Origin of the sequence: Mycolicibacterium gilvum (assembly GCF_900454025.1) — a bacterium.
Lineage (GTDB): Bacteria > Actinomycetota > Actinomycetes > Mycobacteriales > Mycobacteriaceae > Mycobacterium > Mycobacterium gilvum.
In genome coordinates, this window is record NZ_UGQM01000001.1 from 5845237 (window position 1) to 5900514 (window position 55278).

Annotated in this window: 55 protein-coding genes, 1 pseudogene and 1 riboswitch (2 of these 57 cut by a window edge); of the genes and pseudogenes, 22 read left to right on the top strand and 34 right to left on the bottom strand. The window is 68.5% G+C overall.

Annotation, left to right across the window (positions count from 1 at the left end; all coding sequences use genetic code 11):
- The 5 genes in view from DYE23_RS27565 to DYE23_RS27585 are tightly spaced (at most 58 nt apart) and all read left to right on the top strand, a layout consistent with a single transcriptional unit that may run on beyond the window.
- Nucleotides 1-482: the 3' portion of a rhodanese-like domain-containing protein gene (locus DYE23_RS27565; RefSeq protein ID WP_011891884.1), read on the top strand. It extends 97 nt beyond the left edge of the window; 482 of the gene's 579 nt are visible here — the last part of the coding sequence; its start codon lies beyond the left edge, outside the window; its stop codon occupies nucleotides 480-482.
- Entirely contained in the window at nucleotides 479-1354 is an 876-nt protein-coding gene (locus DYE23_RS27570; RefSeq protein ID WP_011891883.1) for a sulfite exporter TauE/SafE family protein, read from the top strand. Before DYE23_RS27565 ends, DYE23_RS27570 begins: the two co-directional genes overlap by 4 nt.
- Nucleotides 1355-1412: 58 nt before the next feature.
- A complete protein-coding gene (locus tag DYE23_RS27575) occupies nucleotides 1413-1682 on the top strand; it encodes a metal-sensitive transcriptional regulator (protein ID WP_115328662.1) in 270 nt (89 codons plus the stop codon).
- Nucleotides 1683-1722: 40 nt separating this feature from the next.
- A complete protein-coding gene (locus DYE23_RS27580; RefSeq protein ID WP_011891881.1) occupies nucleotides 1723-2118 on the top strand; it encodes a DUF302 domain-containing protein in 396 nt (131 codons plus the stop codon).
- An 8-nt stretch (nucleotides 2119-2126) separates the two neighbouring features.
- On the top strand, nucleotides 2127-3482 hold the full coding sequence (locus tag DYE23_RS27585; protein WP_115329128.1) for an MBL fold metallo-hydrolase: 1356 nt from the start codon (nucleotides 2127-2129) through the stop codon (nucleotides 3480-3482).
- Here the strand turns inward: DYE23_RS27585 and DYE23_RS27590 are convergent.
- From DYE23_RS27590 to DYE23_RS27600, 3 genes are read right to left on the bottom strand one after another with little or no spacing between them, the layout of a single operon-like run.
- The gene (locus tag DYE23_RS27590; RefSeq protein WP_011891879.1) at nucleotides 3475-3801 is read right to left on the bottom strand and encodes a DUF202 domain-containing protein; all 327 of its coding nucleotides are present in this window, start codon (nucleotides 3799-3801) and stop codon (nucleotides 3475-3477) included. The genes DYE23_RS27585 and DYE23_RS27590 overlap by 8 nt on opposite strands.
- 1 nt (nucleotide 3802) lies before the next feature.
- Nucleotides 3803-4168, bottom strand: coding sequence for a YidH family protein (locus DYE23_RS27595; RefSeq protein ID WP_011891878.1), 366 nt, complete (start codon nucleotides 4166-4168; stop codon nucleotides 3803-3805).
- Nucleotides 4169-4211: 43 nt separating this feature from the next.
- Nucleotides 4212-4970: an SCO6745 family protein gene (locus DYE23_RS27600; RefSeq protein WP_041799820.1), complete on the bottom strand. Its 759-nt coding sequence runs from the start codon at nucleotides 4968-4970 to the stop codon at nucleotides 4212-4214.
- Nucleotides 4971-5159: 189 nt separating this feature from the next.
- On the opposite strand from DYE23_RS27600, the gene DYE23_RS27605 reads away from it, so the two are divergent.
- The gene (locus tag DYE23_RS27605; protein ID WP_011891876.1) at nucleotides 5160-5579 is read left to right on the top strand and encodes a hypothetical protein; all 420 of its coding nucleotides are present in this window, start codon (nucleotides 5160-5162) and stop codon (nucleotides 5577-5579) included.
- 108 nt (nucleotides 5580-5687) lie between these two features.
- On the opposite strand, the gene DYE23_RS27610 is transcribed toward DYE23_RS27605, so the two are convergent.
- From DYE23_RS27610 to DYE23_RS27620, 3 genes are read right to left on the bottom strand one after another with little or no spacing between them, the layout of a single operon-like run.
- A complete protein-coding gene (locus DYE23_RS27610; RefSeq protein ID WP_115328663.1) occupies nucleotides 5688-6542 on the bottom strand; it encodes an SDR family NAD(P)-dependent oxidoreductase in 855 nt (284 codons plus the stop codon).
- A complete protein-coding gene (locus DYE23_RS27615) occupies nucleotides 6532-6738 on the bottom strand; it encodes a ferredoxin (RefSeq protein ID WP_041799818.1) in 207 nt (68 codons plus the stop codon). Before DYE23_RS27615 ends, DYE23_RS27610 begins: the two co-directional genes overlap by 11 nt.
- 1 nt (nucleotide 6739) lies before the next feature.
- A complete protein-coding gene (locus DYE23_RS27620) occupies nucleotides 6740-8008 on the bottom strand; it encodes a cytochrome P450 (RefSeq protein ID WP_115328664.1) in 1269 nt (422 codons plus the stop codon).
- 124 nt (nucleotides 8009-8132) lie between these two features.
- Between DYE23_RS27620 and DYE23_RS27625 the strand changes: the two genes are divergently transcribed.
- A complete protein-coding gene (locus tag DYE23_RS27625) occupies nucleotides 8133-8729 on the top strand; it encodes a TetR/AcrR family transcriptional regulator (RefSeq protein ID WP_011891874.1) in 597 nt (198 codons plus the stop codon).
- On the opposite strand, the gene DYE23_RS27630 is transcribed toward DYE23_RS27625, so the two are convergent.
- From DYE23_RS27630 to DYE23_RS27670, 9 genes are all read right to left on the bottom strand, one after another.
- Nucleotides 8713-9462 carry an energy-coupling factor transporter transmembrane component T family protein gene (locus DYE23_RS27630; RefSeq protein ID WP_011891873.1) on the bottom strand — a complete coding sequence of 250 codons (750 nt, stop codon included), beginning with the start codon at nucleotides 9460-9462 and terminating at the stop codon, nucleotides 8713-8715. The genes DYE23_RS27625 and DYE23_RS27630 overlap by 17 nt on opposite strands.
- Nucleotides 9459-10937: an ABC transporter ATP-binding protein gene (locus tag DYE23_RS27635; protein WP_115328665.1), complete on the bottom strand. Its 1479-nt coding sequence runs from the start codon at nucleotides 10935-10937 to the stop codon at nucleotides 9459-9461. Before DYE23_RS27635 ends, DYE23_RS27630 begins: the two co-directional genes overlap by 4 nt.
- Nucleotides 10934-11563 (bottom strand): ECF transporter S component, encoded by a 630-nt coding sequence (locus DYE23_RS27640; RefSeq protein WP_011891871.1) that lies wholly within the window; start codon nucleotides 11561-11563, stop codon nucleotides 10934-10936. Before DYE23_RS27640 ends, DYE23_RS27635 begins: the two co-directional genes overlap by 4 nt.
- Nucleotides 11553-11665, bottom strand: a riboswitch (TPP riboswitch). (Overlaps the previous gene by 11 nt.)
- A gap of 36 nt (nucleotides 11666-11701) precedes the next feature.
- Nucleotides 11702-12283, bottom strand: coding sequence for a nucleoside/nucleotide kinase family protein (locus DYE23_RS27645; RefSeq protein WP_115328666.1), 582 nt, complete (start codon nucleotides 12281-12283; stop codon nucleotides 11702-11704).
- Between the two features lie 14 nt (nucleotides 12284-12297).
- Nucleotides 12298-12960 carry a response regulator transcription factor gene (locus DYE23_RS27650; RefSeq protein ID WP_011891869.1) on the bottom strand — a complete coding sequence of 221 codons (663 nt, stop codon included), beginning with the start codon at nucleotides 12958-12960 and terminating at the stop codon, nucleotides 12298-12300.
- Nucleotides 12957-14180: a sensor histidine kinase gene (locus DYE23_RS27655; protein ID WP_235660505.1), complete on the bottom strand. Its 1224-nt coding sequence runs from the start codon at nucleotides 14178-14180 to the stop codon at nucleotides 12957-12959. Before DYE23_RS27655 ends, DYE23_RS27650 begins: the two co-directional genes overlap by 4 nt.
- A complete protein-coding gene (locus DYE23_RS27660; RefSeq protein ID WP_099962142.1) occupies nucleotides 14180-15037 on the bottom strand; it encodes a CPBP family intramembrane glutamic endopeptidase in 858 nt (285 codons plus the stop codon). The genes DYE23_RS27655 and DYE23_RS27660 overlap by 1 nt, the downstream gene beginning before the upstream one ends.
- Before the next feature lie 86 nt (nucleotides 15038-15123).
- On the bottom strand, nucleotides 15124-15600 hold the full coding sequence (locus tag DYE23_RS27665) for a DUF309 domain-containing protein (protein ID WP_011891866.1): 477 nt from the start codon (nucleotides 15598-15600) through the stop codon (nucleotides 15124-15126).
- Between the two features lie 7 nt (nucleotides 15601-15607).
- Complete coding sequence (locus tag DYE23_RS27670) at nucleotides 15608-16252, bottom strand: TetR/AcrR family transcriptional regulator (RefSeq protein WP_011891865.1); 645 nt, start codon at nucleotides 16250-16252, stop codon at nucleotides 15608-15610.
- Nucleotides 16253-16329: 77 nt separating this feature from the next.
- Here DYE23_RS27670 and DYE23_RS27675 point away from each other — a divergent pair, with 77 nt between their 5' ends.
- Nucleotides 16330-17805, top strand: a complete 1476-nt coding sequence (locus DYE23_RS27675) for a flavin-containing monooxygenase (RefSeq protein ID WP_115328667.1) — start codon at nucleotides 16330-16332, stop codon at nucleotides 17803-17805.
- A 5-nt stretch (nucleotides 17806-17810) separates the two neighbouring features.
- Here the strand turns inward: DYE23_RS27675 and DYE23_RS27680 are convergent, their stop codons facing one another.
- From DYE23_RS27680 to DYE23_RS27695, 5 genes are all read right to left on the bottom strand, one after another.
- Nucleotides 17811-18230 (bottom strand): DoxX family protein, encoded by a 420-nt coding sequence (locus tag DYE23_RS27680; RefSeq protein WP_013473211.1) that lies wholly within the window; start codon nucleotides 18228-18230, stop codon nucleotides 17811-17813.
- 44 nt (nucleotides 18231-18274) lie between these two features.
- A complete protein-coding gene (locus DYE23_RS27685) occupies nucleotides 18275-18709 on the bottom strand; it encodes a MarR family winged helix-turn-helix transcriptional regulator (protein WP_013473212.1) in 435 nt (144 codons plus the stop codon).
- Nucleotides 18710-18733: 24 nt separating this feature from the next.
- Nucleotides 18734-19201, bottom strand: a complete 468-nt coding sequence (locus tag DYE23_RS27690) for a hypothetical protein (protein WP_235660506.1) — start codon at nucleotides 19199-19201, stop codon at nucleotides 18734-18736.
- 27 nt (nucleotides 19202-19228) lie between these two features.
- Nucleotides 19229-19363, bottom strand: coding sequence for a hypothetical protein (locus DYE23_RS31800; protein WP_013473213.1), 135 nt, complete (start codon nucleotides 19361-19363; stop codon nucleotides 19229-19231).
- Nucleotides 19364-19447: 84 nt separating this feature from the next.
- Nucleotides 19448-20194 carry a GntR family transcriptional regulator gene (locus tag DYE23_RS27695; RefSeq protein WP_011891860.1) on the bottom strand — a complete coding sequence of 249 codons (747 nt, stop codon included), beginning with the start codon at nucleotides 20192-20194 and terminating at the stop codon, nucleotides 19448-19450.
- Nucleotides 20195-20228: 34 nt separating this feature from the next.
- On the opposite strand from DYE23_RS27695, the gene DYE23_RS27700 reads away from it, so the two are divergent.
- Together DYE23_RS27700 and DYE23_RS27705 are read left to right on the top strand one after the other, a co-directional pair.
- Entirely contained in the window at nucleotides 20229-23081 is a 2853-nt protein-coding gene (locus DYE23_RS27700; protein WP_115328668.1) for an FAD-binding and (Fe-S)-binding domain-containing protein, read from the top strand.
- Between the two features lies 1 nt (nucleotide 23082).
- Nucleotides 23083-25839, top strand: coding sequence for a cation-translocating P-type ATPase (locus tag DYE23_RS27705; RefSeq protein ID WP_115328669.1), 2757 nt, complete (start codon nucleotides 23083-23085; stop codon nucleotides 25837-25839).
- Here the strand turns inward: DYE23_RS27705 and DYE23_RS27710 are convergent.
- Nucleotides 25790-27040 (bottom strand): NAD(P)/FAD-dependent oxidoreductase, encoded by a 1251-nt coding sequence (locus tag DYE23_RS27710; protein WP_115328670.1) that lies wholly within the window; start codon nucleotides 27038-27040, stop codon nucleotides 25790-25792. The two genes, DYE23_RS27705 and DYE23_RS27710, sit on opposite strands and share 50 nt — an antisense overlap.
- Before the next feature lie 123 nt (nucleotides 27041-27163).
- Between DYE23_RS27710 and DYE23_RS27715 the strand changes: the two genes are divergently transcribed.
- The 3 genes from DYE23_RS27715 to DYE23_RS27725 all read left to right on the top strand — a co-directional run bounded on the left by DYE23_RS27715 (nucleotide 27164) and on the right by DYE23_RS27725 (nucleotide 31186).
- A complete protein-coding gene (locus DYE23_RS27715) occupies nucleotides 27164-28750 on the top strand; it encodes a threonine/serine exporter family protein (RefSeq protein ID WP_115328671.1) in 1587 nt (528 codons plus the stop codon).
- A gap of 79 nt (nucleotides 28751-28829) precedes the next feature.
- Nucleotides 28830-30206 carry an MFS transporter gene (locus DYE23_RS27720; protein WP_115328672.1) on the top strand — a complete coding sequence of 459 codons (1377 nt, stop codon included), beginning with the start codon at nucleotides 28830-28832 and terminating at the stop codon, nucleotides 30204-30206.
- An 80-nt stretch (nucleotides 30207-30286) separates the two neighbouring features.
- Entirely contained in the window at nucleotides 30287-31186 is a 900-nt protein-coding gene (locus DYE23_RS27725; protein WP_235660507.1) for a serine hydrolase family protein, read from the top strand.
- Here DYE23_RS27725 and DYE23_RS27730 read toward each other — a convergent pair.
- Nucleotides 31098-33680: an excinuclease ABC subunit UvrA gene (locus DYE23_RS27730; protein WP_235660508.1), complete on the bottom strand. Its 2583-nt coding sequence runs from the start codon at nucleotides 33678-33680 to the stop codon at nucleotides 31098-31100. The genes DYE23_RS27725 and DYE23_RS27730 overlap by 89 nt on opposite strands.
- Nucleotides 33677-34873 carry a lycopene cyclase family protein gene (locus DYE23_RS27735; protein WP_235660509.1) on the bottom strand — a complete coding sequence of 399 codons (1197 nt, stop codon included), beginning with the start codon at nucleotides 34871-34873 and terminating at the stop codon, nucleotides 33677-33679. Before DYE23_RS27735 ends, DYE23_RS27730 begins: the two co-directional genes overlap by 4 nt.
- 59 nt (nucleotides 34874-34932) lie before the next feature.
- On the opposite strand from DYE23_RS27735, the gene DYE23_RS27740 reads away from it, so the two are divergent.
- Together DYE23_RS27740 and surE are read left to right on the top strand one after the other, a co-directional pair.
- Nucleotides 34933-35874: a 1-phosphofructokinase family hexose kinase gene (locus DYE23_RS27740; protein WP_011891851.1), complete on the top strand. Its 942-nt coding sequence runs from the start codon at nucleotides 34933-34935 to the stop codon at nucleotides 35872-35874.
- A gap of 2 nt (nucleotides 35875-35876) precedes the next feature.
- Complete coding sequence (gene surE / locus DYE23_RS27745) at nucleotides 35877-36647, top strand: 5'/3'-nucleotidase SurE (protein WP_099962797.1); 771 nt, start codon at nucleotides 35877-35879, stop codon at nucleotides 36645-36647.
- A gap of 5 nt (nucleotides 36648-36652) precedes the next feature.
- Here surE and DYE23_RS27750 read toward each other — a convergent pair whose 3' ends face one another.
- The gene (locus DYE23_RS27750; protein ID WP_115328675.1) at nucleotides 36653-38038 is read right to left on the bottom strand and encodes an oxygenase MpaB family protein; all 1386 of its coding nucleotides are present in this window, start codon (nucleotides 38036-38038) and stop codon (nucleotides 36653-36655) included.
- Nucleotides 38039-38226: 188 nt separating this feature from the next.
- On the opposite strand from DYE23_RS27750, the gene DYE23_RS27755 reads away from it, so the two are divergent.
- The gene (locus tag DYE23_RS27755) at nucleotides 38227-39822 is read left to right on the top strand and encodes an HNH endonuclease signature motif containing protein (RefSeq protein WP_115329130.1); all 1596 of its coding nucleotides are present in this window, start codon (nucleotides 38227-38229) and stop codon (nucleotides 39820-39822) included.
- Nucleotides 39823-39825: 3 nt separating this feature from the next.
- On the opposite strand, the pseudogene DYE23_RS27760 reads toward DYE23_RS27755, so the two are convergent.
- A pseudogene (locus tag DYE23_RS27760) lies at nucleotides 39826-39957 on the bottom strand (WS/DGAT domain-containing protein); the annotation flags it as partial.
- Nucleotides 39958-39968: 11 nt separating this feature from the next.
- Complete coding sequence (locus DYE23_RS27765) at nucleotides 39969-40550, bottom strand: TetR/AcrR family transcriptional regulator (protein ID WP_099962151.1); 582 nt, start codon at nucleotides 40548-40550, stop codon at nucleotides 39969-39971.
- 114 nt (nucleotides 40551-40664) lie between these two features.
- On the opposite strand from DYE23_RS27765, the gene DYE23_RS27770 reads away from it, so the two are divergent.
- Entirely contained in the window at nucleotides 40665-41459 is a 795-nt protein-coding gene (locus DYE23_RS27770; RefSeq protein WP_011891845.1) for an SDR family oxidoreductase, read from the top strand.
- Here the strand turns inward: DYE23_RS27770 and DYE23_RS27775 are convergent.
- Both DYE23_RS27775 and DYE23_RS27780 read right to left on the bottom strand, forming a co-directional pair.
- Nucleotides 41428-42402 (bottom strand): aldo/keto reductase, encoded by a 975-nt coding sequence (locus DYE23_RS27775; protein ID WP_011891844.1) that lies wholly within the window; start codon nucleotides 42400-42402, stop codon nucleotides 41428-41430. The genes DYE23_RS27770 and DYE23_RS27775 overlap by 32 nt on opposite strands.
- Nucleotides 42399-43118, bottom strand: coding sequence for a TetR/AcrR family transcriptional regulator (locus DYE23_RS27780; RefSeq protein ID WP_115328676.1), 720 nt, complete (start codon nucleotides 43116-43118; stop codon nucleotides 42399-42401). Before DYE23_RS27780 ends, DYE23_RS27775 begins: the two co-directional genes overlap by 4 nt.
- A gap of 157 nt (nucleotides 43119-43275) precedes the next feature.
- Here DYE23_RS27780 and DYE23_RS27785 point away from each other — a divergent pair, with 157 nt between their 5' ends.
- Together DYE23_RS27785 and DYE23_RS27790 are read left to right on the top strand one after the other, a co-directional pair.
- The gene (locus DYE23_RS27785; RefSeq protein ID WP_115328677.1) at nucleotides 43276-45549 is read left to right on the top strand and encodes a hypothetical protein; all 2274 of its coding nucleotides are present in this window, start codon (nucleotides 43276-43278) and stop codon (nucleotides 45547-45549) included.
- A 26-nt stretch (nucleotides 45550-45575) separates the two neighbouring features.
- A complete protein-coding gene (locus DYE23_RS27790) occupies nucleotides 45576-45803 on the top strand; it encodes a PLDc N-terminal domain-containing protein (RefSeq protein ID WP_041800512.1) in 228 nt (75 codons plus the stop codon).
- Here DYE23_RS27790 and DYE23_RS27795 read toward each other — a convergent pair.
- Both DYE23_RS27795 and DYE23_RS27800 read right to left on the bottom strand, forming a co-directional pair.
- Nucleotides 45769-46053 carry a DUF4873 domain-containing protein gene (locus DYE23_RS27795; RefSeq protein WP_160109716.1) on the bottom strand — a complete coding sequence of 95 codons (285 nt, stop codon included), beginning with the start codon at nucleotides 46051-46053 and terminating at the stop codon, nucleotides 45769-45771. The genes DYE23_RS27790 and DYE23_RS27795 overlap by 35 nt on opposite strands.
- Nucleotides 46050-46952 (bottom strand): AurF N-oxygenase family protein, encoded by a 903-nt coding sequence (locus tag DYE23_RS27800; RefSeq protein WP_172527954.1) that lies wholly within the window; start codon nucleotides 46950-46952, stop codon nucleotides 46050-46052. Before DYE23_RS27800 ends, DYE23_RS27795 begins: the two co-directional genes overlap by 4 nt.
- Before the next feature lie 124 nt (nucleotides 46953-47076).
- On the opposite strand from DYE23_RS27800, the gene DYE23_RS27805 reads away from it, so the two are divergent.
- From DYE23_RS27805 to DYE23_RS27815, 3 genes are all read left to right on the top strand, one after another.
- Complete coding sequence (locus tag DYE23_RS27805; RefSeq protein ID WP_115328678.1) at nucleotides 47077-48279, top strand: PucR family transcriptional regulator; 1203 nt, start codon at nucleotides 47077-47079, stop codon at nucleotides 48277-48279.
- An 87-nt stretch (nucleotides 48280-48366) separates the two neighbouring features.
- Nucleotides 48367-49311, top strand: a complete 945-nt coding sequence (locus DYE23_RS27810) for a DUF5996 family protein (RefSeq protein WP_115328679.1) — start codon at nucleotides 48367-48369, stop codon at nucleotides 49309-49311.
- A gap of 75 nt (nucleotides 49312-49386) precedes the next feature.
- Complete coding sequence (locus DYE23_RS27815) at nucleotides 49387-50157, top strand: 1-acyl-sn-glycerol-3-phosphate acyltransferase (RefSeq protein ID WP_115328680.1); 771 nt, start codon at nucleotides 49387-49389, stop codon at nucleotides 50155-50157.
- Between the two features lie 2 nt (nucleotides 50158-50159).
- On the opposite strand, the gene DYE23_RS27820 is transcribed toward DYE23_RS27815, so the two are convergent.
- The 4 genes in view from DYE23_RS27820 to DYE23_RS27835 are tightly spaced (at most 4 nt apart) and all read right to left on the bottom strand, a layout consistent with a single transcriptional unit that may run on beyond the window.
- Complete coding sequence (locus tag DYE23_RS27820) at nucleotides 50160-51353, bottom strand: cytochrome P450 (protein ID WP_115328681.1); 1194 nt, start codon at nucleotides 51351-51353, stop codon at nucleotides 50160-50162.
- Between the two features lie 4 nt (nucleotides 51354-51357).
- Entirely contained in the window at nucleotides 51358-52941 is a 1584-nt protein-coding gene (gene mhpA / locus DYE23_RS27825; protein WP_115328682.1) for a bifunctional 3-(3-hydroxy-phenyl)propionate/3-hydroxycinnamic acid hydroxylase MhpA, read from the bottom strand.
- Nucleotides 52938-54824 carry an acyl-CoA synthetase gene (locus DYE23_RS27830; RefSeq protein ID WP_115328683.1) on the bottom strand — a complete coding sequence of 629 codons (1887 nt, stop codon included), beginning with the start codon at nucleotides 54822-54824 and terminating at the stop codon, nucleotides 52938-52940. Before DYE23_RS27830 ends, mhpA begins: the two co-directional genes overlap by 4 nt.
- Nucleotides 54821-55278, bottom strand: the 3' end of a protein-coding gene (locus DYE23_RS27835) for a fumarylacetoacetate hydrolase family protein (RefSeq protein ID WP_115328684.1). 481 nt of this gene lie beyond the right edge of the window; the window shows 458 of its 939 coding nt (coding positions 482-939); its start codon lies beyond the right edge, outside the window; it ends in the stop codon at nucleotides 54821-54823. Before DYE23_RS27835 ends, DYE23_RS27830 begins: the two co-directional genes overlap by 4 nt.

Genomic DNA, 55278 nt, shown 5'->3' on the forward strand with positions numbered 1-55278 from the left:
TCGAGACGGCCCATATCGCCGGCGCCTACAACGTGCCGCTGGACCTGCTGCGCGAACACCGCGACGAGATCGTCAAGCACCTCGACGAGGACGTGGTCCTGGTCTGCCGGTCCGGTCAGCGTGCCGCCCAGGCCGAAGAGACCCTGCGCAACGCCGGGCTGTCCAACGTGCACATCCTCGACGGCGGCATCACGGCGTGGGAAGCCAAGGGATTCGCGGTCAACCGCGGCGCCCAGCGGTGGGACCTGGAACGCCAGGTCCGTCTGGTGGCCGGCTCGATCGTGCTGTCGAGCATTCTCGGCAGCATTGCCGCCCCGAAGCTGAAATGGGTGGCCGGCGCGGTCGGCGGCGGCCTGACCTTCGCGGCGCTGTCCAACACCTGCGCGATGGGCATGTTGCTCTCCAAGCTGCCCTACAACCGCGGCGCCTCCTGTGACGCGGAGGGCATCGTGGCCCAGCTCGTGGAAGGCAGCGCGTCATGATGGCGCTCACCGTCGGCCTGGCCGTCTTCGTCGGTATCGCACTGGGACTGCTCGGCGGCGGAGGTTCGATCCTGACCGTCCCGCTGCTGGCCTATGTGGCCGGCATGGACGCCAAGCAGGCCATCGCCACCTCGTTGCTCGTCGTCGGTGTCACCAGTGCGATCGGCGCCGTCTCGCATGCCCGAGCCGGACGGGTGCAATGGCGCACCGGGCTGATCTTCGGCGCCGCGGGCATGGCCGGCGCCTATGCGGGCGGGCTGCTGGCCCGCTTCATCCCGGGAACGGTGCTGCTCATCGGCTTCGCGTTGATGATGATCGCCACCGCTGTCGCCATGCTGCGTGGACGGAAGAACGTGCAGGCCACCGAAGGTTCCCATCGCCTGCCCGTCCCCAAGATCCTCGCCGAGGGTCTTCTTGTCGGGTTGGTCACCGGCCTGGTCGGCGCCGGCGGCGGCTTCCTGGTGGTGCCCGCCCTCGCGTTGCTCGGCGGACTGCCGATGCCGGTCGCGGTCGGCACCTCGTTGATCGTGATCGCGATGAAGTCTTTCGCCGGCCTGGGCGGATACCTGTCCAGCGTGCAGATCGACTGGTCGCTGGCGCTGGCGGTGACCGCCGCGGCCGTGGTGGGCGCACTGCTCGGCGCGCGGCTGACCTCGATGGTCAACCCCGACTCGCTGCGCAAGGCGTTCGGCTGGTTCGTGCTGGCGATGTCGTCGGTCATCCTGGCCCAGGAGATTCACCTGGCCGTCGGGATCGCCGGGGCGGCGCTGACGGCGATCGCCGCGCTGATGACGTTCGCCTGCAGCAGGTATGCGCACTGTCCGCTGCGCCGGATCACCGGAATCGGGGCGGCGCGGGGCGCCCATGCATGATTACGGGAATACCCCCGCGGGTACCATGGCTATAACGTCGGTTGAAGGGAGAGGCGCCATGGTTGGTGACGAGGATGCGATCGCCGCGGTGCTCAACAGGCTGCGCAGGGCGCAGGGGCAGCTCGCCGGGGTGATCTCGATGATCGAACAGGGCCGGGACTGCAAGGACGTGGTCACACAACTGGCTGCGGTCTCACGCGCCCTGGACAAGGCCGGCTTCAAGATTGTCGCCACCGGGTTGCGCAAATGCCTGACCGGGGAAGCGGCCGACGGCCAACAGCCGATGACCGAAGCCGAGCTGGAGAAGCTGTTTCTGGCCCTGGCTTGATTTGCCAACCGGCGTCAACGACGACGAGATCGGAGGAACTGTGAGTTACGCATTGTCGACCACGCTGCACACCACGTTCGAGGATGCGGTGGAGCGAACCCGAAAGGCATTGGCAGACCAGGGTTTCGGTGTGCTCACCGAGATCGACATGAAAGCCACCCTGAAGGCCAAGCTGGGCGAGGACATGGAGGACTACCTGATCCTCGGGGCGTGCAATCCCCCGCTGGCACACCGTGCGGTCAACGCCGACCGTCAGATCGGCCTGCTGCTGCCCTGCAACGTCGCCGTCCGCGCCGACACCTCGGGCGACGGTGACACGGTGATCGTCGACGCGATGGATCCGCAGATCATGGTCCAGGTCTCCGACCAACCGGGCCTGCGCGAGGTCGCCGACGAAGCCGCTGCGAAGCTGCGCGCCGCAATCGAATCGCTATGAGTTCAGCCATCGACGTCTCCATCATCGAGACCTCCGGGTTGGGAGACCGCAGCTATCTGATCAGCGCCGACGGCACCGCCGTCGTCGTCGACCCGCAGCGCGACATCGACCGGGTGCTCGACCTGGCCCGCGAGCGCGGGGTGCGCATCAGCCATGTGCTCGAGACACACATCCACAACGACTACGTGACCGGCGGACTGGAGCTCTCCCGCGTCACGGGTGCCGAATACGTCGTGCCCGCGGGTGACGACGTGGGATACGAGCGGCGCGCCGTCAGCGACGGCGACACCGTGGACGCCGGCCCGGTCCGGCTGCAGGTGATGCACACCCCCGGGCACACCCACCACCACGTCAGCTACGTGCTGCGCGATGCCGGTGGTTCGGGTGATCCGGTGCTCGGCGTGTTCACCGGCGGATCGATGCTGCACGGCACGACCGGGCGCACGGACCTGCTGGGCGACGAGCACACCCAGGAACTCAGCCACGCGCAGTTCCACTCGGTGCGGCGGTTGGCCGCCGAGCTGCCCGATACCGCCGAGGTGTACCCCACCCACGGTTTCGGCAGCTTCTGCTCGGCCACTCCCGCCAGCGGAGATTCGTCGACCATCGCCGATCAGCGCCAGACCAATCCGGCGCTGACCCAGGACGAGCAGAGCTACGTCGACGAACTGATCGCCGGGTTGGGGGCCTACCCCGCGTACTACGCGCACATGGGTGTCATCAACACCGAGGGCCCCGACCCCGTCGACCTCTCGGTGCCCGAACCGGTGGATCCCGACGAACTCCGCCGCCGCATCGAGGGCGGCGAATGGGTGGTGGACCTGCGCAACCGCACCGCATTCGCCGCCGGACATCTGGGCGGGACGCTGGGCTTCGAGCTGTCGGACAACTTCGTCACCTATCTGGGCTGGCTCTACTCCTGGGGGTCGCCGCTGACTCTCATCGGCGACGACGTCGACCAGATCGCCGACGCCCGACGTGAACTCGCCCGCATCGGGGTCGACAACCTGACCGGGTCCGCCACCGGAGACATCCACGACCTGGCCGAAGGGACGCCGCTACGGTCCTACCGTGTCGCCGATTTCGCCGCGCTGGCCGACGCGATGCAGGCACAGGCGCCGGCGGTGCTCGACGTCCGCCAGAGTGGCGAGTTCGCCGACGGGCACATCGCAGGAGCGGTCAACATTCCACTGCACGAGCTGAGCCGGCGCCTCGACGAGGTTCCCGACGGAGAGGTCTGGGTGCACTGCGCGTCCGGATACCGCTCATCGATCGCCGCATCGATGATCGACCGGGGCGACCGCACGGTGGTCCTCGTCGACGACGCGTTCGACCAAGCGGAGAAGACCGGCCTGGTCAGCTGACGGCGAAGAGCAGGACGCCAACGACGGTGACCGCGAAAACCACTGTGGCGCCGCCCATCAGCAGCACCTCCGTGCGCGGCTCGGCGGTGACGGCCGGACTGTCCCTGATCGCGTGCGACCGCCGGTAGCCCAGGGCGAGCACGAGCAGCGCGAGCAGCGTGGCGGTGACGGCGAGCAGGATCCGACCCGGTCCCAGGGGCCCGTGCTGGCGCAGCAGCACCAGCGCTCCGCCCACGAGAAATCCGAATGAGCTTCGCTCCCAGGACAACAGGGTGCGTTCCGCGGGCAGACCCGGCTTGTCCGGCAGTGGGCGGGGCATCTCAGTACCCGGTCGGTGGCCAGATCACCAGGACCACCAGAACCGCCACGGTCACGAGAAAGATGGCGCCGCCGAGGAGCACCGGGATACGGGTCGGTGGCAGCTCCCCGTCTTGACGCATGGCGGCCTGCACGCGCTGCCAGCGCCGCACGGCCAGCGCGGCCAGCACTCCGCCTCCGGCGGTCAGTGCCACGCTGAGCCCGTGCCGTACGCCGGGAATCCCGAACGACGGTACGAACTGCACGACGGCGATGCCACCGGCGATCAAGGCCAGCGCGGTGCGGATCCAGGCCAGGAAGGTCCGCTCGTTGGCCAGCGTGAAGCGGTAGTCGGGCTCTCCGTCGCCGGGTCGGTGAGGAGCGCTCATCCTGGTGAGCCTACGTCTTTGCGGCCGGTCCCGAGACGGGAAGTCAGCTCGGGACGTTGGCCTTCAAGGTCGCCAGTGCCGCGGTGCTCAACCGGGCCAGTTCACCGGCTTCCCCGTTCTCCAGCGCAGCGCTGAAGAGTTCTGCCATGCGGCGGTTGGTCGCCTGCTCGATCTCGTCGTAGCGGTCCTTCTTGTCCGCGCCGTCGGCGTACGGCTCGGGCCAGCCGAACATCGCCGCGTACTGCGGGCCCTTGTTGAGCATGTGCGCCTCGATCGGTGTCACGCCGGACAGCGACAGCGCGTTGAAGTGCAGCGCGGCACGCAGCTCACGCAGCACGAACATCACCTGCAACGCCCGGGCGGGAGAATCTTCGGCCAGCGGCATCGCCCGCCACCCGACGAACAGCGGCACTCCCCAGTTCGGCGCGGAAGCGATGAGCTTCTCCCCCAGTGCGGCGATCCGGTCCAGTCCGTCCGCACCGGCCAGGTACTTGCGACCGAACTCGGCGGTCTGATTCCAGTAGACCTCCGCTGCACCGGCCGCGCCGCGCACCGCGACGCCTTCGTCCCACATCGCCGCCACCGCAGTGGGTTCGAACACCGCGAACACCGCAGCGACGGTGGCGCCGTTGGCCTCACCCAGAACGCCGCCCCGCCCGGCGATGTAACCAGCCAGCGGGTTCTCGTAACCCGCGGCGACGCTGCCGCCGTAGGTTTCGGGGTGAAGCATGAAGACGGCAACCGCCTGTTCGATGGCGGTACCTGCGGCGGCGACGGATTCGATCAGGTCGGCGTTGCTCATAGAGGGCAGAGTAGCGCCCGGTCCACGCTCATTGTGCGCAGGCGACAAAGTCGCACCTGACCGTTGTCCCCGTGGCCCAAGCCGGATGTCGCGAAACGGACCACCATGAAGGGGCATGGAAAGCCGGCGCCCGAGCGGGCGCCGGCCCAGACCCGATTCACCGCAACCACGTCAACAGGAGGAAGAACAGTGCGCGCGCACGGAGCCAGGGATCAGGACGCGACGACGAGTCGCGGGACTGACGAGACCGGGTGGACGTCGTTCACTCTGGCCGTTCCGCGCTGGCCCCTGCTCGCCCGCCTGCGCGGCCGGCACGCGCTCGTCCGCGCCGTGGATCGAGTGGAAGCCGCGGTGCTGGTGCTGGCGTTCTTCGTGTCGTTGATCGCGCTGCCGGTGGCCGGAGCCGTCGGCACGGCGGCCTACGACGCGCTCAGTCATCGCCACACCGGCTCTGCGGCCACCCAGGCCGCAACGGGCGGAGTCCTGATCTGGGCCGGAACCACCGTCGCCGCTGTCGCCCTGTTTATCGTCACACGCGCACTGTGTGACCGGGTGCGCCAGTCCCGTTGGGACAAGGGTCTTCACGACCTTTCAGAGGAGACATCATGACCGCGATCATCGAATTCGCTTCCACCGCAGGGCCGCAACAGAGCTTAACCGTCTTTGATCAGGGTATGGCGATCGACCGGTGGGAATCCGACGGCGGCGCAGTATGGTTCACCGCACCAGCGTCGCGCCGCCGTCGAGCCGGAGCTGCTGCCCGGTCATGAACCGGGACTCGTCGGCGAGCAGATAGAGCGCGGCATAGGCCGATTCCCACACCGTGCCTCGGCCCATCTTGAGTTTGACCACCTCGTTGTGCCGGGCGGTCGCCTCCTCGGCGTCCAGGCCGAACAACGACTGTGAATCCCTGTTGGCCAGAACGGAATTGATCGGCCCGAGCATCAGCGTGTTGACCCGGATACCCATAGGGGCGTACTGCACCGCGGCGATCTCGGTGATCTGGTTGAGCCCGCACTTGCCCAGCGCGTACGGCATGATGCCGATGTTGAGGCCCAGCTCGTTCTTGACGCTGGCGATCGACGAGATGTTGACGATGCTGCCGGTGGTGTCGCCGGCATTGCGCTCCATACACTCGGCGGCGAACAGATTGCAGTAGTAGCAGCCGAGCATGTTGACGTTGATGCCGCGGTTGAAGTTCTCCACCGTCATCGAGTTCGTCTCGAAGTCGAACGGGGGGTTCGTCGCCACGCTGTAGACCATGCCGTCGACGCGGCCGCTGGTCTGCATCGCCGTGTCGAAGATGCGTCGGCAGTCGTCTTTGTCGGAGACATCCGCCTCGACGGCATACGCGCTGCCGCCTTCGGCGATGATCATCTCGACCGTCTCTTTCACCGCCGCAGGGTTCAGGTCGACCGCGACCACCTCTGCGCCGTGCCGGGCGGCCAGAAGCGAGATGGCCCGCCCGTTGCCCGTGCCGGGACCCGGGCTCTGGCCCGCTCCGACGACGACGACGACCTTGCCCGACAGGTCGAACGCCTTGCGGCCCTGCTGGTCGAAATCAGTTGACATGGTTCTCCTCCACAACATGGATGGCGTGCTCGGGACAGCTTTCGATCGCGTCGGCGACCGAGGATCGAAGTGCTGCGGGAATTTCGGACCGGGTCGCTTCGGCGTAGCCGTCGTCGGTGATGACGAACACCTCCGGGCACGCCACCGTGCAGGCGCCGTGGCCGGCACAGGAATCGTTGTCGACCGTGACTCTCATCTCAGCCGACCGTCACGTGCAGATCGGTGAGCCCGTGCAGGATGTAGGTCGGCACGTAGCGGAAGCGACGGTCCCCGGCGGGACCGTGTGCCTGCTCGTCGATCTGGACGGCCTCGGTCCGCTCCAGCAGGCGCTGAATGAGCACCCGGCCCTCGGCACGCGCGAGTGGCGCACCGATGCAGCTGTGCACTCCCCGGCCGAATCCGATGTGGCGGCGGGCATTTGCCCGGTCGGGGTCGAAGATGTGCGGATCCTCGAAGATGCGTGCGTCGCGATTGGCGGCGCCGAAGTGCACCATCAGCGTTGTGCCGGCCGGGATTTCAACGCCGCCGACCGTCGTGGTCGCCCTCGCCAACCGGAAGTCACCCTTGATCGGGCTCTCGAAGCGCAGGCACTCCTCGATGAAGTTGCCGATGTCGGTCGGGTTTCGGCGCAGACGGGCCTGCAGCGCGGCGTCCTCGGCCAACAACTTGAGCGCTGACGAGAGCAGCCGCACTGTCGTCTCCTGCCCCGCCGAGAAGAGGTTGGCTGCCACCCGCACGACGTCGATAACCTCGGGCGTGGAACCGTCCGGGAAAGTCGCCAGCGCCATCTCGGTCATCACGTCGTCCTGCGGATGAGCGCGTCGCTCCGAGATGTAATCGGTGAAGCGCGTGTACAGGTACTCCAGCGGAGTGTGTGCCATCACGACGTCGTCGTCGGTGCTGCCGAGTGCGTGGTCGCCGGTCAACATCGACGTGAGTTCGACATGGTCTTCTTCGGGCACGCCGAGCAGGTCGGCGATGACCAGCAGGGCGAACGGGCTGGCCACCCTGCCGATGAACTCGCCGCCCCGTCCGGCGAGGAACGGGTCCAGTACCCGGTCCGCCAGCCGCCACATGAACTCCTCGTTCGCCTTGAGCCGCTTGGGGGTGATCAGGCGGGAGAGCAGCGAGCGGTGCGCGGTGTGGGTGGGCGGGTCGAATGACGGGAGTTGGTCACTGAACGGCAACTCGTGGCGGTGCGCGTCGATCAACGCCCGCACCTCGTCCTCGTCTCGGCCTTCGAGGGACACGGGGAAGCCCGGGATGGGTCCGGTGACCGAGTTGCAGGACGAGAACGTCTCGGGGTCACCGACGACGGTCAGCACTTCGTCGTATCCGGTGACGACCACGACGTCGTGCACCGGTTCGCGGTACACCGGGCTCTGCTCGCGCATACGGTCCAGCGCCGGGTACGGGTCGTCGATCAGCGCGTCGTCGTGGAAAAAGTCGAGTTCGTGCACCGTCATACTTTCTTGGACCCTTCGCCTGACCATTCGTACAGCTAACTACTGACCAACCGTACAGGAAGAAGCTGTACGATCGGTCAGTGCAGGCGACTCATGTCAGGCGGTCGACACCGGAGGTGGAAGTGTGAGCGGTGACTCAACCCGCGCCGGCGGGCCCACTCGGCGTCGTCTCATCGACGTCGCGATCGAGCTGTTCAAGCGATACAGCGTCGCCGGCACGTCACTGCAGATGATCTCCGATGAACTCGGACTCACGAAATCCGCCATCTACCACCACTTCCGCACGCGGGACGAACTTCTGACCGCGGTGATGGAACCGCTCATCGCCGAGGTCGCCGAGATCGTGGATGCCGCCGAGGAGCAGCGGACCCCACACGCCCGCGCCGATCACATGCTCGTCGGTTATGCATCCATCGCGGCACGGCACCGCACCCTGATCCCTCTGCTCAGCGGCGACCCCGGCGTCGTCGCACTTCTGCGGACCCGATCGGAGTGGGGTGACCTCGTGCGCCGTCAGCTGGCGTTGTTCTCCGAGGTCGAGCCCGGACTCGGCGGACAGGTGAAGGCTGCGCTCGCCATGTCGGGGATCGCCTCCGCTGCCGGGGTGGATTACGGAGGTGACGTCGACGACGACACTCTGAGGGACCAGCTGATCGCAGCAGGCAGACGCGCGCTCGGATTGCGCAACTCCCGCACCGGCGCGGTCACCGCCCGACGATGAAGTCCCAGTGGCCGGTGGCCGTCGACACCGCGACCGCCGCCGCGGCGATCACCACCGCGCCCGCGATCAGGACCATTTCGGGCACACCGAACGTCGAGGGCCGTGCCCACGTTCGGGTCGGGTACGCGCCGAAACCGCGGGCTTCCATCGCGGTGGCCAGTTTCGATCCCCTGCGCAGCGCGAAGACCAGCAGTGCGAACGCCTGGCCGATGAACCGGCGCAGGCGCGCGTGGTCGGCCACACCGCGCGCCCGGCGCGCGTAGCCCAGATACTCCCAGTCCTGCCGCAGCAGGCCGACCAGACGCATTCCCGCCAACGCGCCGACCACGAACCTGGCGGGCAACCTCATGATCTGCCCGAGACCGTCCGCGAGTTCGGTCGGCGAAACATCGATGAACAGGCACACCGACGGCAGCGCGATCGCCAGCACGCGCAGGAACATCGCCGCCGCGAGCTCGACGGATCCGTCGCTGACCGTGACGAGGAGGAAATGCCAATACACGGCACCGCCGGGTTCGCCGTAGAGAAGGTTGGTCAGCGCGGTCAAGGCCGCCGCGAGGGTGATGAAGGCACCACGGATCAGGAACGCACGCAACGGGATCCGCATCGCGAGGAACAACGGGATCTCCAGTACCAGCGCTGTCAGCGCAGACACCCAGTCCACACTGAGCACCAGGACACCGGCGATCACCAAAGCCGCCAGAAGTTTCGCGACGGGGTTGACGCGGATCATGGGCGCACCGGCGCCGAGAGCTCGATGCGTTCATCGGCGAGGGCGTCGACGAACTCGTCATCGTGGGTCACCGCCACGACAGCGGTTCCCGCGTCGGCGATCTCGGCGAACAGGTAGATGAGTTCCTCCCAGGTGCGGCGATCCTGACCGAAGGTGGGCTCGTCGGCGACGATCACCGCAGGTCGGGTCATCAGCACGGTCGCGACCGACAGCCGGCGCTTCTCGCCGCCCGAGAGCGTGTACGGGCTGCGGTCGGCGAGGTGGTCGAGGCGCAGCCGCGCCAGCAGGTCGTCGATCCGTGCCGAGGTGTCACCCGGGTTGCTTTTCAGGGCCTTCGGCCCCAACGCGAGCTCGTCGCGGACCGTTCCGGTGAGGAACTGGTGTTCGGGATCCTGAAAAACACTCGCGATGCGGGTGAGCAGTTCTCTCGACCGCCACCGCACCGGTTCCGGTCTCTTCGGTGACGGCGCGAATGCATCGGTGCCTTGCAGTGTGCCGCCGCGCGGCGGCAACAGACCGCCCAGTGTCAGCGCCAATGTGGACTTCCCGGAGCCGTTCGGACCGGTGACCGCGGTGATGCGGCCCCGGGCGATCTCGGCGTTCACCCCGGTGCCGACCGGCGGGGCATCCCGATAACCGACGGCGAGGTCTGCTGCGACGAGCAGCGTCTCGGCAGCGACGGTGGGCGCGCGCCGCACGGTGACGGCCGGGCTGTCCGGTATCCAGATTCCCGAGCGCACAAGGTGTTCACGTTCGCCCGCGATGGTCTGTTCGGGTGCGCCGTCGGCGATGACGGCGCCGTCGGCGCCGAGCACCACCACCCGGTCGATGACCGGAAGCCACACCTTGGTGCGGTGTTCGACGACCACCACGGTGGCACCGGTGGACTCGGCAGCGGCGGTGACCGCATCGCGGACCTCGACGACACCTGCGGGGTCGAGGTTCGCGGTGGGTTCGTCGAGCAGGATCAGGCCCGGTCTCATGGCCAGCACACCGGCCAGCGCGAGACGCTGCTTCTGCCCGCCGGACAGCTGCGAAGTCTCCTGCGCCAGTGGCATGTTCAGCCCCACCGCGGCCAGTGCCTCGTCCACCCGTGGCCAGATCTCGCTGCGCGATACCCCGAAGTTCTCCATCCCGAACGCGACGTCGTCACCGACCTGCGACAGGATCACCTGGGCATCCGGGTCCTGGAGCACCATCCCGATGCGTGCCCTCTGCTGGGCGGGCGGGGCCCCGTCGACGAGGAGGCGCCCCGCGGCATGCCCTTCGTCGGCGCCGCCCAACAGGCCGGCGAGCCCCTGCAGCAGCGTCGACTTCCCCGAGCCCGACGGGCCGAGCAGCAGAACCCTCTCCCCGGACCCGATGAAGAGATCGATTTCTTTTGTCGCCCAGCGATTTTGACCGGCGTGCCGCCAGCCCCAGCCCTGGGCTGCGACCTCGGCTCCGCCGCGGCGGGTGGCCGCGTCGGCGGTCATCGGGACTGGCTGCTCGGCACCCTGCCGGAGGCGAAGCGGCTCAGCGCACCGGTCTTGGCGAGCCCGCGGACCACGAACCACGACAGCACCCCGGCCAGCACCGCGCCCGAGACCACCGCCGAACCGGTGTAGATGGCGGCGAACGCGGTGGTCGAGCCCGGGTACCAGAGGATCAGATCGTTGACGGCCAGGGCGACTCCGGCCGCGGCGCCGGCGAGCACGGCCACGGGCAGATTCCACCGCCGGTACAGGAACGCCGCGAACACCAGCTCCGCGCCGAGGCCCTGCACCAGTCCCGACTCGATGGTCAGCACACCCCACTGGTTTCCGACGAGCGCCGACACCGTCGCGGCCACCAGTTCGCCGTACAGCGCCGCGCCCGGCTTCCGGATCACCAGCGCGGTGAGAACCCCGGCGAACAACCAGCCACCACCGGCGAGGGCCTGCAAGCCCGGCAGAACGGCGCCCAGCGGTGCGGCGATCGGATTGGAGGCGACATTCCAGAACACGAACACCAGCCCTGCGGCTACGGCCAGGACGCTGGCGACGACGATGTCGACCACCCGCCACTGCAGCACCGGCTTGCGGTCCTGTTCTGCTGTCGGATCAAGATAATGCTGGTCCACGTGCATCTCCCTACGCCGGCATTACCCGGTCAGGTTCGTACGGTCGACAGCCGGTCAGCCGTCCTCTCAGCGCACTCGGTGTGCACTCCCGTGTGCGTCCAAGCTAGCGCAGGGGGGCACGGGCACGCCAGGGCGGGGTCAGTCCCGCATCGACGCCCACCGCAGCCCGTCGGCGGTCTCGGTGACGACGTAGTCGGCCACCGCGCGCGGATCGCAGCGGGCGATGTACTCGAGTTCCTGTGCCGCCCAGCGGTCCCAATGTGGGCGGTAGAGGTCGCCGTCGCGCGTGAGCGCGCGCTGCTTGCGGACCGCGTCCGGGGTGTCGACCCAGACGCCGAGATCGGCCAGGGCACGGTTGGCCGGCGACAGCGCACCGACGCCTTCGACGATCAGGCGGCGACCGGCCTCGACGACATGCCAGCCGTCGGGTGCGTCCAAGGCCCAGTCCCACCGGCGCCACCGTCCCGGTCGTCCCTCGGAGCGCGGTTCCAGCAGTGCGCTGCCGACGTGTTCGCTCGCCCAGGACAGTCCGTCCCAGCCGGGGTAGATGTCGTCGAGGCGTACCACCTCGCTCGCCGGCCAGCACTGCTGCATCCGGTCGGCGAGCGTGGACTTTCCCGAACCCGACCGACCGTCGACGAGGACGGTGGTGCAGCCGTCGGCCACCATGCGGTCCACCACGGTCTCGATGCTGATCCCGCCGCCCCGCTCAGTACTCATCGAGACCTCCCCGGTCAGTGCTCATTGAGGTAGGTGAGCACAGCCAGCACCCGCCGGTCGCCGTCGGCGGAAAGCGGCAGCTTCGCGAAGATGTTGCCGACGTGCTTGCGCACGGCCGCTTCGGACACGACCAGCCGTTGGGCGATCTGCGGGTTGGTCAGGCCCTGGGCCATGAGACCGAGCACCTCCTGCTCACGTGGTGTCAGCGTCGCCAGAACTCCTCGCCGGCGGGACGCACCCACGAGCGCGACAACGATGTCGGGATCGATGATCGTCGCGCCAGAAGCTATGTCGCGCACCGCATCCAGAAAGTGGCGCACGTGAGCGACGCGGTCCTTGAGCAGATAGCCCAGCCCAGCGCGGCCGGCGTCCTCGGTGCGGTCGAGGAGCTGGTCCAGGGAACCGACCGAGGTGTACTGCGACAGGATCACCACCGGCAGTCCCGGGGTGGCGCGGCGCAGTTCGATCGCCACCCGGATGCCCTCGTCGGTATGGGTCGGCGGCATCCGGACGTCGGTGACCACCAGGTCCGGGTTGTGCGCCCGCACGGCGGCGCGTAGTTCGTCGGCGGACTCGACCGCGGCGCACACCTGGTGGCCGTCGGATTCGAGCACCGTGACGATCCCCGCGCGCAGCAGCGGTGCGTCTTCGGCGAGCACGACGCGTAGTCCGGTCATACCGGGCACCGCATGCCGACCTCGGTGGGGCCACCGGCGGGGCTGGTGACCGTCAGCGTGCCGTTGACGGCCTCCACGCGGGCGGCCAGCGTGGCCAGCCCCCGGCCCGGCTGAATGGTCGCGCCACCGCGGCCGTCGTCTCGGATCACCAACCACCACAACCCGTCCCGGCGGTCGGCGGTGATCGTGACGTGGCCGGCAGATGCGTGTTTGGCGCTGTTGGTCAGCGCCTCGTTGAGAACCAGATACGCCGTGTGCTCGACCGGGCCCGGTAGGCGGGCCGGGATCTCGGTGGCGCCGAAGTCGGCCTCGACGGCCACCGGATAACGACCGATCAGGTCGGTCGCCGCCGCGACCAGGCCGTGCTCGGTCAGCGCCCGCGGCAGGATGCCCAGCAGCACCGACCGCAATTCGGCGGCGATGTCGTCGACCTGGCCGTGTGCGTCGGCGGCGAGGCGCCCGGCGGCCGAATCGCCGTGGGCGTTCTCGGCGATTCCCAGCGTCAGCGCCAGCGCCACCAGACGGTGCTGGACGCGATCGTGCAGGTCGCTTTCGATGCGCCGGCGTTCTTGCTCCACCGCGTCGAGGAGTGCGGTCCGAGAGTGCTCCAACCGGGCCACCTCGCGCTGCAGTGCGTGCGGATCCACCAGTGCCGCAACGGTGATCTGTGCGACCGCCGCCGCATAGGCCCCGACGAGGTACGCCGCCAGGACAAGGAGCGCGATACCGAGGGTGACCGCAGCCCACGCCTCGCCGGAGGAGTCGATCAGCCACAGCCCCACGTTGATCGGCTCACCCGGACGGACCAACCACGGCGCGGCCACCATGACCCCGATCAGGATCGCCGAGAAACCAACCAGCACAACGCCCCACGGGCCGGTGAACATCGCCGTGAGGACCATGTAGCCGGCCTGGCGCAGCGTCGGCAGGCGCTGCTGCGCGCGTGCGGCATTCACGTCGGACCGCGCGCGCTCGGCAGCGGCTTCGTCGATCAGGGACAGTCGCGCGCACTCGATCTCCAGCAGCGGCGCCCACACCGCGGTGCGCGCCGATCGGCTGACCCCCATCACCAGGATCAACGGCAGACCGACGATCAGCACGGTACCGAGGACACCACCGAACACAGTCCACAGCAGGGCCCGCCACGGCCACATCGAGACCAGATATCGCGGCCCGGAGATCATCGCGGCGACCAACGTTCGGGCCGGAGCCTGGACCATCATCTGAGTCTAGAGCGGGCCAACGCGACCGCCGCCACGAACGGTGTCAGACCGATACAGAGCAGAGCCGTGGATTCGTTGACACCGACACGGTCACCCAGGACGTGCAGCATCCCCAGCGCGGCGACGAGGTTGGCGCCGGAGTGCAGCATCGCGCCGGGCCAGACCGATCCGCAGGCCGACCACATCCACCCGATGAGGAACTCCAGCAGTACGCTCAGCGGGATCCACCACACCATGCTCCAAACCGCCTGGGACACAGCCAGTTCCCCGCCGAAGTAGCCCACCCAGGGCAGCGGCCAGTGCCAGATCCCCCAGATCAGTCCCGTCAGAAGTGTGGTGGCGACCGGGCGTCCGGGCACCAGCCTGTCCCGCAGGTATGCCGTCCAGCCGTATTCCTCACCCCAGAAGATCGGTGCGGCGACGAGGCAGACCACAGGTCCGGCGGCGAGGTACGCCCATGCCGCGGCGGGCATGTCGAGTTCGGTGGGCGACCACCATCCCGTGAGGGTCGCGGCGGTCACGCCGATGAGCAGGACCCCCCACGGGATCGTGACTGCGGCCAGGCAGTACGGCCAGCAGGTGCGCAGGTCCAGCCGTAGGCCGGAGTCGGTGAAGCCTTCCCCGGTGATCCACCGCCGCACGATGCACGCGGCGATCGCCGGCACGAAGGCTGCGGTGGCGAGCTGGATCAGCGGGTCGTCGAGCGAACCGCCGAGGGCATGCACCCCGGCCCACGGCAACCAGGCCCCCAGGAACGCCAGGGCGAGGAACCACCGCACGCCTCGATGTCGGGACCGGGGCGGTCCGGGTGCGGTGGGCGGCTCGGCTCGTGTCAGATCCTGCTGTCGGGTCATGGATCCAGTTCAGTGCGACCCTGCCCGAAAGTCCCTGGCTCACAGGACCGTCCGACGGTAGCGCACGCGCTACCCCCGGATGCCGATCAGCCCCGCGTCAGCCTCGGCCGCAGCCGTTCCGGCGCGATCTCCGTGGTCACGGCGGCCTCACCGGCCATGTCGGTCGCCCACGCGATCAGACCGTCGGCGTCGACCGAATGCGGCGCAGGGCGAGCGACCTCGGCCAGACCCGCGCAACCACGGTGAAGCAGGGCCGCCGCTCCGGGCATATTGCCCCGCTGGATGTGCGTGACGCCGACCGCCAGCTGTGCGAGCCCCTGCCACAGCGATCTCTCGTCCTGCGGGCGTTCTTTCCACGCGGCCTCGAGCACCTCGTGGGCGTTGAACGCCAACCCCTTGTCGAGGAGGTCCTGGGCGTAGGCGAGGTACCCGGGTGCGGTCAGCCGAAGCTCGTCGGGTATCCGCGGGACGCCCTCGCTACCGGGCGGCAGCGGTCGGCCCAGCGCGTCCCGGGGCCGGGAGTTGCGTGGACGGCCGTCGTCGTCCCGGGTGCGTTCGGCCATCCCTTCATCATGCCCTCGGGGTCCCGTAGATACTGCTCACCCAGATGTGGGCGAGCGTGCCGACCAGCCGGTCGGCGGTCACCGCAGCCTGTTCCGACGCAAACGCCGAGAGCATGATCCGCTCGTTCATCAGGTTCAGCGCGATCGCGAGGTCTTCGGCCGGCAGGGTGTCCGGCGCCGCACCGCGTTCGCGTTCGGCGCGGATGGACGCTGCGGTGTAGTCGATCCACTTCTGCATGAAGTGTGACCACACCCGCTGTACCTCCGGGTTGTTGGGCCGCATCGCCGCGCCGGCCAGCATCACGGCCCGGTGGGCGGCGAATGTCTCGAACAGCGCCTTGATCGCCTGCCACACCCCGGCGGGTTCGAGCGGACGGTCGTCGCGGCCACCCAGCGCGGCGTCCGCGCGCGCGTTCGCCTCGGCGATCACCCGGTCCAGCAGCGCCAGCAGCACCGCGTCCTTGGAGGAGAAGTAGAAGTAGAAGGTGGGGCGCGAGATTCCGGCGCCCCGGGCCAGGTCGTCGACGGAGATGTCGTTGAGGGGACGCTGCTCGAGAAGCTGCTCCGCGGTGGTCAGGATCGCCGACTCGCGGTCATCGCCGGACGGGCGGGCGGCCCGACGTCCCCGGCCGGTGCGAGTGGTGGAACTCATCGCCGCTACCTTACACGACGTCGACTTTATCGACACACTGTTGACAAGCATCGACACCGTGTTGATACCGTAGGGCCATGAGCGATCATTTCGACGTCGTCATCGTCGGCGCCGGCATCTCCGGCATCAGCACCGCCTGGCACCTGCAGCAGCGCTGCCCGGACAAGAGCTACGTGATCCTGGAGCGCCGGGAGAACATCGGCGGCACCTGGGATCTGTTCAAGTACCCCGGCATCCGGTCGGACTCCGACATGTTCACCCTCGGTTTCCGCTTCAAGCCCTGGCCGTCCGCCCGCTCGATCGCCGACGGCCCGTCGATCTGGAACTACATCAACGAGGCCGCGCAGGAAAACGGCATCGACAAGCACATCCGGGTCAAGCACCAGGTCCTGGCGGCCAACTGGTCCGATGCCGAGAACCGGTGGGAGCTGACGGTCGACCACGACGGTGAGCAGAAGCAGATCACCTGCTCGTTCCTGTCGGTGTGCAGCGGCTACTACAACTACGACCAGGGGTACTCGCCGGAGTTCCCCGGAGCCGACGACTTCGCCGGCCAGATCATCCACCCCCAGCACTGGCCCGAGGACCTCGATTACACCGGCAAGCGCATCGTCGTCATCGGCTCCGGAGCCACCGCGGTCACCCTGATCCCGTCGCTGGTCGCCGGCGGCGCCGGACACGTCACGATGTTGCAGCGCTCCCCGACCTACATCGGGTCGCTGCCGCTGGTGGATCCGATCGCGGAGAAAGCCAACAAGTACCTCCCCGGCAGCCTCGCGCACTTCGTGAACCGCTGGAAGGCCATCAGTTTCAGCACCCTGCAGTACCAACTGTCGCAGCGCTTCCCGAAGTACATGCGCAAGACGCTGATGACGATGGCCCAACGTCGGCTGCCGGAGGGCTACGACGTCGAGAAGCACTTCGGTCCGCGCTACAACCCGTGGGATGAGCGGCTGTGCCTGGCGCCCAACGGAGATCTGTTCAAGACCATCCGGGCCGGCAAGGCCGACGTCGTCACCGACACCATCGACCGGTTCACCGAGACCGGCATCAGACTCAACTCCGGTGAGGAGCTGGCAGCCGACATCATCGTCACCGCAACGGGTCTGAACATGCAGTTGTTCGGCGGCGCCACCGCGACCCGCAACGGTGAACCCATCGATCTGACCAAGACGATGACGTACAAGGGCCTGATGCTCTCGGGTGTGCCCAACATGGCGATCACGTTCGGCTACACCAATGCGTCGTGGACGCTGAAGGCCGATCTGGTCTCGGAGTTCATCTGCCGCCTACTGAACTACATGGACGACAACGGATTCGATCGTGTCGAGGCGCAACACCCCGGAGACAGCGTGGAGGAGAAGCCGTTCATGGACTTCTCTCCCGGCTACTTCCGCCGGGCCATGGACACGCTGCCGAAGTCGGGTTCGGAAGCCCCGTGGCGGCTGAAGCAGAACTACTTCATCGATCTGCGGACCATCCGCTACGGCAAGGTCGACGAGGAGTCCCTGCGCTTCACCAAACACGGTGCACCGGTAGCGCTTTCGTCCTAGCGACGTCAGCGCCGCCCGCGCGGGATCCCCGTCGCCCACAGCGCCCACGCGATGAGCACCGGCTGGAAGAAGAGTCTGATCAGACGGCTGGTGTCGCTGTTGAGTCCGAACCCGTCGGCATGGTTCACGTACTGGGCGATGTTGCCCGGGAAGATCAGGATGAAAAAGGCCGCCAGCAGCCGGCCGATCAGCACCCGGTCCCGGTTCAGGAGTGCCAGGCCCACCCCGAGAGTGATCTCCACACCGCCGGATGCCATGACGACCCCGTCCGCGTCCATCGGCACCCACCGGGGAACCTGGGCCTGGAATTCCTCACGCGCCCAGAACAGGTGGCTGAATCCGGCGAAGATCATCGCGCCGGCGAGTGCGTACCGTCCCACGGTCCGGGCGCGGGTGGTCGGCGGGGGCGCAGGCAGGTCGGACAAGATCGGGCCTTTCGTCGTCGATTCCAGGTGAGGGGGCAAAAACGTCAGGAACTGCGTGTATGCAGTTCCTCGGTGATGAGGTGCAGAGCGTCACGCAGGGCGGCGAGATCCTCTGCGGCCGCGCCGGTCGAACCCAGCATCCGTTCCGGGATGCACGCCGCCCGTTCTTCGAGGGCGCGTCCCGCGGGTGTGAGCGTGGCGGTGACGCGACGCTCGTCGGTGGCGCTGCGTTGCCGCTGCACGAGCCCGGCACCTTCGAGCCGCTTGAGCAGCGGTGAGAGGGTGCCGGAGTCCAAGTGCAACCGCTCACCGAGGTGTCCGACCGTGCACGGCTCCTCCTCCCACAGCACCAGAAGGACGAGGTACTGCGGGTAGGTCAGGCCGAGCTCCTCGAGCAGAGGCCGGTACGCGGACGTGACAGCTCTCGACGCCGAATACAGCGCAAAACAGAGTTGCTCGTCCAAACGCAGCCTCGCCATGCGCACAACCGTATCGCACCCGGTCTAGTTGTGCACAACCGGAGCTGGCGCAGCGGCAGCCGTGACGCGGGCCACGTCGTCTCCGGTGTCGACCACCGCGTAGGACGTCTCGACGGGCCCCTCACCGTTGAGCTCGCACTCGTAGTCGATCCGCCGTGCCAGCCGTCTCACCATGCCGGCAGCTCTGATCCGCTGTCCGAACGTCAACCGGCGCCCATCGCACACCACCACGACACGGCGGGCGCCGGTCGCGAGGGCGGTACCCACCGCCACGCCACAGACCTCGTTCTCATAGGCACGGCGCCGCAGGCCTGAACGGCACGAATACCGTTCTGCCAGCAGCGATTCCGGATGTTCGATGTCGAGCACGACGATCACCGAGTCGACCTCGCGCGCGGACCCCTCGACCACGTCGACACTGAGACGTCTCAAGGATTCGATCATCGAGCGGGTCAACTCCGATGTCGGTCCGAGGATCAACACCGACGACACGTCGGCACCGCGAAATTCGTCGCTCGTTCAGGACCGTTCCGCGCGCTTGCGCCGCGTCACCATGGCGCCGGACTCGATCTCCTTGGCACGCTTGGCAGCTCGGCGCTCCTTGATGGTCATCGCGGGTTTCTTGACCGCTCGACCCTGGGACTTGTCAGCCATCGTTGCTCCTTTGCTCGCAACCATCACCAACCCCGACCATACCCGGGAAAAAATTAAAAGCCAGCGGCCGAAATTCGGTCGCTCTCAGGGAAGTTCAGTATTCGCGCCGACGGCCTCGGCCCACACCGCGGCGGCATCGAGCGGGGAGTCCTGGTCGCGAACGGCCTGCGCGACGAGCAGCCGGCCCGTGGACGTGAGATGGGTCCGCATCGCCGCGGCCGCGGCCGCGGGGTCGTTGGCGATGACGGCGTCGACCACCGGCTGGTGCTCGGCGTCGATGTCGCTCATGGTCCGACTGCGATCCGCGGTGATCCCGCCGAGCAGCCGCGTGGACTCGCGCAGCGAACGCACGATCCTGCGGGCCCGGTTGTTGCCCGCGGCTTCCAGGATGTGGTCGTGCAGCAACAGGTCGTGCGCGGCGAATCCGGGTTCGTCCCCTCGTGCCGCCGCCCGGCGCAGCAACTCCATTCGTTCGGCGAGCCGGTCGGCCAGCGGTGGCCCGCAGACCGCGGCGGCCCGTCCTGCCGCGGGAGGCTCCAGGGCGAACCGGATCGCGACGATGTCGGCGATCTCCCGCGGGTCCGGCAGCAGGATGCGAAACCCCTGCCGCGCCTCGAAGCGGATGAGCCCGATCTCCTCCAACCGCAGCAGCGCATCTCGCACCGGGGTCCGCGACACCTGCAGCGCGTCGGCGAGCTGGTACACCGAGTACTTGACCCCGGGGCGCATCACGCCGGCGTCGAGGGCCGCACGCACCGCCGCCATCACCTGCTCGGCACGCCGACCTTCCGCGGCGGGCAGCGCCGCGAGCTGCAGCTGGGCATCAGCCATCCGCGCACTGTAGCAAACAGAGACGTTCCGTAGCATGCTACGGCCGTGTAGCGTGCTACCCGTGCCCGAGTCTCTCGCAGACACGCTCCGCCGTGCCGGGATCGCCGACGTCCGTGTCGATGCGACCAGTCGCGCGGCGTACTCGTCGGACGCGTCGTTGTACCGGGTCACCCCGACCGCGGTCGTGTTTCCGACCGGCCACGACGACGTGCACGCCGTGCTGGACGTCTGCCGGAGCGAGGGTGTGCCCGTCACGGCCCGCGGTGGCGGCACGTCGATCGCCGGAAACGCGATCGGCGCGGGCGTCGTCCTGGATTTCAGCCGGTACATGAACCGGGTGCTCTCGATCGACCCGGACGCGCAGACCGCCGTCGTGCAGCCGGGCGTGGTGCAGGCCGTTCTTCAGTCCGAGGCCGCACCGTTCGGGCTGCGGTTCGGACCCGATCCGTCGTCGCTGTCGCGGTGCACGATCGGCGGGATGATCGGCAACAACGCGTGTGGGTCCCGGGCGCTGGGTTACGGCCGCACCTCCGACAACGTCGCGGCGTTGCGGGTGCTCACCGCACGCGGCGAGGAGCTGCGGCTCACGTCCTCGGGTCCGGGAACCCGGTCCCCCGCGCCCAGCAGCCCGATCCCGCGTGCGCTCTCGGAGCTCACCCGGGCCGGAATGGGCACCATCAGAACGGAATTCGGCCGGTTCGGCCGGCAGGTGTCGGGATACTCGCTGGAGCATCTGCTGCCCGAGAACGGCTTCGACGTCTCCCGCCTGCTGGTCGGCAGCGAGGGCACGCTGGCCGTGTGCACCGAGGCCACCGTGGCACTGGTCCGCGAACCCGCCCACCGGGTCCTGGTGGTGCTCGGCTTCCCGGACATCGCCAGTGCCGGCGACGCGACCCCGGCGATCCTGCGCCACCGCCCGACGGCCTGTGAGGGCATCGATTCACGGATCGTCGACGTCGTGCGGGAACGCAAGGGCGACAAGGCCGTTCCGCCGCTGCCCCGGGGCGCCGCGTGGGTCTTCGTCGAGGTCGTCGGTGATACTGCCGGGGAGGCCCTCGCCCGTGCCGCCGAGGTCGGATCCGGCTGCGGCGCCGTCGATTCGCTGGTGGTCGGCGAGGGGGGACGCGCCGCGGCGCTGTGGCGTATCCGGGCCGACGGCGCGGGTCTGGCCGCCCGCAGCCCCCGCGGACGCCCGGCCCACGCCGGCTGGGAGGACGCCGCGGTGCCACCGGACAGGCTCGGCGACTACCTGCGGGACTTCGATGCGCTGATGGCGGAATTCGGCGTCACGGGAATGCCGTACGGACATTTCGGCGAGGGGTGCATGCACGTGCGCATCGATCTCCCGCTCGACCGGCCCGGTGGCATCGCGGTGTTCCGTGAGTTCATGGTCGCCGCGGCACATCTGGTGGCCGGTTACGGCGGCTCGCTGTCGGGTGAGCACGGCGACGGGAGAGCGCGCAGCGAACTGCTGCCGGTGATGTACTCCCCCGAGGCCCTGGCGCTGCTGGCGGCCGTCAAGCACGCGTTCGACCCCGACAACCTGTTGAACCCCGGCGTGGTGGTCGATCCGCGGGCACTGGACGCCGACCTGCGGGTGCCCGCCGCCGCCCCGATCCGACATGACCTGGCGCTGGCCTACCGCCACGACGGCGGCGATTTCACCCAGGCCGTCCACCGGTGCACCGGCGTCGGAAAGTGCCGCGCGGACAACACCGACACCGGCGGGGTGATGTGCCCGTCCTATCTCGCGACCCGCGAGGAGAAGGACTCGACCCGGGGCCGGGCGCGGGTGCTGCAGGAGATGATCAACGGCGCCGACGTCCGCGGTGGCTGGCGGTCTCCCGAGGTGCACGAGGCGCTCGACCTGTGCCTGTCGTGCAAGGGCTGCGCCTCGGACTGTCCCACCGGGGTGGACATGGCGGCCTACAAATCCGAAGTGCTGCACCAGAGTTACCGGCGGCGCCTCCGGCCCGCGTCGCACTACTCGCTGGGCTGGCTGCCGCGGTGGGCCAAGCTGGGCAGCGCGGTCCCGCGCCTGGCCAACAGGGCCGCCCACCTTCCCGGACTCGGCGCGGCGGCCCTTGCCGCCGCCGGGGTGGACCGCCGACGCAGCATCCCGCCGCTGGCGTCGCAGACTTTCCGGTCCTGGTTCGCATCACGCCCGGCGAGCCCTGCAGCCGGGGACGAGGTGCTGCTGTTCGTCGACACCTTCACCAACTATTTCACCCCCGACGTCGGCATCGCCACGGTCCGCGTGCTGGAGTCGGCCGGATATCGGCCGACCCTCACCGGTAAGCAACTGTGCTGCGGTCTCACGTGGATCTCGACGGGCCAGCTCGACACCGCACGACGGACGCTGACCCGGTCACTGACCGCGATGGCACCCGCAGCCCGGCGGGGCGTCCCCATCGTCGGGATCGAGCCGTCGTGCACCGCGGTCCTGCGCTCGGATGCCGACGAACTCGTCGGCGGCGAGATCGCCGCGCAGGTCGGTGCCGCCACCCGCACCCTGGCCGAACTGCTCACCGCCCGCGGATGGACACCGCCGTCGCTGCAGGGACGGCACGTGGTCGCCCAGCCACACTGCCACCACCACTCCGTGATGGGGTGGAGCACCGACGCGGCGCTGTTGAGGGGTGCCGGTGCGGAGGTGTCGCGGCTCGGGGGATGTTGCGGTCTGGCAGGCAATTTCGGTGTGGAGAAGGGCCACTACGAGGTCTCGGTCGCGGTGGCCGAACAGCAGCTGCTGCCCGCCGTCCGGGGCGCCGGTCCCGCCACCGCGATCCTCGCCGACGGGTTCTCCTGCCGCACCCAGCTCGACGACCTGACCGACCGACACGGAATTCACCTGGCCCAGTTGCTCGCCCGGAATCTGGAGGATTGAGTTGTCCGACTGGCATGCCCGATCGGTGCGCGAGGTCACCGACGCCCTGGACACCGACGTCACGGCCGGACTGACCTCCGAGGCGGCCGAGGAACGCCGGCATCGGCACGGACCCAACCAGCTCACCGAAGCCGCCGCCGTACCCGTGTGGCGGAAGGTCCTTCGCCTGCTGGCCGACAAGATGACTCTGGTGCTGCTCGTCGCGGCGGCGGTGAGCGCCGTGGTGTCGCGGGAGTGGGAGACCCCGGTGGTCATCATGCTCGTCGTCACGCTGAACACCGTGCTGAACTACGTGCAGGAGGCGCGCGCCGAGAACAGCCTGCAGGCCCTGCGCGACATGTCGATCTCCTACTCCCGCGTGCGCCGCGACGGTGGCGAACATCGGCTGCCCCGAACCGAACTCATCCCGGGTGACGTCGTGCTGCTCGAAGCCGGGGACGCGGTGCCCGCCGACGGCAGGATCGTGTCGGCGGCGCGGCTGCAGGTCGCCGAGTCCGCGCTGACCGGAGAGTCGGCGCCCGTGGACAAGGCGGTCGACGGGCTCGACGACACCGACCTGCCCCTGGGCGACCGCACCAACATGCTCTACATGAACACCGAGGTGACCCGCGGCCGCGCGACCATGGTGGTGACGGCCACGGGAATGGACACCGAGGTCGGGGCGATCGCGACGATGCTCGGGACAGCCGGGGTCAGCAGGACACCCCTGCAGCAGCGCATCGACAATCTCGCGCAGATGCTGACCGTGGTCGCACTGCTGGTCGTGATCGTGGTGACGGTGCTCGGTCTGCTCCGCGGCGACACCTGGACCGAATTGCTGCTCACCGCGGTGTCACTCGCGGTGGCCACCATTCCGGAGGGTCTGACCGCCGTCGTCGCGTTCACCCTCGCGATGGGCGCATCCCGGCTGGCGCGGCGCGGCGCGATCATCAAGCAGCTCTCCGCGGTCGAGACGCTGGGCAGCACAGCCGACATCGCGACCGACAAGACCGGCACCCTGACGCTCAACGAGATGACGGTGCGCCGCCTGCTGCTGCCGGGCCGCGAATTCCGGGTCAGCGGTGAGGGCTACTCGACCGACGGCAAGATCCTGGTCTCCGACGGCCGGCCACTGCCGGACCTGACCGCCCCTCTGCTGGCGATGGCGCTGTGCAGCGACGCGTCGGTGCGCGACGGGGCGCTGGTCGGTGACCCCACGGAGGGCGCGCTGGTGGTGCTCGCCGAGAAGGGCGGTGTCGACGTCACCGGCGCCCGCGCGGCGATCCCCCGCCTCGCCGAGGTGCCGTTCGACTCGGAGTACAAGTACATGGCCACCTTCTGCGCGCGCAGCGACCTCGATGGCAGCGGTGGCCACCGCTGCTTCGTCAAGGGCGCACCGGGCGTACTGCTGGAGCACGCCGGTTCGGTGCTCGGCGAGGACGGTCCGCGCCCGATCGACCCCGGCTATCGGCAACGCATCCGCGAACGCGTCGAGCAGCTCGCCTCGGAAGGATTACGGACGTTGATGATCGCCGGTCGCGACATCGACCACGATCTGCCTGCCGATCCCGATGGCCTGCAGACGCTGGTCGACGACCTGACCGTCTACGCGGTCGTCGGCATCGTCGACCCGCCCCGGCCCGAGGCGGGTGAGGCCATCGCGACGGCGCACGCCGCGGGCATCACCGTCCACATGATCACCGGCGACCATCTCAGCACCGCCGCCGCCGTCGCCCACGATCTCGGCATCCCCGGCGCGGCCGCGTCGGGTGCCGACCTCGATCGCCTCGACGACGACACCCTGCGCGAGCAGTCTCCGTCGTTCGGGGTTCTCGCGCGGGTCGCGCCCGAGCACAAGATCCGGCTCGTCAAGGCATTGCAGTCCCGCGGGCACGTGGTGGCGATGACCGGGGACGGGGTCAACGACGCTCCGGCGCTCAAGCAGGCCGACATCGGCATCGCGATGGGCATCACCGGCACCGACGTGTCCAAGGGCGCGGCCAACATGATCCTGACCGACGACAACTTCGGCACCATCGTCGCGGCGGTGCGTGAGGGTCGCGGGATCTACGCCAACATCATCAAGTTCGTGAAGTTCCAGCTGACCACCGCGTGGGGCTTCGTGTTGATCTTCCTGGTGTGCGGATCGCTGGGGCTGGCCGGCGGTGCGCCGTTCACCGCGCTGCAGATCCTGTGGGTCAACATCATCATGGACGGTCCGCCGGCCCTCGCGCTGGGCGTCGACCCCACCGAACCCGATGTGATGCACCAGAAGCCGCGGCCTCCCACCGAGAGACTGCTCAATCGTGCACGGCTGCAGCGCATCCTGGTGCTGGGCATGGTGATGACGCTCGGCACCGTGACGGTGCTGATGCTGGCCGACGACCTGTTCCCCGAGAGCGCGGGCGACCCGTTGTTCGCGACCACGCTGGCGTTCACCACGTTCGTGTTCTATCAGGTCTTCAACCTGCTCAACGTGCGCAGCGACACCGGCTCGGCGTTCTCCCGCCAGACGTTCACCAACGGCGCCATCTGGGTGTCGCTGGCCGCCGTCATCGTCCTGCAGGTTCTGGTGGTGCAGCTCGACGTGCTGCAGAACCTGTTCGACACCACCGAATTGACCTCGGCGCAATGGCTTTTCGCGATCGCCGTCGGATCTTCGGTGCTGGTTGTCGACGAGATCGGCAAAGCCGTGGTCCGGACCGCGCGGCGACGGCGCCGGCGCCGGGTCAGCGGAGCGGATCGACCGCGCGAAGCGCGTCCGGCGTCCGGCCGGTGACGATCTGCTCGGCCAGCAGCCTGCCCGTCACGGGTCCCAGCGTGATACCCCACATGCCGTGACCGCCCGCCGCAAAGACCCGGGAACTCCGGGTGCGGCCGATCAACGGCAGGCCGTCGGCCGTGCACGGACGTGCGCCCACCCACTCGTCCTCGCGGGTGTCGAGGTGGGCACCGGTCAACAGCTCGCCGGCGGCGTTCTTGAGCACCTCGATGCGGCGGGGGTCCAGGGGCGCGTCGACGGCGCGGAACTCCATCATCCCGGCGATCCGCAGCCGGTCGCCGACGGGTGTGCACGCGACGCGCTGGGTCGGGAAGTACACCGGGCCGCGCGGCAGGTGGTCCACCTTGACGGTGAAGCTGTAGCCGCGTCCTGCCTGTACCGTTCGCCGGACGCCGAACGGTGCGAGGAGTTTGTTGAGCCGCGCGCCGGTGGCGACGACGGCCGCGTCGTACCGCTGTCCGGCGACCCGGACGCCGTCACCGGTGTCCGAGACCGAGTCGACGTCGACACCGGCCTCGATGCGGCCGCCACGGGCGAGCACCTGCGCGGCGAGGGCGTCGACGTAGGCGGACGGGTTCACGAACCGCTCGTCGTGAATCGCGATGGCCGCGTCGACCTCCGGGGACAGCGCGGGTTCCTGGGCGCGTGCGGTCGCGCCGTCGAGCACCTCGAAGTTCACCGACTGCCCGGCCGCGCGGATCTGCGCGAACTCCTCCAGAAGCACCTCGCGGTCGGCTGCCGTTCGGTACGCGGCGATGAAAGGCTCTGCCGGACTGGATTGTTCGCTCGACTGCACCTCCATCCGGTCGAACGCGGCCAGCGCGTCCCGGTTCAGCGGGATCAGCGCCTTCATGGCCTTCTGCCAGCGCGAGGCGGTCGAGTTGCGGGCGAACCGCAGCAGGAAGCCGATCAGCCGGGGATCGGCGGTCGGCGGCACATACACCGGGGATGACGGGCTCAACAGCGCGCGCACCCCGTACCTCAGGACCGCCGGCTCCGGTAGCGGCGTCGCGATGCTGGGCGTCAGCCAGCCCGCGTTGCCCCAGCTCGATCCCGCCGCCACCCCGTCGGAGTCGACCACGGTGACCTCCACGCCATGCTCCTGCAGGTACCACGCCGTGCTCAGTCCGACCATGCCCGCCCCGACGACCACCACCCGCTGCGCTCGACCGCCGCTCCGTTCACTCATGGACTCCATGGTGTGGCCGCGGGTGGGTGGCCGCCCTGTTCCGACGGCACAATGCTGCCGTCGCCGATGGTGCCCTCCCGACAACCGCGGACGCCGGTTCCCTTCCGGCGGGCGTCAGTATCGTGGCCCCCGATGGAACCCGACAGCACTCCCCGGTTCCGGCGCGGTCTGCGCATCGCGATGCGTGGGCGACGCGACCCCGCGACCGGCGCCGGCCAACGCAGTAGACGCCCCCAGAACACCTCGGACGAACGCCACACCCGCAAGGTCCTCGATCTGACGGTGCGACTTGCCGAGGTGATGCTGTCCGCCGGTTCCGGTGCCGCGGACGTCGTTGCCACCGCCCAGGACGTCGCCCAGGCGTACCGGCTCAACGACTGCGTCGTCGACGTATTCGTCACCACGGTCTTCGTGTCGGCGCCGCCGACCACCGAGAGTCCCGCGGTGACCATCGTGCGGTCGGTGCGGGCCCGTTCCACCGACTACTCGCGACTGGCCGCGCTCGACGAGCTGGTCCGCCGCATCACCTCCGGCGGTGTCTCGGTCGACCAGGCCCACGACGCCATGGATGAGCTGTCCGAACGGCCGCACCCCTACCCGCGCTGGGTCGCGACCGCCGGCTGGGCGGGTTTCGCGCTGGGAATCGCGATCCTGCTGGGCGGCAACTGGCTGGTGTGCCTTCTCGCCGCGGCCACCTCCGCGGTCATCGACCAGACCGGGCGCCGACTCAACCGGGCCGGCACTCCGCTGTTCTTCCAGCAGGTCGCCGGCGCGCTGATCGCGACGCTGGTCGCGGTCGCGGCCTACCGACTGGCCGGTCTGGGCCCCACCGCGCTGGTGGCGACCGGCATCGTGATGCTGCTGTCGGGGATGACGTTGGTGGGCTCGGTGCAGGACGCACTGACCGGGTACATGATCACCGCTGCGGCCCGGCTCGGCGAGGTGCTGTTCCTGACCGCGGGGATCGTCGTCGGAATCCTCGCCGGTCTGCAGGTGGCCTCGCTGGCAGGCATCACCATCCAGTTGCAGGTCGACGCCACCGAGATCATGGTCCTGCCGAATCAGCCGGCGTCGATCGCGTGGGCGGTGTTCGGTGCCACGGTGGCCGGCGCCTGCCTGACCATCGCCAGTTACGCGCGGTTACGGGCCGTTGCCACCGCCGGTCTCGCGGCGGGCCTCGCCGAGTTGGTGCTGATCGCGCTGTGGTCGGGCGGCCTGGGCTCGGTGATCGCCACCGGTTGCGCCGCGGTCGGGGTGGGGTTCCTGGCCACCCTGATCTCCATCCGCAGGCAGGCGCCGGCACTGGTGACGGCGACCGCGGGCATCACCCCGATGCTGCCCGGCATGGCGGTGTTCCGCGCGGTCTTCTACTTCGCGGTCGAAAAGGACTTCGCCGCCGGAATGACGCAGGCGATGGTCGCCGCGGCGACCGCGCTCGCGATCGGCGCCGGGGTGGTGATGGGCGAGCTTCTGGGCTCACCGCTGCGCTACCGCGCCGGCCGTATCGGTCAGTTCCTGCAGGTTCAGGGTCCGCCGGGCCTCCGCCGCGCGGTGGGCAGAGTGGTCCGCCTGGGACCGGCCGAGGATCAGGACGCCACGCCTGCGTCGCCCTACCAACGGTCCTGGAGCGTGGCGCTGGAACCGCTCCCGGCCGAGCCGGCTCTCGAGGGATCGCACGCAGATACGCCAGGGACCGAGGACGCGCCCGACGCGACATGACGCAATGATCTTGGTTTAGGCGGCGCGCCGGGCGTCAATGCCCTCCCCGGCACAATTGCAGCCGCGACGAGAGGACGCAGTGGATTCCCGAGACGCTCGGTCACCGACGATCGAGAAGGAACAGCCACCGGCGGTACTGAAGAAGGCGATCGCCGCGTCGGCCATCGGAAACGCCACGGAGTGGTTCGACTACGGCATCTACGCGTACGGGGTCACCTACATCTCGGCGGCCATCTTCCCCGGTGATGCGGCCAACGCCACGCTCCTCGCGCTGATGACCTTCGCGGTGTCGTTCCTGGTCCGGCCGCTCGGCGGCTTCGTGTGGGGACCGCTCGGTGATCGGCTCGGGCGCAAGCGGGTGCTCGCGATGACGATCCTGTTGATGGCCGGGGCGACGTTCTGCGTCGGACTCGTGCCGACGTACGCGGCGATCGGGATGTGGGCTCCGTTCCTGCTGGTGTTGTTGCGCATGATCCAGGGCTTCTCGACCGGCGGTGAGTACGGCGGCGCGGCGACGTTCATGGCCGAGTACTCCCCCAGCCGACGTCGCGGGCTGCTCGGCAGCTTCCTGGAGTTCGGCACACTGGCAGGCTTCTCCTGCGGTGCGCTGCTGATGCTGGGCTGCTCGCTGGTACTCAGTGACGAGGACATGCAGGCCTGGGGTTGGCGGCTGCCGTTCCTGGTCGCCGCGCCGCTGGGCCTGATCGGTGTCTATCTGCGTTCGCGGCTGGAGGACACGCCGGTCTACCGCGAGCTGGAGCAGGAGGGCCGCACCGAGGAGAGCACCTCGATGCAGTTCCGCGACCTCGTTGTCCGCTACTGGCGGCCGATCCTGCAGATGGGCGGATTGGTCGTCGCCCTCAACGTGGTGAACTACACGCTGCTCACCTATATGCCGACCTACCTTGAGAATTCGATCGGGCTGTCGGCCGACCAGTCGCTGATGGTCCCCATCATCGGCATGCTGGCGATGATGGTGTTCGTGCCGTTCGCGGGCCTGTTGTCGGACCGCGTCGGACGTAAGCCGCTGTGGTGGTTCTCGCTCATCGGCCTGTTCGTGGCGGGAATCCCGGCCTTCCTGCTGATGGGGACCAACCTCGCCGGCGCCGTGGTCGGCTTCGCGATCCTGGGCCTGCTGTACGTCCCCCAGTTGGCCACCATCTCGGCGACCTTCCCGGCCATGTTCCCCACCCAGGTGCGCTACGCGGGCTTCGCGATCGCCTACAACGTGTCCACGTCGATCTTCGGCGGTACCGCACCCGCGGTGAACGACTGGCTGGTGGGCGCCACGGGTGACAATCTCGTTCCGGCCTACTACATGATGGGCGCCTGTGTCATCGGCGCGCTGGCCCTGATGCGTATCCCGGAAACCACCCGATGCCCCCTCAACGGCACGGCCACCCCGGGAACCGACGAGGCACCGGCACCGGTCGAGTACGAGAAGTCCTCTGCCTGACACCCTTTGTGACGTGCGACGTCACGATTGGGCGGGTTAGTTTGGGGTAACCGGAGTTGGTTCCCCCGAGAAAGAGTGTGATGAGCAGACGGATGGCGATCGCGACGATGGCAGCGGCCTGTGCGGCACTGCTGCTCAGCGGATGCACCGCGCAGGTCTCGGGGATGCCCCCGGACTCGCAGATCCCGCCGCAGGCGCCGGTGACCCAGGTGCCCGAGGCTCCCCCGGCGCATCCGGCTCTGACGTTCGACGGCCTCGACGCCCGGGTCAAGCAGGCCGCCGCGCAGGCCGCCGAGTCCGGCGCCGAACTCACCGCCGCCGTCCTCGACCGCGACACCGGGGGCTTCGTCTCCGTCGGTGCCGGCAGGCCGTTCCCGATCGCGTCGGTGGTCAAGTTGTTCATCGCCGACGATGTGCTGTTGCGGGAATCGCGGGGCGAGATGGAGCTTTCCGCCGCCGACCGCGACTCACTCGGGGTGATGCTGCGCTCCTCCGATGACAGTGCGGCGCAGACGTTCTGGGATCGCAGCGGTGGGAACGCCGTGATCGCGCGCACCGTGTCACGCTACGGTCTGGGCGGCACCACCGCGCCGTCCAACGGGCGCTGGGACGTCACGCTGAGCACTTCGGGTGACCTGGTTCGCTACTACGACATGCTGCTCGACGGTGCCGGGGGGCTGCCGCCCGAGCAGACCGAGTTCATCGTCGGCAACCTCGCGCGCTCCACCCCGACGGGCACCGACGGCTACCCGCAGAGGTTCGGCATCCCCGACGGTCTGCGCGGCGAACCCGTTGCCGTCAAACAGGGTTGGTTCTGCTGCTGGAACGGCGGCAACCAGCTGCACGTGTCGACCGGCGTGGTGGGCGCGGACCGCCGCTACGTGGTCGCCCTCAGCTCACTGGACCCGTCGGGTGAGGCTGCGGCGCGCCAGAACATGACGCGGGCGGTCGAGACGATGTTCCCCGGCGGCTCCATCTGAGTTGTGCCGCGAGGTAGGGGGCGGTGCGGCTGCTCGCGTGCGCGGCCACCACGCTCGGCGTGCCGGCCGCCACGACGGTGCCGCCGTCGTCCCCTCCACCGGGTCCCAGATCGATGACGTGGTCGGCGCCCGCCACCACCGCCATGTCGTGCTCGGCCACCACCACCGTGTTGCCCGCGTCGACGAGGCGGTGCAGCTGACGCTCCAGCAGTTGGACATCGGCCGGGTGCAGTCCCGTGGTGGGCTCGTCGAGAACGTAGAGGGTGTGACCGCGTTTCGCGCGCTGCAGTTCGGTCGCGAGTTTGATGCGCTGCGCCTCGCCGCCGGACAGTTCGGTCGCCGGCTGGCCCAGCCGCAGATACCCCAGACCCACCTCCCGCAGAGTCGTCAAACTCCGTGCCGCACCGGGTAGTTCGGTGAGAAAGTCCGCGGCCTCGTCGACGGTCTGGGCGAGGACGTCGGCGATGGTGCGGTCCCGGTAGGTGACCTCGAGCGTCTCGTCGGAGTAGCGTGCGCCGCCGCACGCCGGGCAGGTGGCGTAGGTGCCCGGCAGGAACAGCAGCTCGACGGCGACGAAGCCCTCACCCTGACACGTCGCGCAGCGGCCCTCGGCGACGTTGAACGAGAAGCGGCCCGCGCTCCATCCTCGACGCCGCGCCTCGGGGGTGTCGGCGAACGCCTTGCGGACCGCGTCGAAGAGCCCGGTGTAGGTCGCGAGGTTCGACCGCGGAGTGCGTCCGATCGGTCGCTGGTCGACGGTGACGAGGCGGTCGATGATCTCGGCACCCTCGACGGCCACACCGACACTGGAATCCACGTCGATGTCGAGCAGTTCGGCATCGCCGTCGGCGGCGTCCTCGGCAGGCTCCGGTGACCGGCCCAGTTGCCTGGCCATCACGTCGCCGAGCACCTTGCACACCAGTGTCGACTTGCCGGACCCCGATACCCCGGTCACGGCGACGAAGGAACCGAGCGGGATGTCGACGTCGACGCCGACGAGGTTGTGAAAGGTGATGCCGCGCAACCGCATCACCGACGCCGGTGTGCGGGGCGCTCGAGCGGGGCGGGCCTCCTCGGCGAACAGGAACCTGCGGGTGACCGACGCGTCGACGTTCGCCAGACCCGCCACAGGCCCGCTGTAGAGCACGTCACCGCCCAGCTCGCCGGCTCCGGGACCGACGTCGACGACCCAGTCGGCGCGGCGCACCACGTCCATGTCGTGCTCGACCACGAACAGCGAATTACCCGCGCGCCGAAGACGATCCAGCACCTCCAGCAGCGGCTCGGCGTCGGCCGGATGCAGACCCGCCGACGGTTCGTCGAGGACGTAGAGCACACCGAACAACCCGGCACGCAACTGCGTGGCCAGCCGCAGCCGCTGCAGTTCCCCGGGCGACACGGTCGGTGTGCGGCGGTGCAGGCTGAGGTACCCCAGTCCGAGATCGACGAGGACCCCGATGCGCGCCACCAGGTCGGCGGCGATCATCGTCGCGACTTCGGTGAACTCGCCGGATTCGGTCGACTCGTAGGCCGCCGCGAACTCCGTCCGGGTCGCCGCCGGCTCCAGCACCTCGGCCAGCGTCGTCAGCGGCAGCGCCACCAATTCGGCGATGGTGCGGCCGGCGAACGTCACCGCCAGGGCCTCGGCCCGCAGTCCGGAGCCCCCGCACACCGGGCAGTCGGTGCTGTGCACGTACTGCAGCACCCGACGCCGCATCGCGGCGCTCTGCGAGTTGGCCAGCGTGTGGCGGACATGGCGTTCGGCGCTGGAGAAGGTGCCGTTGTAGTAGTAGTCGGCGGTGACCGGGTGCCGGCTCGGGTCGATCTCGACGGTCGGCTGGTCCTCGGTGAACAGGATCCAATCCCGTTGCCGCTTGGTGAGTTTGCGCCACGGCTTGTCGATGTCGTAGCCGAGGGTGATGAGGATGTCGCGTAGGTTCTGGCCCTGCCACGCGCCCGGCCACGCCGCGACCGCGCCGTCGCGGATGCTCAGCGACGGGTCGGGCACGAGCGTCTGTTCGGTCACCTCGTGGATGCGGCCGAGGCCGTGGCACTGCGGGCACGCGCCGATCGTGGTGTTCGGCGAGAATGCGTCGGAGTCCAGCCGCTCGGTGGCGCCGGGCGGATAGGTCCCGGCCCGGGAGAACAGCATGCGCACCAGGTTCGACAGCGTGGTGACGGTGCCGACGGTCGAGCGCGACGTCGCGGTGCCGCGGCGCTGCTGCAGCGCAACCGCGGGGGGAAGGCCGGTGATGTCGTCGACCTTCGGTGCGTCTTGGGGCAGCAGCAGCCGGCGCGCGTACGGGGCGACCGACTCGAAGTAGCGACGCTGGGCCTCGGCGTAGATGGTGCCGAAAGCCAACGAGGACTTGCCGGATCCGGACACTCCGGTGAACGCGACGAAGGAGTCCCTGGGGGCGGCGACGTCGACGGTCTTGAGGTTGTGCACGCGGGAGGCGAAGACACGGATGTAGGGGTCGGGTTCCCCGGTCACAGCGTCTCCGCTCGTTGTGGCCCTTGGTCATTGCTCGGCAACCGGCGCCGCAGCGCGGGGATGACGAGATGCCAGCGCAGTCGGTTGTCGGATTCACCGAACAGTCGGCCCATCGCGGCGAGTGTGCCGCGGACGTCGTCGCGGGCGGTCAGGTAGGTCCAACGGTGGTGTTCGGGCAGGCCGAAGAACACGTCGAAGAACCCGGGGATCTGGTCGGGCGGCATCCGCAACAGGGCTTCGAGACCGATGCGCCGGATGCGGTGGACCACCTGAGCCGAGCGCGACCACACCACGTCACGGGCCGCGGCGAGCGCCTCCTCCGGCCCGGCCGGCAGGTGTGCGGCGATCGCGTCGGCGACCCGCGGGGCGAGCCGAAGGGAGCCGGCCACGCTGAACCCGCTCGCCGGGTGGATCAGCGGCGCGGCCGCGCCGAAGCCGACTGTGGCAACCCCGTCGTGTCGCGGCTGGTCCACCGGGAACGAAACCCGTTCGCTACGAGCGGTTTCCGGCGCTCGGATGCCGTGGTGGGCGAGCCGGGCGTGCAGCCGCCGGCGAAGGGTCGACAGCGGCAGGCCCGGCCGGCGTGCCAGCGACGTCTCCTCGACCAGGACCTGACCGCCACCCAGCGGAATGACGTAAAGAAATGTGGGCCAACCGGTTTCGCCGTGGTCGGGGCGCCAGTCCATGAACAGGGCGTCGCCGGCGGACACCAGCGGCGCGGCGGTCTCGGCGTCGAGCACCAGACCGAAGGCCGTCTGCTCGGCCGGCACTTCAGCCCTGCTGTAGGCCAGTGGCCGCCACCGTCCACCGGCGTCGATCACCACGTCCGCGCGCAGTTCGGAGCCGTCGGTGAGGGTGACGACACCACGCTGCGGCGAGCCGACCGCCCGCCCGGTGTGGAACCGCACACCGTCGGCCTGTGCCGTGAGATGGGACTGCAGCGCCGGCACGTCGAGCACGGCGTACTCCCAGCCCAGTCGATGCTCCGTCCGCGCGATCGCCCGCCCTGCGGCCCGCGCCGCGACGACGGCGGCCGGTAGATCGTCGGGTAGCTCGCGGCTCCACATCCCGTATGTCGCCGTCCATGGCCGGTCCGGACCCGGGTCGAGGACAGCGGTGGCGAGTCCCCGACGCGCGCAGGCGCCCGCCACCGCCAACCCCGCGGGTCCGGCACCCACCACCAGAACGTCCATCGCGTCCATCGTGCCTGCTGTGCGGGTGGATCGGCATCCGGGTGGGTATCCCTCGCCCCATGGCTGACAAGAAACCCAGTCCGATCGTCATCTTCGCCCCCCTGCCCGTTCTCACCGTCACGGTCGAGGATCGTTCCGGGGAGGCCGACATCCATGTGCACGCCGGCGGCCAGGGAGTCTGGCAGTCCCGGATGGTGTCGTCGCTCGGCGTGCCGGTCGTGCTGTGCTCGGCGCTCGGCGGCGAGACCGGCGACGTGCTCGGCCATCTGCTGCCGGCCGACGGGGTGACCGTGCAGACCGTCCCGGTCAGCGCACGCAACGGTTCCTACGTGCACGACCGCCGCTCGGGCAGCCGCGAGATCATCGCCGAGGCCGACGGAAGCCCGCTGGACCGTCACGAACTCGACTCCCTCTACGAGCTCACCCTGACCGAAGGTCTCACCCACGGTCGGGTCCTGCTGTCCGGACCGCAGGAGGATGACGTCATCCCCGCGGACCTCTACCGGCGGCTGTCGACCGACCTGAGCGCCAACGGCTGCAAGGTGGCCGCCGACCTGTCGGGTGAGCGCCTCAAGGCGGTGCTCGAAGGCAAGCCGGACCTGATCAAGGTCAGCCACGAGGAGCTTCTCGACGACGGTCGCGCGAAATCCGAGGATGCCGCCGACCTCGTCAAGGCGATGCACTCCATGCGCGACGACGGCGCGGGAACGATCGTGGTGTCGCGGTCCGGTTCCGCGCCGGCACTGGCTCTGCTCGACGACGGCGACGTCCTGGAGGTCTGTATGCCGACCCTGGAGCCGGCCGATCCCGCCGGCGCCGGGGACTCGATGACCGCGGGCATGGTCTCCGCCCTGGCGCTGGGCCGGTCGCTGCGGGAGGCGTTGCAGATCGGCGCGGCGTGCGGTGCGCTCAACGTGGTGCGGCACGGGCTGGGCACCGGCGGCGCCCGGGCCGTCGAGACGCTCGCTGAGCGGGTCGAACTCAAAGAGTGGAAGAAGTGACCGTGCCCCTCGCACTGATCACCAACGACGACGGCATCGACTCCGTGGGCCTGCACGTGTTGGCAGGCGCGGCGATCAAGGCCGGTCTGGACGTCATCGTCGCCGCGCCCGCTGAACAGGCCAGCGGCGCCAGCGCGGCGCTGAGCGCGGTCCGACAGGACGGCCGCACCGTCGTCGAGCGACGAGAGCTGCCGGAGCTCGACGTCGAGGCATGGGCCGTGCAGGCCCAGCCGGGACACATCGTCGCCGCGGCGCTCAACGGATGGTTCGATCCGCGGCCCGACCTGGTGCTTTCGGGAATCAACCACGGCGCCAACGTCGGTCGGGCGATCCTGCATTCCGGGACCGTCGGCGCCGCGCTCACCGCCAAGATCAGTGACACCCGTGCGCTGGCGGTCTCGTTGAACGTCGCGTTGCATCCCACCGGCGAGCGGTACTGGGAGACGGCCGCCGGCCTCATCGCGCCGGTGCTCGACCTGTTGCTCGAGGCGCCGGACGGGACCGTGCTGTCACTCAACGTGCCCGACCGCCCCGCCGACGAGGTGGGTCCGATCCGGCCCGCGCGGCTGGCGCCGGGCGGGGCGGTGCAGACGAAGGTCGAAGAGGTCCGCGACGGCGGCGTGCGCCTGACCGAGGTCGAGGTGCCCGACAAACCGGACGCGGACACCGACAGCGCGCTGCTCGACGCCGGGCATCCGACACTCACGGAACTGCGGTCGGTTGAAGCCGACGACGGAGACCTCGTGCACCGCTGGCTGGAGGGACGCTTCTAGCCAGATCAGCCGGTGAAGCCCTCGCCCGACGTCGACCGGTCGTGGTGGGTGTAGGTCAGGGGGATCTGCCGGCCGGCGGCGACCTTGTTCAGCATCGCGATCCGCTCGCGCGCGGCGGCGCCGGTCTTCTTCCTGCGCTCGCGGATCGGATTCGAGAACGGCAGCCGGTCGGCGACGATGGCGAGGCGGACGTTGAGCTTGGTGAATCGAGCGAAATGCCGTACCCGGCGCTCGAAGTTGAAGCCCTTCGCGAAACGGGTGTCTGCCACCATGGCGTCGATCTGCTCGTAGCCGAACACGACACCGGCCGACGCCATCGCGATGGTCGCGGTGATCTGGTCGGCGTAGCGGGACACCACGCTTCGCACCCAGTCCGGAAGGGCATCGGTCAGCACCTCGAGATGCTCCCGGCTGGCGATGGCATCGACGAGTTCGGCCCGCCACGGCGACGGATTGCCGCCTCTGGCAAGGACGTAGTTCAGCGACTTGATCAGCTCGACACCGTCGGGCGAGCGCAGCTGCTGCGGCGCCCCCCACAGCTGGCCGGAGTACGACGAGTATTCCGCGAGATCTTCGAGCTGCTGCCCCGTCAGCTTGCGGCCGAAGGCGTGGTCGACGAGACGTCCGAGCAGCATGCCGCTGCCGAACCCGAGCAGCGACGTCACCGGAATGGGCTCGCCGAACTTCAGATAGAGGGCGTCGCCCCATTTGCGCCTCAGGCCGCGGCTGGCCAACGAGTGCATCAACCGCACTCGCACCACATCCTGGAAGGCCTCCGACTGCCGGTCGAAGATATCGGGCAGCGTGAATTCGGCGAAAACCCGGGCGGTTTCGATGTTGCGGCGCGGACCGTCGTCGGCGAACCGTCCGGTGGCGCCCGTGGCAGCGGAGATGTCACCGGTCATCGCGGTCTCGTACAGCGCCCAGCCGCGGATGATCGTGGTGGCGGCCATCGTGCTCGACATGGCCAGCATCCGTCCGCGTTCGGCGCCGACGAGATCGAACTCGCCGGCCAACCCGTCCAGATGCGCGAACAGGTCGACGAATTCCTGGGGCGGATCGTCGAGGGTGTCGATGCCCCGGGTCAGCGCCTGTTCGAACAGCGCGCGGCCCGTCTCGTGGCCGATGCGCTCGAACGCGTCGACGACGCCGATCATCAGTTCGTCGCGCTGCCAGAAGTAATCGTCGCGAAGACGGGTCAGCTCGCTGGGCTCGACTTCTTTGTCGATGTCGATCCACTCACCGAACATGACCTCCCGCATGTGCCGCCATTGCGGGGCGAAGTGGTCGCGGCCCGGCGGGATGGGCCGCAGCGGCCGGTCGGGATGGTCCCGCCGATTGAAATCGACGTCCTCGAGGAGGATCTCGGGGCGCTCACCGGTCACCGTCATGGTCCCGAAGGTATCGCACGACGACCATTATGTGAATCGTCATTCACGGATGTGGGCATCGAAATTTGTCGGGTGGAGATCTGCAGACGAAGATCGCCGGGTTGCGGGCGGCGCTCGACGAGGTTGCCGCGAACGATGGCAGGAAATAGGTGCCCGAAGTGTCGTCCGGGTGGTGTAAGATCGAACACGTGTTCGAAGGTTGGTCTGATTTGCGGGTCCTGTCGGGGGTGCAGGGCTCGTATCGTCAGATCGCGGCGGCGATGGCCGCGTCGCTGGCTGGCATCGCCGAACTTCTGGACCGACGGACGGCCGAGGAACTGGACGCCGCACTGCATGTGCGCTCGGTGATCACGGCGTTCGATCGCACCGCGGTCGAGGTGGGGGCGGCGCTGGCACTTCCCTCGCCGAAAGCACGCGAGCTGGTGCGTCAGGCCGACGCGCTGCACACCCGCTTGCCCGGTTTGGGGGCGCTGTTGGCCGCGGGCGAGGTCGACTACGACACCGTGGCGATGGTGCTCGACCGCACCGATCTGGTGCACGAGGACGTCATGCCGCAGTTGGAAGCGGCGCTTCTCGAGCGCGTGCGGGGGTGGGCGTGTTTCTCCCGCAAGCAACTTCGTGACGCGGTGGATGCCCTGGTCAAGGAAGTGGACGCCGACGCGGTCAAGCAGCGCCGCACCCGCGCCTACGATCAGCGACGGGTGTCGGTGGCCGCCGGAGCGGACGGTATGGCGGTGGTGCGCGGGACCATGTCGGCCGAGGCCGGGGCAGCGCTCGATACCAGACTGACTGCGATCGCCAAGAAAGTGTGTGCCTGCGATCCGCGAAGCCTCGTCCAGCGTCGCGCCGATGCGTTCAAGGCACTGACTCTCGGAGAACCGTTCGGATGCATGTGCGGCCGCAACGACTGCCCGGACGCCGTGGCTGCAACTCCCGTGGCTGCAACTCCCGCGGCCCCGCCCCAGCAGTCGCTGCCGATGGGCCGGCAGGTGGTGCTGAACGTGATCGCCTCGGCCGAGACGGTGACCGGGCTCGGCAATGCTGCGGGCTATCTGCTGGGGTATGGCGTCATCGACGCCGAGCTGGTTCGTGAGCTGGCCCGCGACGCCACCCGCCGGCTGGTCGAGGCGCCCCGGTTCGAAGAGCGTCAGGCCCTGACCTACCGACCGTCGGATGCGCTGGCGCGCTTCATCCGTGCCCGCGATCTGACGTGCCGGTTCCCCGGATGCACCGTCCCCGCGACGCGCTGCGACATCGACCACACCACCCCGTTCGACCACGAGGATCCCGCCGCCGGGGGGTGGACGGTGCCGTGGAATCTGGCCTGCTACTGCCGGGAACACCACCGCCACAAGACTTTCGACACCGGCTGGCGTGATCAACAGCTGGTCGACGGCACCATCATCTGGACGGCGCCGACCGGGCACGAATACCGCACCGTCCCTGCGGGAGTGGGACTGTTCCCCGGGTTGGGTCGCGCCCGTAACAGCGCCGAGCGGCGGCGGGTAGCCGCTGCCCGGCAGCGTCTGCACCGCCACCGCGACGCGAGCACATACAACAGGTACCGTAATCAACAGGCCCGGGATGAGGTCCGGAACCGACGCTGGCGCAACGGTTTCCGTGGACGCTATCTCCTCTTCAAAGGAGAGTTCGCCCACAACGCGCCCAGCCGGAGTCCGTTCGGCCGCTTCGTCAACGACCCGTTCGAACCTGAATCCCTACCACCCGACTGGCATCCGCCACCGCAGGATCGCGCCGATCCCGATGAACCCCCACCGTTCTGAACCTCAGATCTGGGATGCGGCTTCGAGTTCGGCGAGCGCATCGCCGGTGTACACCGCAAGTCGCTGCAGATGCGGCAGGCGGTCACGGCAGCCGACGAACCCGAGGTTCATGGTGTCCGCATAGCTCTGCAGGGTGCGCCACGGATCTACAGCATCGCGACGAGCTGCTCGGCCGTCGCCTTGACCGTCGCCGCCGACGCGCCGCCTTTGCGGAGCGCCTCCATTCCCCGCAGTACCGCCAGAATCAGGGCGGCCAACGCCTTGGCGTCGGTGCTGGACGGGATGTCGCCGTCGGCCTGCGCGGCGCTGATCGTAGCGGTCAATTCCCGAAGCCAAGCGTCCAGGGTGCGCTTGACGTGCCTGGCCACCTCCGGATCGGTCGACGACAGTTCGGCGGCACTCTTGGCCAAAAGGCAGCCGCGCAGATCGTCGTCGGACACCACATCCGCTGCTCTGCCCCGGACATGTGCGACCAAACGGTCATAGGCCGAGAGATCCTGCTCGCGCAGCTCGGCGCGGATGCCGGCGATCGCCTCGGTGCAGTACTGCTCGAGCCCGCGCAGAAACATGCTGTGCTTATCGCCGAACGCCTTGTAGAGGCTGCCGCGACCCAAACCCGTAGCGGCGCTGAGGTCGTCGATACTCGTCGCCGCGTATCCCTGGGACCAGAACAGATCGCGGCCGGCTTCGATGACCTCGTCTTCGTCGAAGGTCCGGGGGCGTGCCATGACGTCGAGCGTACCCGTTAGTGACACTTCAGTACACAATGTTGCCGATCCTCTTGTTCTGTACTAAACAGTACATAACAGGCCTCCCTGCATCTACTTCCAGAGGAGAAGCTCATGAGTTCAACGATTGTGGCCCCGAGCGTCGACGCCACACCCATCCAGGACCTTGCGGGAAAGACCGCCATCATCACCGGAGGCAGCAAGGGCATCGGCGCGGCCACGGTCGCCCGGTTCGTCCGCGGCGGCGCGCGCGTGGTCACGTCGGGTCGCTCGACGCCGGGCCCGCTGCCCGACGGGGTGGAATACGTGGTCGCCGACGTCGCCACCGTCGACGGGGTCGAGCATCTCGCCCGACGCGCTCAGCAGATCCTGGGTGACATCGACATCGTCGTCAACAACGCCGGCGCCACCACCCTGAGCCTGGGCGGCGTTCTCGGCATCACAGACGCCGACTGGCGCAAGGACCTCGACATCAACTTCCTTGCCGCCGTGAGGCTGAACGCTGCACTGCTGCCCGCGATGTACACCCGCGGCGCCGGCTCGATCGTCAACGTGTCCTCGACGGTGATCCTGAGCCCGCCCGCGCCGATGCTGCACTACGCCACCGCCAAGGCGGCCCTGGCCACCTACACAACGGGTCTGGCAGCAGAGGCCGGGCCGCGTGGCGTGCGGGTGAACACTGTGACCCCCGGAAACGTGACGTCACCTGGTGCTGACGCCATTCGGCAGGCGATCGTCGACAGTGGAGGCGCCGACGCACCGGCGGCGGGTGGCACACCGATCCCGCTGGGCCGCAAGGGCGAAGCGTCCGACATCGCCGAGGCGATCGCCTTCCTCGTCTCCGACAGGGCCGCCTGGATCACCGCGACCAACCTCGTCATCGACGGCGGCCAGATCCAGGCGGGCTGACCACGCGGGCGAAGGCGTCGGTCATCCTCGACGGCATCGTCGACAGCGTCGCGGACTGCTCGTCCTCGACAGCGGTGAGCGCGTGCACCTCATCCTCGGTCAGCTGATCGGCGACCTGGGCCGCCGAGAGGTTGTCCCGCAGGTGTGCAACGGATTTCGTCCCCGGTATCGGGACGATGACCGGGGACCGCCGGAGCAGCCACGCGAGGGCGATCGTCGACATCGGGACGCCCAGGCGCTCGCCGGGACGGCGCAGCTCGTCGTCATCGCCGAGTCCACCGGTGGCCAGCGGGAAGTACGGGACGAACGCGATGCCGTCGCGCTCACAGGCCGCCAACACTTCGACACCGCTGCGGTCGATCAGGTTGAAGCGGTTCTGGACCGCGGCGATCGTTGTGATCTGTTGTGCGCGTTCGAGTGCCGCGGGCGAGGCACCAGAGAGCCCGATGTGGCGGATCTTGCCCTGGTCGCGCAGTTCGACGAGTGCGCCCAGTGATTCTTCCAACGGGACCTCACCGGGCCCCTCCCCCACTCCGCGGATGTCTCCGGCCAGGCGGAGGTACGTCAGGGCACTGGCGTCGGCGCGCATGTCGAGCAGCGCTTCCTCCACCTGGGTGCGCAGGATCTCCGGCCGGCTGTCCTGCAGCCACTCACCGGCAGGACCGCGGACAGCGCCGACCTTGTTGCCGATCACGAGGTCGTCGGCCGGCGTGCCCAGCGCCCGTCCGATGATCTGGTTGACCGTGCGGGGCCCGTAGGCGTTGGCGGTGTCGAAGAACCGGACGCCGTGGTCGACGGCTCGGCGCAGGACGTCGACCGCGTTGTCGACGTCGTCGGGAAGCCCGAGGACGCCGGGGCCGGCCAGTTGCATGGCGCCGTAGCCCATCCGGGGCACCGGGAGTTCGCCACCCAGGGTGAGTGTGGTCTGGATTGCCGTCGTCATCGGTTTCCTTTCTTTCGGGTCCGGCGAGGGGCGGCAGGCGTGTCGAGGTGCTCGGCGACGGTGCGCAGCCATTGACGCAGCAGTCCCTCCTCGGCTGGAGTGAACAGCGCCGGCATCGTGCCGAGGCCGGCGAGAACTTGCCGTGCCGCCTGGGCCGGGTCGTCGTGGCGCACGGGACTTCCGGTCAGTTCAGTGATCAGTGCATGCCGTATGGCCTGCGCGACGGCACTGGTGGCGTCGCCGCCGCTGTGGATCAGCTGGGTGACACACCCGAATGCCATGCCCGTCGTCACCGAGACGGCGTCGTCGACGTCGATCCGCAGTAGGCCCTCATCGGCGAGGAGTTGCAGCCGGCGACGCAACTCGGTCTCGGCGATGTCCCGCGCCGAGGAGCGACGCTCCTCCGCCTGGCCGAACATCAGCCGGTACAGAACAGGGTTCTGCACACCGAACTCGATGTGCATGTCCCAGCCGGCGGCGAAATCGGCCACCGGGTCGCCGCTGTCGGGCACTGCCCGCTTGCGCTCCAGGTAGTCGGAGAACGCCTCGGTGACAACGGCTTCGAGAAGTCCTTCCTTGGTGCCGAAGTGGTGATACAGCGTCGGAGCCGCAACACCCGCGGCTTCGTAGAGCTCACGGGTGCTCGGTTCCCGGTCGGCCTGCTCGGTGAGCAACGCGAGCCCGGCATCGATGAGGCGGCGGCGTCCCGAGTCCATGTATATCGACGATACATGGAAGGGACTCCTAAGGCTATCTGCGGTACAGCTACGTAACGCGGCGGCCCACCGACGCGTAGTCGGCTACTCGTGACGCGGCGTCGCTCCGGCGGTTGTGTGGAGATGTTCTGTTTCGCACACACCTCAAGGACACGCCATGCTTCTCCCTCCCGTCGTGCAGGGCCCGATCAACACCCTCGCGACCACTGTGACCGTCCTCGGCGCCGTCGACGGCGCCACCGTCCAGGTGTTCAGTAACGGCGCACCCATCGGACTTCCCACTGTCGCCAGCGGATTGGCGACTGAAGTGGACCTCGGCGGCGCCACTCTGGGTGCCGGCCAGAAAATCACGGCGACCCAAGCCAAGAACGGGCAGACAAGCAGTTCCACTGCTCTGCCCGAAACCGTCGGCGCAGGACCGAGTCCGACGACAGGACTTCCAGCCGTGGCCTTCCTGTCGAAAGTGCATCCCTGCGTCGACTGGGTGATTGTCGGCGGCTGCATCGCCGGGGCCACAGTCGAGGTGATCCACGCAGGACACCGGGTCGGCGAAGCCGTTGCCCGGGGACCTCAGGTCTCGGTCCGTGTCCACTTCCCGTCGACACCCAGCGCCGGCGACGTCCTGCACGCCGCCCAAGAGGTCGCGATGCCGGACGGCACCATGGTGCGCGGCCCACAGACACCGTCGCTGCCCATCGCAGACGGGCCGAAGCACGACGTCATGGCACCCACCCTGCAGCCTCCGTTCGAGTGCGACATGGCAGTCCTGGTCTCGGGACTGCTCGACGGGGCGAGCCTGTCCGTTCGCCACGACGGCGACGATCTCGGTGGATATCCATTCGTCGGGAACACCGTGTGGGCCAACCTCCTTCGACCCGTCCGCCAGGGCGAAGAACTCTCCGCGCAGCAGGCGCTCGAAAACTGCGGCAATGCCAGTGGGTTCGGTCCCCAGGTCGGGGTGAACCCGACCGCGACCCTTCCGACCCCCACCATCCAGGGGCCGATCTGCCCGAACGCCGCCGTCGTCCAAGTGGGCAATCTGCGTCCGGGCGCCACCGTGACGATCGTCGGGATGACCAAGAACAGTACCGGCGGCTCCGCGTCGGCGCAGCTCGGTCAGGCCAGAGCCTGGGCACCCGTCTGCAATCTGCAGCTACCTCCCGACTGGGCCCAGCACCCTCAGCTGGTCGCCAACCCGGGCAGACTGTATATCACGGTTAGCCAACAGAATTGCGACAGCGGAAGTGGCACAGCCGAACACCCCGTCGAACCACTGCCCGGCATCGTCGAACAGCCGGGACTGACCTCGCCCACCGAATGCGCTCGGCTCGTCGCCGCCCATTCACTGACCCCGGGCGCCGTCGTCGTCGTCGTTTCGGACCAGGCCGACGCACCGGTCCTGAGCACGCCGATGTTCGCCAGCGCGACCACTGCGGCGATTCCGTTGTACCGCACGCTCCGTGCCGGTGAGTTCATCAAGATCGTGCAGTCGGGCTGCAACGCTGCCGGCGAGTCACCCGCTACCGAAGTACAGGAGTTCCATGCGTTGCCGGAGCCCAGAGTGGTCGGTCCGGTCCGCATTCCGCACGGCGGCGTGAACCTGGCCGACCTCCTCGTCGGGTCCCGGGTCCACCTCTTTGTCCGAAACGCGCTCGCCGCCAGTTTCGACGCGACTGACGAGAAGATGTTCGTGCCGATGCCCGGGCTACCCCTCGAAGCGGCCATCACGGCCCGACAGGCAATGTGCACCAAGATCTCCGAAGAAGGCAACTCAGAACTGACCGAGCTCGGCCGCCTGACCGTCCGGCACCTCCCCCCAGCGGCCACCCGAACCAAACCGTCGGTCGTGACGGTCTCGGCCGGCGACGCCGACACTGGCAACACGGTGGCCGGCCAGGTCAAGATCGGTGCGGCGATCGTGGGCTCCACAGGTCAGCCCTTCACGTTCACCTTTCCCTCCGGTGCTGTGCTCCCGTCGGTCGTGGTGGCCAAGGACTATGCGTCTGAACCCATCACCTGGGATCTCGTCACCCCGCCACCACCGCCGACGCCGATGCTGCGGCTCAGCCTCGTCAACCAGGCGCCGGCGTATTTCACGATCACCGGCGTGCAGTGGGAGATCTACAAGCAACAACTCGACGGCACGCTCAGTCCGGTGGCCACACCCACCGGACTCGCGCCGGCGCTGACGCTGCCGAGCACCGGCAACCACCACATCTGGGCCGGTGTGGCCGTGACCGATCTCGTCAACGGCACCGACGTGCTCGCCGACTTCCGCGGCAACGCCGTGATCGACGGGGTCAGTCGACTGGTGTTCTCGTGGAACAACACCGACCGCGTCCAGCAATTCCGGCTCTTCGCCGAGACGCAGACGATCTGGGCCGGCGGTGGCGCCTACACCCACATCTATCCCGTGGTCGCTCCGTTGTGACTCACCCGGCCACTACAGTGGTGTCCGTGGCGAAGCGGAAATGGAGCGAACTGTCCCCGGTACAGCAGAAGGCGATCACCGTCGCCGGTGTCGTCGAAGTGGTGGCAACCACGGCAATGCTGATCGACCTCGCGCGGCGTCCGGCGTCGCAGATTCGCGGCTCGAAGGCGCTGTGGCGGGCACTGTCCGTCGTCCAGCCGGTCGGCCCGCTCGCCTACTTCACGGTCGGAAGGGTGGACGGCCCGTACCGCTGATCATCAGGTGCCCGTCAGCGGTGCGTTCGACGAGGCGGGCGGGCGCCTCGGTGTCGTCGATCCCGAGGCGTATCTGTGAACCGGTCGGCCTCATATGTTCCGGTGCGTCGTAAACCGTGCCCTGCCAATGGAAGTACCCGTCGAAAGGGTTGACCGAGCCCTTCAGCCGCACCCGGACGGCATGTCGCACCTCGTGGATGATCAGGCACGCCGGTCCCGCGTAGATTCCGTCCTCGTCCACGGTGCTCACAGGAAGTGGTTCCGCTTCCACATCCGGCGGGCCACCGGCCCCATCAGACGGGCTTCCTCCAGGAACTGCGCCAGCGATGCGAAGCCGAACGTCAGCATCCCGTGAAAGTGCTTGTTAGCGCGTGCTTGTCGCTGTGCCTCTGCGCCGTCGAGCCCGACCCGCTGGTACAGGCCGCGCCGGGTGAAGTTCTTCAGATACAGCGCGGCCCCGAGTCCGTGCAGGTTGGACAGGGTCCACCGGGTACGTGACGGCAGCCGCCCGACGTCGCGACGGATGCCGTCACGTGCGAACTGGATGTGGCGCGCCTCCTCGGTGACGTGGATACGCATCAGGCGATGCACCAGCGGTTGCACGTTCTCGCCGTCTTCAAGGATCCTGCGTTGCAGCGCATCGAAGATCTCTTCGCCGACCAGTGCCGCGATCCAGAGCATCGGGCCGCGGAAGAGGAAGGGCATCGCGTTGACCAGGCGGGCATGGCGCCCCTTCGGCCAGAATGGCTCGACGCCGATGCGCCGTATTGCCTTGCCGAACATGAGCATGTGGCGAGCTTCGTCGCCGAGTTCGGTCAGCTCGTAGAACGTGCTGTTCGACGTCGGCGAGGAGTAGATCATGCCGCGCAGCAGCGACTGGTTGAGCATGTTCTCGAACCAGATACCCATCGACAGATAGTTCGCGAGTTCGTGGCGCGACAGGTCGATGCGCTGCTGCGGGCTCATCTGCTCCCACAGGTCCGTCCCGTACAGCGAGGACATCTGCGGCGGCAGGAAGAACTTGTCGTCGGCCAGCGGGGCTTCCCAATCGATGTCGACGACGGGCTCGTAGGACTTCTTGGCGGCACCCTTGAGCAGTCGCAGCGCGACGTCGTCTTTGTCGCGGGTGATCGCGGAGGGCGCGGGCATTGTGGTCACGCCGTCCATTTTGTGTGACCGTACGGGTCAAAGTCTCGCCCCGAGCGGCTAGATCTGGTGGCACCTGATTGACCGTTTCGGACAGTCCGGTCAATTCTGACCCTAGGATCTCGGTATGCCGGAACCTGCGACGGGGGCCCCCAGGATCGTCGACCTGCCCCGGGAGACGCTGGAGGCGATGCGCGCGGGACTGCCCGCCCTCGTCGACCGCATGGTGGAGGCGGTCATCGCCGAGGTGCCGTTGCTGGCTCAGGCAGCCCAGGAGTCGTGGCGGCCGGTCATCGACACCTCGGCACAACTGCTGCTGGGCTCGTTGATCGACGAGCTGGGCACATCGACAGGACCTCCGACGGCGGTGCCGATGCAGGAGGTGCTCGACATCGCTCACCGGTTCGGCCGGCGCGAGGCGCGAAACGGCCGGCCCGCGGAAGTCCAACTGGCGGCCTATCGCGTTGGTGCACGCGAACTTTGGCGTGACTGGAGTGCGTTGGCCGCACAAGGCGGGGTGGACCGCGACCAGGTGAGCGCCTTTGCCGAGATGTTCTTCGCCTACCTCGACCTGATTTCGGCCGCCGGCGTGGCCGGTCACGCCCAGGAACAATCCCGGTCGGGTCTGGACCGTGAGCGCCGGCGTGAGCGACTGGTTCGGATGTTGTTGAGCGACACCGCGTCCGACGAGCTCGACCTGGCGGCCGAGTACGCGACGTGGGCGACACCTCGCACCCTGACCGCGGTCGCGATGCCGACCCGGCAGGAGCGGGGTGCCACGGCGATCACCTCGGACCCGCGCACACTCCGCGTTCCCGACGACGCGGTCGACTCCCGCATCGGGATGCATGTCGTGTTGGTCTGCGATGTCGGCGGCTCGGCGCGCGCATCGTTCGTCGCCTCACTCGCCGGCACGGGTGCCGTTGTCGGACCGGCCCGGTCGTGGACGGACGCGCAGTCCTCGGTCCGGCGGGTATTGCGGGCCATGTGCTTCCGAAGGCCCGACGGCGGCGATGTGCTGGACACCGAGGAGATCCTTCCGGAGCTCGTGGTCGGCGCCGACGCGGACGCACTGGCCGATCTGCGGGCCCGTGCGCTCGCGCCCCTGGCGGACTTTCCGGAGGCGTCGCGCGACCGACTCACCGAGACGTTGCGGTCGTGTTTGCTGCACCAGGGCCGCCGCGACGACATCGCCGCCGATCTGTTCGTGTCCCCGTCGACGATCCGCTACCGGCTGCGTCAGCTGCGAGATGCCTACGGCGACAGGCTGCGGGACCCGCGCACCATCGCAGAACTGACCGTTGCGCTGGCGATCGGTACGTCTTCGTAGTCCTTCCCCTCTGTACGCCGAGCCTCTGTCCGCCGATTCTCAGACGCCACCGCGTCCGGTTCGGTTTCATGTCAGCAGGAGGTTCGCATGACAGATGTCGCAGCAGGTTCAGGGTGGCCGGCACTCCGGGTGGACGACTGGGAACCGACGCGCAGGTCGTTGCACATGTGGACCCAGATCGTGGGTAAGGTGCGGCTGGCTCACGCTCCGATGGTCAATCACTGGTGGCAGGTTCCGCTCTACGTCTCTCCACGCGGATTGTCGACGTCGGCGATCCCCGTGGGCACCGGTTCGTTCGACGTGGAGTTCGACTTCGTCGACCATGTGCTCTCGGTACGGGTCAGCGATGGCGGTGCCGACACCATCGACCTCCGTGACGTTTCGGTCGCGCAGTTGCATGCAGCCCTGCTGGACAGTCTCGGCGCGCTCGGCATCGACACGTCAATATCGAAGGGACCGAACGAGGTAGAGCCCGCGATACCGTTCGTCGACGACAACCATGCCGGCTACGAGCCCGAGGCTGCCCAGTTGTTCTGGCGGCAGCTGATCCAGGCCGACCGCGTGATGGGACAGTTCCGCGCCAGGTTCGTCGGCAAGGTCAGCCCGGTGCACTTCTTCTGGGGCTCGTTCGACATGGCCTGCACCCGCTTCTCCGGTCGCCCCGCTCCCCCGCACCCGGGGGGCGCGCCGAACTGCGGTGACTGGGTGATGGAAGAGGGATACTCGCACGAGCTGAGCAGTTGCGGATTCTGGCCCGGCGGCGGCGCGGAGGGGGCGTTCTACTCGTACGCCTATCCCGAACCCGATGGATTCGCCGACGCGGCGGGCTGCCCCGAGGGAGCGTTCTACGACAACGGGTTCCGGCAGTACCTGCTGCCCTACGAGGTGGCACGCCAAGCCGCGGATCCCGACGCGCTGGTCCTCGACTTCCTGGAGTTCAGTTACGGCGCGGCCGCCGACCTGATGGGGTGGGATCGGCGCGCACTCGAAACCGATCCTCAACGCTGGGCTCACAAATCCCGACTCAGCTGAGCACAGCGCCATCGTCGCTCCACAGCAGGCCCTGATAGCGTTCGCACACCTTCGCCCCCGAGACAGGGAGTCTGTATGAGCGAGCCACCGGACATCGCACCACCCGGTTGGCTGGCGGCGGCGATACAGACCTATCTGCGGGTCTACCACCGCCACGAGATCCAGATCGACGCTCCGGTTCCCGACCAGCCTGCGCTCTTCGTGTGCAATCACGGCTTCGGCGGCGTCATCGACCTCAACGTCGCGGCGTTCGTCGCGGCACGGCAGGCCGCGGGTGTCACACGGCCCACCACCGCCATGGTGCATCAGATCGCATGGACGCTCGGGGTCGGACCGCTCGTCGAACGATTCGGCGGTACCCCGGGCAGTCGGGAAGCGGCCGGCGCAGCATTCGAAGCCGGCCACAACGTCCTCGTCTTCCCGGGTGGCGATGTCGATGCCGGCAAGTCGTGGCGCGATCGGAACAGAATCACGTTCCACGGCTCCGGTTTCGCCCGCCTCGCCAAAGCCCACCGCGTTCCCATCGTGCCGGTGGTGACGGCCGGAGCAGGTGAGTCCCTGGTGGTGCTCAGCAACGGACAGACCCTCGCCAGGACCCTGCAGCTGCCGAAATTCCTACGTGTCAAGGCACTTCCGGTCACCCTGTCTGTTCCGTGGGGTTTGAACGTGGGCGTGGTCGGCCTGGCGCCTTATCTACCGATGCCCACCAAACTGGTTACGGCGGTGATGCCTGCGATGCTTCCCGAGGCCGATGAATCCGCTGACGACTTCGCACACCGCGTTCACGGAGTCATGCAGGCTCGACTCGACGCGTTGACCGCGCGCCGCACACCGCTGCTCGGGTGACCTCATGTCGCGGGAATGAGCTTCACCGGGAGATGCTCGTGGCGGCGGATGATGTTGTTGACCGCCCACGTCGGTTCGGCAACGATCTCGATGCGGTCGATACGTTCGATGAGTGCCTGCAGCATGGCGGTGGTCTCCAGCCGCGCCAGCCCCTGGCCGGCGCAGGCGTGTGCGCCGCTGCCGAATCCGACGTGGCGTCCGGCGTTGTTGCGAATATCGAAGACGTCGGGGGCGTCCCACTCCCGCTCGTCACGGTTGGCGGACGCGTACAGCACCAGCACACGCGCACCCGCGGGAAGATGCGTACCGTCGATCGTGCTCTCGTGCAGTATCTTTCGCGTGAACCCTCGCAGTGGTGACTCGAACCGCACGATCTCGTTGACGGCGTTGGGCAGCAGGCTGGGCTCCTCCTTGAGCAGCTGCCATTGGTCGGGACGGGTGGCGAACAAATACAGGGCGCTCGAGATGGCGCTGATCGTCGTGTCGAGCGACGGAGCGATGTAGTCAATGAGCAGGGGTGGGACCTCTTCGGCGGCCAGGCCGCCCTCGTCGACGGCGGTGAGCAGTTCTGCGGCCAGGCTTCCCGGCAGCACATTGCGTTCACGCACCACACGGCGGGCGAAGCGCAGCATGTGCAAGCTGCGCGGCAACGCCTTGAGGGCCTGCCAGTTCGCGGGGCCGAGAATGTCGAAGGTCGCTGCCGCCCAGTGAAGTAGGTCGCCACGCTCATCCGGGGGCCAGCCCACCAGATCGGGAACGACCGCCAGCGGAAGGGCGGTGGCCAGGTCGGCCACCGCGTCGACGGTTCCCCGGCGCACGGCATCATCGACCAGCGCGCGAGCCCGCGCGTCGACGTCGTCGCCGAGGGTGCGCAGGGCTCTCGGCATCAATCGGTGCGCCACGAGCTTGCGCCGCCGGTCATGGTCCGCCCCATCGCTGTTGAGGGTGGTGCCGCGCGACAGTCGGTTGGCCCATGGGTTGGCGGCCACCCCGTGGCCGGACAGGTACCTGCCGTCGTCGCGCAAGGTTTCCTTGCATTCGGCATAGCGAGGCACTGCGTAGAGGCGGTGCCGGGCCAGCCATACCACCGGACCCAGGTCACGCAGTGCGCGATAGTGCGGGTAGGGGTCGAGAAGAGCGGCGCGACTGTAGATGTCGCTGCGGTACACCGGTACCGCAGTGGGGTGGCGAAACACTCGGTCAGTCCTGTCCTGGGAGGGCCGCACCGGTTTGCGCCGGTGACGGTTTCGGCACGAACAGTGGGACGGCCCGACACACTGCGGTGACGTCGCGTCCCGCGGTCAGCACGGTGCCGTCGGGCCTGACCACCGCCGCGGTGACGTGTTGGCTGTCGAGCCACCGAGCCAGCACCGATCCCGCTTCGACGAGCACCGTCTGCGCGCCGCGGGCTGTGACGACGTCCTGCTGTGACGGGGTCAGCGCCTTGGTGGTGATCACGCCGAACCGCAGACCCACTTCGTCGTCGAGACGAACGCCGCTGTCAAGCACTGCGTTGGGGCACAGGTGACCGGCGATGCCACGTGTGCGCAGGGAGCGCCGGACAAGCGTGGAGGACCGCAGCGGCGGCGTCTGCGAATCGGTGACCTTGGTGTGCAGGCCCGGCACCGCATGCAGGTGCGGCAGAACCACTGCCCGCGCGGCCACTCCGACGCGGCCGCCGGAGGTCATAGCGCGTCCGATGTTGAGCGCCAACGAGATCATGTGACGCGCGTGCGGACGGCGCTCGGCTTCGTAGCTGACGAGGGCGGCTGGGAGCAGATCACCCCTGCATACGCCGGCAACCTTCCAGGCCAGGTTCATTGCATCGCGTAGTCCGGCGCCCATGCCCTGACCGATGAACGGCGGGGTCAGGTGGGCGGCATCCCCGAGCAGGAAGATGTTGCCACGGCGCCAGCGGTCGGCGATCTGGGCACGAAAGGTGTACTCGGCGACGCGGATCACTCGCAGGTCAGCGTCGTCGACATGCCGTGTCCACGGGGTGATCAACGGGCGCAGCGAGGACAGGGTGGCGTAGTCGTCAGCCGATTCGTGCTCGTGGAGGCGAAACTCCCACCGGTACCGGTTGGCGCCGATCCGCATGTAGGTTCCGGCGCGCTCACTGTCACAGACCTGGTGGACGCCCTCCCACTGGTTCAGGTCGGCGTCGGTGGCGATGTCGACCACCAGCCAGCGCTGACCGAAGTTCAGGTCACGCATCGTGGCACCGATCGCCGCGCGCACCATGCTGTTGGCGCCGTCGCAGCCGAACACGAAGTCGGCGGTGATAACAGACTCCTCGCCGTTCGAGCCATCGCGTACCCGTAGACGCTGCGGATGACCGGCACCGTGGCAGGTGACATCGAGGACCTCGACGTCACCCCGAAACTGGGCCTGCGGGTACCGGCGAATATTTCGCCGCAGCAGTTTTTCGAGTTCGGGTTGATCGAACATGCTCGCGGCCGGAAAGCCGTTGCGCGTCAGCCGCTCGTCACGCCGAAACTCGGCCAGCACGGTCAGCTCTCGATCGACCAGCCTTAGGCCACGGGCCGGGCGGGAGATGCCGGCGAACTCCTCGGCGACGCCGAGCCGGGCCAGGATCCGATACACCTCATCGTCGAGGTGAACCGCGCGCGGCTGCGGGTACACCTGCGGCCACCGGTCCAGAACCACGCTGTCGACACCCTGCTGAGCGAGCAGCGTAGCGGCGGCCACACCGGTGGGCCCACCGCCGACCACTGCGACCGAAAAGTGTTCGCCGAGAACACCGTCGGCAGAAGGCGTCATTGGTGGCGGATCTCGTAGGTCACCGCGAACGACTTCACCGCCCGCTCCACAGCGGCGCGGTCGGCTGCCTGCTCGAGGGTGAGTACGACGAGGGGCGCCCCGGCGCTGACCTGACCGACGACCTGCAGTACACCCGGTTCTTCAGCGAGTGCTTCGGTCAGTGCGTGTTCGGCGGCGACGGCACGCAACGGCACCTTGTAGGGCTTACCGACGTCGGTCACGGGTATCGCGTCGATGATGGTCACCGCCTTGGGTGTTGCGGCGCGTTCGGAGATGTGTTCGGCGGCAAACGATGTCAGATCCTCACCGGTGACGGTCGCACCGTGCCGCACCGTGACGAATCCGACGGGGACTTCGCCAGAATGGACGTCGGGGCGCGCCACTGCCGCAGCGGCGGTGACGTCGGGATGGGCCAGCAGCGCATCCTCGATCACCGCTGGGTCGATGTTGTGGCCGCCGCGGATGATGAGGTCTTTGGCGCGCCCTGCCAGGTGGATGAAGCCGTCGTCATCGACACTGGCGAGATCACCGGTGTCGAGCCAGCCGTCCCGCAGAACGCCGCGACCGTCGAGCACGTATCCGCCCTCGGTGCGGGCGGTGACATAACCGGGGAAGACGGTCGGTCCGCTGATGGCCAGCGTCCCGATCTGACCGGCAGAAAGCTCCCGCCAGCTGCCGTCGTCACCAACCTCCACGACTTTGAGCTGCTGATACGGCATGCGCTGACCGACGGACCCGGAGCGCGGGTGGTCAGGGAAGCTACGGGCGCTGGCGCAGGTGGCCTCGGTGAGCCCGTACCCTTCGACCAGTTTCACGCCGGTGGCGTCGAGGAAGTCCTGGCGGACGGTGTCCGGCAGCGCCGAGGCGCCCGACACCGCGGAGGTGAGGGTGGAGATCTCGGCGTCGACGGGTATCTGTGCGAGGACCGCGTACACGGTCGGCACGGCGCTCATCGCCGCCAGGCTGTAGTGCTCCACGACCCGCCAGAAGTTCTGATACAGGCCCATGTCGCGATAGCCCAGCGGCCCTGCCCACACGACCGGTTGGCCGCGCAACAGGGGCGCCAACAGGGTGACGATCAAGGCGTTCACGTGGAACAGCGGCAGCGCGGCGAACACCACGGCGTCCTCGTCGAGGTCAGCGCTGAGAGCGACCATCCATGCGTCGGCGACTTCATTGCCGTGGGTGTGCGCGGCCAGTTTCGGCGTGCCGGTGGTGCCGCCGGTGTGAAACAGCGCAGCCAATTCCGTGGAGTCCGCCTGCCCATCGACGAGGGGTCCGGCGTCGTGGTCGGCGGCCAGGACCGAGAGATAGGCCACCGTGACGGCGGGTAGATCCGGCAGCGAGTTCGGTGCGCCGTCGGCCAGAGTAGGACGCAGCAGCAACACCGTGTCGATCAGCCCGGCATCCGCGAGGCCGGAGGCGTGTTGCACGCCGGTAGGGTCGAGTTCGGGTGCAGCGGTGATCAGCACCCGGGCTCCGGAGAGCCGGGCCAGCTCAGCGATGTGCTCGCCGGACAGCGATCCGTTGATCGGCACCGCGATACCGGCGGCCTGCGCAGCAAGGGTGGCCGTGATCAGCTCATCGCAGTTGGGGCTGATGAGCAGCACCGCGTCACGTCGACCGACCCCGCACTGCCGCAACGCCTTTGCCGCACGCGCCACATCATCGGCGAGTTCGCCGAACGTCCGGCGCGCGCTTCTCACATAGTCGGTTCCATCGGGCAGAACCGTGACCGCGGTGCGCTCGGGCCACAATCGGGCTGCGCGCAGGACGACGTCATAGGTGCACGCGGGCAGTCCGCGACGGTCCAGCGGGATCTCTTCGATGGCAACGATGTCCTGCGGGATTCGCGCGGCAGGCCACATCATGTCGGTACTCATGTGTGCCGCACCGCCAACCGCTGGGTGCCCAGGTCGAGAGATCCGTCGTCGGTGGCGACGGACGCCTCGATGACGTCGCCGTGCTGAAGGTACTTCTGATTCTTGGCCTGCCGGGCGAAGAATGCTTTCCACTTGACCGCCGGTGGCAGCAGGTTGCCGATCATCTCGATCGGCTTGGGTGGAGCGGTCAGCGCGGTCCCGGCCGGGGTTCCGGTGAGAATGAGATCGCCGGCCGCCAGGCTCTGGAAGCGTGTCAGCGCCTGAAGCGCTTGAAGGGGCCGGTAGAGCATGTCACCGTCGACGATGGAATTCTGGCGCTCCTCGCCGCTGACGCTGAGCCGCAGACGCAGATCGCCGAAGCGTGCCAGCTCGGCGGGGTCCAGTAGCACCAGAGCCGGGCCCACCGGGGTGAAGGTCGGGTACGACTTGGCCTCGTAGAACTGGGTTTGCGGCA

What these genes read in the sequence shown, in the direction of transcription:
- DYE23_RS27570 (WP_011891883.1), top strand. Translation starts at nt 479, where the DNA reads ATGATGGCGCTCACCGTCGGCCTGGCCGTCTTCGTCGGTATCGCACTG.
- DYE23_RS27575 (WP_115328662.1), top strand. Translation starts at nt 1,413, where the DNA reads ATGGTTGGTGACGAGGATGCGATCGCCGCGGTGCTCAACAGGCTGCGC.
- DYE23_RS27590 (WP_011891879.1), bottom strand. Translation starts at nt 3,801, where the DNA reads ATGCCCCGCCCACTGCCGGACAAGCCGGGTCTGCCCGCGGAACGCACC.
- DYE23_RS27595 (WP_011891878.1), bottom strand. Translation starts at nt 4,168, where the DNA reads ATGAGCGCTCCTCACCGACCCGGCGACGGAGAGCCCGACTACCGCTTC.
- DYE23_RS27600 (WP_041799820.1), bottom strand. Translation starts at nt 4,970, where the DNA reads ATGAGCAACGCCGACCTGATCGAATCCGTCGCCGCCGCAGGTACCGCC.
- DYE23_RS27610 (WP_115328663.1), bottom strand. Translation starts at nt 6,542, where the DNA reads ATGTCAACTGATTTCGACCAGCAGGGCCGCAAGGCGTTCGACCTGTCG.
- DYE23_RS27615 (WP_041799818.1), bottom strand. Translation starts at nt 6,738, where the DNA reads ATGAGAGTCACGGTCGACAACGATTCCTGTGCCGGCCACGGCGCCTGC.
- DYE23_RS27620 (WP_115328664.1), bottom strand. Translation starts at nt 8,008, where the DNA reads ATGACGGTGCACGAACTCGACTTTTTCCACGACGACGCGCTGATCGAC.
- DYE23_RS27630 (WP_011891873.1), bottom strand. Translation starts at nt 9,462, where the DNA reads ATGATCCGCGTCAACCCCGTCGCGAAACTTCTGGCGGCTTTGGTGATC.
- DYE23_RS27635 (WP_115328665.1), bottom strand. Translation starts at nt 10,937, where the DNA reads ATGACCGCCGACGCGGCCACCCGCCGCGGCGGAGCCGAGGTCGCAGCC.
- DYE23_RS27645 (WP_115328666.1), bottom strand. Translation starts at nt 12,283, where the DNA reads ATGAGTACTGAGCGGGGCGGCGGGATCAGCATCGAGACCGTGGTGGAC.
- DYE23_RS27650 (WP_011891869.1), bottom strand. Translation starts at nt 12,960, where the DNA reads ATGACCGGACTACGCGTCGTGCTCGCCGAAGACGCACCGCTGCTGCGC.
- DYE23_RS27655 (WP_235660505.1), bottom strand. Translation starts at nt 14,180, where the DNA reads ATGGTCCAGGCTCCGGCCCGAACGTTGGTCGCCGCGATGATCTCCGGG.
- DYE23_RS27660 (WP_099962142.1), bottom strand. Translation starts at nt 15,037, where the DNA reads ATGACCCGACAGCAGGATCTGACACGAGCCGAGCCGCCCACCGCACCC.
- DYE23_RS27665 (WP_011891866.1), bottom strand. Translation starts at nt 15,600, where the DNA reads ATGGCCGAACGCACCCGGGACGACGACGGCCGTCCACGCAACTCCCGG.
- DYE23_RS27670 (WP_011891865.1), bottom strand. Translation starts at nt 16,252, where the DNA reads ATGAGTTCCACCACTCGCACCGGCCGGGGACGTCGGGCCGCCCGCCCG.
- DYE23_RS27675 (WP_115328667.1), top strand. Translation starts at nt 16,330, where the DNA reads ATGAGCGATCATTTCGACGTCGTCATCGTCGGCGCCGGCATCTCCGGC.
- DYE23_RS27685 (WP_013473212.1), bottom strand. Translation starts at nt 18,709, where the DNA reads ATGGCGAGGCTGCGTTTGGACGAGCAACTCTGTTTTGCGCTGTATTCG.
- DYE23_RS31800 (WP_013473213.1), bottom strand. Translation starts at nt 19,363, where the DNA reads ATGGCTGACAAGTCCCAGGGTCGAGCGGTCAAGAAACCCGCGATGACC.
- DYE23_RS27695 (WP_011891860.1), bottom strand. Translation starts at nt 20,194, where the DNA reads ATGGCTGATGCCCAGCTGCAGCTCGCGGCGCTGCCCGCCGCGGAAGGT.
- DYE23_RS27700 (WP_115328668.1), top strand. Translation starts at nt 20,229, where the DNA reads ATGCTACGGCCGTGTAGCGTGCTACCCGTGCCCGAGTCTCTCGCAGAC.
- DYE23_RS27710 (WP_115328670.1), bottom strand. Translation starts at nt 27,040, where the DNA reads ATGGAGTCCATGAGTGAACGGAGCGGCGGTCGAGCGCAGCGGGTGGTG.
- DYE23_RS27715 (WP_115328671.1), top strand. Translation starts at nt 27,164, where the DNA reads ATGGAACCCGACAGCACTCCCCGGTTCCGGCGCGGTCTGCGCATCGCG.
- DYE23_RS27725 (WP_235660507.1), top strand. Translation starts at nt 30,287, where the DNA reads ATGAGCAGACGGATGGCGATCGCGACGATGGCAGCGGCCTGTGCGGCA.
- DYE23_RS27735 (WP_235660509.1), bottom strand. Translation starts at nt 34,873, where the DNA reads ATGGACGTTCTGGTGGTGGGTGCCGGACCCGCGGGGTTGGCGGTGGCG.
- DYE23_RS27740 (WP_011891851.1), top strand. Translation starts at nt 34,933, where the DNA reads ATGGCTGACAAGAAACCCAGTCCGATCGTCATCTTCGCCCCCCTGCCC.
- DYE23_RS27750 (WP_115328675.1), bottom strand. Translation starts at nt 38,038, where the DNA reads ATGACGGTGACCGGTGAGCGCCCCGAGATCCTCCTCGAGGACGTCGAT.
- DYE23_RS27765 (WP_099962151.1), bottom strand. Translation starts at nt 40,550, where the DNA reads ATGGCACGCCCCCGGACCTTCGACGAAGACGAGGTCATCGAAGCCGGC.
- DYE23_RS27770 (WP_011891845.1), top strand. Translation starts at nt 40,665, where the DNA reads ATGAGTTCAACGATTGTGGCCCCGAGCGTCGACGCCACACCCATCCAG.
- DYE23_RS27775 (WP_011891844.1), bottom strand. Translation starts at nt 42,402, where the DNA reads ATGACGACGGCAATCCAGACCACACTCACCCTGGGTGGCGAACTCCCG.
- DYE23_RS27780 (WP_115328676.1), bottom strand. Translation starts at nt 43,118, where the DNA reads ATGGACTCGGGACGCCGCCGCCTCATCGATGCCGGGCTCGCGTTGCTC.
- DYE23_RS27785 (WP_115328677.1), top strand. Translation starts at nt 43,276, where the DNA reads ATGCTTCTCCCTCCCGTCGTGCAGGGCCCGATCAACACCCTCGCGACC.
- DYE23_RS27800 (WP_172527954.1), bottom strand. Translation starts at nt 46,952, where the DNA reads ATGCCCGCGCCCTCCGCGATCACCCGCGACAAAGACGACGTCGCGCTG.
- DYE23_RS27805 (WP_115328678.1), top strand. Translation starts at nt 47,077, where the DNA reads ATGCCGGAACCTGCGACGGGGGCCCCCAGGATCGTCGACCTGCCCCGG.
- DYE23_RS27810 (WP_115328679.1), top strand. Translation starts at nt 48,367, where the DNA reads ATGACAGATGTCGCAGCAGGTTCAGGGTGGCCGGCACTCCGGGTGGAC.
- DYE23_RS27815 (WP_115328680.1), top strand. Translation starts at nt 49,387, where the DNA reads ATGAGCGAGCCACCGGACATCGCACCACCCGGTTGGCTGGCGGCGGCG.
- mhpA (WP_115328682.1), bottom strand. Translation starts at nt 52,941, where the DNA reads ATGACGCCTTCTGCCGACGGTGTTCTCGGCGAACACTTTTCGGTCGCA.
- DYE23_RS27830 (WP_115328683.1), bottom strand. Translation starts at nt 54,824, where the DNA reads ATGAGTACCGACATGATGTGGCCTGCCGCGCGAATCCCGCAGGACATC.